General features: G+C 69.0%; 54 protein-coding genes and 1 tRNA gene (2 of these 55 running past the window's edge). 21 read left to right on the top strand and 34 right to left on the bottom strand.

Features of this window, described 5'->3' with window-relative positions; translation table 11 throughout:
• A protein-coding gene (locus BDW27_RS19155; protein WP_110050742.1) for a beta-glucosidase crosses the window boundary here: on the bottom strand, positions 1 to 114 show its beginning. 2,346 nt of this gene lie to the left of the window's left edge; 114 of the gene's 2,460 nt are visible here — the first part of the coding sequence; the start codon lies at positions 112 to 114; the stop codon falls past the left edge of the window.
• Between the two features lie 165 nt (positions 115 to 279).
• On the opposite strand from BDW27_RS19155, the gene BDW27_RS19150 reads away from it, so the two are divergent.
• On the top strand, positions 280 to 933 hold the full coding sequence (locus BDW27_RS19150; protein WP_110050740.1) for a TetR/AcrR family transcriptional regulator: 654 nt from the start codon (positions 280 to 282) through the stop codon (positions 931 to 933).
• A 93-nt stretch (positions 934 to 1,026) separates the two neighbouring features.
• Here the strand turns inward: BDW27_RS19150 and BDW27_RS19145 are convergent, their stop codons facing one another.
• Complete coding sequence (locus tag BDW27_RS19145) at positions 1,027 to 2,343, bottom strand: Ig-like domain-containing protein (RefSeq protein WP_110050738.1); 1,317 nt, start codon at positions 2,341 to 2,343, stop codon at positions 1,027 to 1,029.
• A 340-nt stretch (positions 2,344 to 2,683) separates the two neighbouring features.
• Here BDW27_RS19145 and BDW27_RS19140 point away from each other — a divergent pair, with 340 nt between their 5' ends.
• Both BDW27_RS19140 and BDW27_RS19135 read left to right on the top strand, forming a co-directional pair.
• A complete protein-coding gene (locus BDW27_RS19140; protein WP_110050736.1) occupies positions 2,684 to 3,007 on the top strand; it encodes a multidrug efflux SMR transporter in 324 nt (107 codons plus the stop codon).
• A gap of 16 nt (positions 3,008 to 3,023) precedes the next feature.
• Complete coding sequence (locus BDW27_RS19135) at positions 3,024 to 3,602, top strand: TetR/AcrR family transcriptional regulator (protein WP_110050734.1); 579 nt, start codon at positions 3,024 to 3,026, stop codon at positions 3,600 to 3,602.
• Between the two features lie 5 nt (positions 3,603 to 3,607).
• Here the strand turns inward: BDW27_RS19135 and BDW27_RS19130 are convergent, their stop codons facing one another.
• Complete coding sequence (locus BDW27_RS19130) at positions 3,608 to 5,629, bottom strand: AarF/ABC1/UbiB kinase family protein (protein WP_110050732.1); 2,022 nt, start codon at positions 5,627 to 5,629, stop codon at positions 3,608 to 3,610.
• 538 nt (positions 5,630 to 6,167) lie between these two features.
• Here BDW27_RS19130 and BDW27_RS19125 point away from each other — a divergent pair.
• Positions 6,168 to 7,052, top strand: a complete 885-nt coding sequence (locus BDW27_RS19125) for an immunity 49 family protein (RefSeq protein WP_110050730.1) — start codon at positions 6,168 to 6,170, stop codon at positions 7,050 to 7,052.
• 353 nt (positions 7,053 to 7,405) lie between these two features.
• On the opposite strand, the gene dacB is transcribed toward BDW27_RS19125, so the two are convergent.
• The 5 genes from dacB to BDW27_RS19100 all read right to left on the bottom strand — a co-directional run bounded on the left by dacB (position 7,406) and on the right by BDW27_RS19100 (position 15,079).
• Positions 7,406 to 8,980, bottom strand: a complete 1,575-nt coding sequence (gene dacB / locus BDW27_RS19120; protein WP_110050728.1) for a D-alanyl-D-alanine carboxypeptidase/D-alanyl-D-alanine-endopeptidase — start codon at positions 8,978 to 8,980, stop codon at positions 7,406 to 7,408.
• Positions 8,981 to 9,147: 167 nt separating this feature from the next.
• The gene (locus tag BDW27_RS19115; protein WP_110050726.1) at positions 9,148 to 11,364 is read right to left on the bottom strand and encodes an ABC transporter ATP-binding protein; all 2,217 of its coding nucleotides are present in this window, start codon (positions 11,362 to 11,364) and stop codon (positions 9,148 to 9,150) included.
• Positions 11,361 to 12,287 carry an ABC transporter permease gene (locus BDW27_RS19110; RefSeq protein WP_017544475.1) on the bottom strand — a complete coding sequence of 309 codons (927 nt, stop codon included), beginning with the start codon at positions 12,285 to 12,287 and terminating at the stop codon, positions 11,361 to 11,363. The genes BDW27_RS19115 and BDW27_RS19110 overlap by 4 nt, the downstream gene beginning before the upstream one ends.
• Positions 12,280 to 13,290: an ABC transporter permease gene (locus BDW27_RS19105; protein WP_017544474.1), complete on the bottom strand. Its 1,011-nt coding sequence runs from the start codon at positions 13,288 to 13,290 to the stop codon at positions 12,280 to 12,282. The genes BDW27_RS19110 and BDW27_RS19105 overlap by 8 nt, the downstream gene beginning before the upstream one ends.
• An 82-nt stretch (positions 13,291 to 13,372) precedes the next feature.
• Positions 13,373 to 15,079 (bottom strand): ABC transporter family substrate-binding protein, encoded by a 1,707-nt coding sequence (locus tag BDW27_RS19100; protein WP_199560710.1) that lies wholly within the window; start codon positions 15,077 to 15,079, stop codon positions 13,373 to 13,375.
• A gap of 662 nt (positions 15,080 to 15,741) precedes the next feature.
• Here BDW27_RS19100 and BDW27_RS19095 point away from each other — a divergent pair.
• Together BDW27_RS19095 and BDW27_RS19090 are read left to right on the top strand one after the other, a co-directional pair.
• Positions 15,742 to 16,215, top strand: a complete 474-nt coding sequence (locus BDW27_RS19095) for a hypothetical protein (protein ID WP_017544472.1) — start codon at positions 15,742 to 15,744, stop codon at positions 16,213 to 16,215.
• 135 nt (positions 16,216 to 16,350) lie between these two features.
• Entirely contained in the window at positions 16,351 to 16,965 is a 615-nt protein-coding gene (locus BDW27_RS19090) for a rhomboid family intramembrane serine protease (protein WP_110050722.1), read from the top strand.
• Between the two features lie 88 nt (positions 16,966 to 17,053).
• On the opposite strand, the gene BDW27_RS19085 is transcribed toward BDW27_RS19090, so the two are convergent.
• From BDW27_RS19085 to dcd, 5 genes are all read right to left on the bottom strand, one after another.
• Entirely contained in the window at positions 17,054 to 17,971 is a 918-nt protein-coding gene (locus BDW27_RS19085; protein ID WP_199560709.1) for a glycine betaine ABC transporter substrate-binding protein, read from the bottom strand.
• Positions 17,972 to 18,101: 130 nt separating this feature from the next.
• The gene (locus BDW27_RS19080) at positions 18,102 to 19,055 is read right to left on the bottom strand and encodes a glycine betaine ABC transporter substrate-binding protein (RefSeq protein WP_017544469.1); all 954 of its coding nucleotides are present in this window, start codon (positions 19,053 to 19,055) and stop codon (positions 18,102 to 18,104) included.
• A gap of 40 nt (positions 19,056 to 19,095) precedes the next feature.
• The gene (locus tag BDW27_RS19075) at positions 19,096 to 20,319 is read right to left on the bottom strand and encodes a proline/glycine betaine ABC transporter permease (protein WP_017544468.1); all 1,224 of its coding nucleotides are present in this window, start codon (positions 20,317 to 20,319) and stop codon (positions 19,096 to 19,098) included.
• Positions 20,316 to 21,341, bottom strand: a complete 1,026-nt coding sequence (locus tag BDW27_RS19070; RefSeq protein WP_193374230.1) for a glycine betaine/L-proline ABC transporter ATP-binding protein — start codon at positions 21,339 to 21,341, stop codon at positions 20,316 to 20,318. Before BDW27_RS19070 ends, BDW27_RS19075 begins: the two co-directional genes overlap by 4 nt.
• A 401-nt stretch (positions 21,342 to 21,742) precedes the next feature.
• Positions 21,743 to 22,327: a dCTP deaminase gene (gene dcd / locus BDW27_RS19065; protein WP_017544466.1), complete on the bottom strand. Its 585-nt coding sequence runs from the start codon at positions 22,325 to 22,327 to the stop codon at positions 21,743 to 21,745.
• Positions 22,328 to 22,449: 122 nt separating this feature from the next.
• Between dcd and BDW27_RS19060 the strand changes: the two genes are divergently transcribed.
• A tRNA-Gly gene (locus tag BDW27_RS19060) sits at positions 22,450 to 22,520 on the top strand.
• 235 nt (positions 22,521 to 22,755) lie between these two features.
• Here the strand turns inward: BDW27_RS19060 and BDW27_RS19055 are convergent.
• The 6 genes from BDW27_RS19055 to BDW27_RS19035 all read right to left on the bottom strand — a co-directional run bounded on the left by BDW27_RS19055 (position 22,756) and on the right by BDW27_RS19035 (position 27,419).
• The gene (locus BDW27_RS19055; RefSeq protein WP_110050720.1) at positions 22,756 to 23,028 is read right to left on the bottom strand and encodes a hypothetical protein; all 273 of its coding nucleotides are present in this window, start codon (positions 23,026 to 23,028) and stop codon (positions 22,756 to 22,758) included.
• Positions 23,029 to 23,207: 179 nt separating this feature from the next.
• Positions 23,208 to 23,591, bottom strand: a complete 384-nt coding sequence (locus BDW27_RS19050) for a hypothetical protein (RefSeq protein WP_110050718.1) — start codon at positions 23,589 to 23,591, stop codon at positions 23,208 to 23,210.
• A gap of 2 nt (positions 23,592 to 23,593) precedes the next feature.
• Positions 23,594 to 23,998: a hypothetical protein gene (locus BDW27_RS19045; protein ID WP_110050716.1), complete on the bottom strand. Its 405-nt coding sequence runs from the start codon at positions 23,996 to 23,998 to the stop codon at positions 23,594 to 23,596.
• A 275-nt stretch (positions 23,999 to 24,273) separates the two neighbouring features.
• The gene (locus BDW27_RS27850; protein ID WP_233515824.1) at positions 24,274 to 24,459 is read right to left on the bottom strand and encodes a hypothetical protein; all 186 of its coding nucleotides are present in this window, start codon (positions 24,457 to 24,459) and stop codon (positions 24,274 to 24,276) included.
• A 423-nt stretch (positions 24,460 to 24,882) separates the two neighbouring features.
• A complete protein-coding gene (locus BDW27_RS27550) occupies positions 24,883 to 25,941 on the bottom strand; it encodes an SLATT domain-containing protein (RefSeq protein WP_199560708.1) in 1,059 nt (352 codons plus the stop codon).
• 677 nt (positions 25,942 to 26,618) lie between these two features.
• Positions 26,619 to 27,419, bottom strand: a complete 801-nt coding sequence (locus BDW27_RS19035; RefSeq protein ID WP_110050712.1) for a siderophore-interacting protein — start codon at positions 27,417 to 27,419, stop codon at positions 26,619 to 26,621.
• Positions 27,420 to 27,531: 112 nt separating this feature from the next.
• On the opposite strand from BDW27_RS19035, the gene BDW27_RS19030 reads away from it, so the two are divergent.
• Positions 27,532 to 28,152, top strand: coding sequence for a TetR/AcrR family transcriptional regulator (locus BDW27_RS19030; RefSeq protein WP_110050710.1), 621 nt, complete (start codon positions 27,532 to 27,534; stop codon positions 28,150 to 28,152).
• Between the two features lie 143 nt (positions 28,153 to 28,295).
• Positions 28,296 to 28,601: a hypothetical protein gene (locus BDW27_RS19025; protein ID WP_110050708.1), complete on the top strand. Its 306-nt coding sequence runs from the start codon at positions 28,296 to 28,298 to the stop codon at positions 28,599 to 28,601.
• 15 nt (positions 28,602 to 28,616) lie between these two features.
• Here BDW27_RS19025 and BDW27_RS19020 read toward each other — a convergent pair whose 3' ends face one another.
• The 4 genes from BDW27_RS19020 to BDW27_RS19005 are packed head-to-tail and all read right to left on the bottom strand — an operon-like array spanning position 28,617 to position 30,090.
• Positions 28,617 to 28,946: a rhodanese-like domain-containing protein gene (locus BDW27_RS19020; RefSeq protein WP_110050706.1), complete on the bottom strand. Its 330-nt coding sequence runs from the start codon at positions 28,944 to 28,946 to the stop codon at positions 28,617 to 28,619.
• Positions 28,943 to 29,209, bottom strand: coding sequence for a hypothetical protein (locus BDW27_RS19015; RefSeq protein ID WP_110050704.1), 267 nt, complete (start codon positions 29,207 to 29,209; stop codon positions 28,943 to 28,945). The genes BDW27_RS19020 and BDW27_RS19015 overlap by 4 nt, the downstream gene beginning before the upstream one ends.
• Positions 29,206 to 29,649, bottom strand: a complete 444-nt coding sequence (locus tag BDW27_RS19010; RefSeq protein ID WP_110050702.1) for a hypothetical protein — start codon at positions 29,647 to 29,649, stop codon at positions 29,206 to 29,208. Before BDW27_RS19010 ends, BDW27_RS19015 begins: the two co-directional genes overlap by 4 nt.
• Before the next feature lie 21 nt (positions 29,650 to 29,670).
• On the bottom strand, positions 29,671 to 30,090 hold the full coding sequence (locus BDW27_RS19005; RefSeq protein ID WP_110050700.1) for a MarR family winged helix-turn-helix transcriptional regulator: 420 nt from the start codon (positions 30,088 to 30,090) through the stop codon (positions 29,671 to 29,673).
• A gap of 214 nt (positions 30,091 to 30,304) precedes the next feature.
• On the opposite strand from BDW27_RS19005, the gene BDW27_RS19000 reads away from it, so the two are divergent.
• From BDW27_RS19000 to BDW27_RS18970, 7 genes are all read left to right on the top strand, one after another.
• Positions 30,305 to 31,582: a trypsin-like serine protease gene (locus tag BDW27_RS19000; RefSeq protein WP_110050698.1), complete on the top strand. Its 1,278-nt coding sequence runs from the start codon at positions 30,305 to 30,307 to the stop codon at positions 31,580 to 31,582.
• 425 nt (positions 31,583 to 32,007) lie between these two features.
• Positions 32,008 to 32,301 (top strand): lactococcin 972 family bacteriocin, encoded by a 294-nt coding sequence (locus BDW27_RS18995; protein WP_017544456.1) that lies wholly within the window; start codon positions 32,008 to 32,010, stop codon positions 32,299 to 32,301.
• A gap of 8 nt (positions 32,302 to 32,309) precedes the next feature.
• Complete coding sequence (locus BDW27_RS18990) at positions 32,310 to 32,612, top strand: lactococcin 972 family bacteriocin (protein ID WP_110050696.1); 303 nt, start codon at positions 32,310 to 32,312, stop codon at positions 32,610 to 32,612.
• 20 nt (positions 32,613 to 32,632) lie between these two features.
• Complete coding sequence (locus BDW27_RS18985) at positions 32,633 to 32,926, top strand: lactococcin 972 family bacteriocin (protein ID WP_110050694.1); 294 nt, start codon at positions 32,633 to 32,635, stop codon at positions 32,924 to 32,926.
• Between the two features lie 65 nt (positions 32,927 to 32,991).
• Entirely contained in the window at positions 32,992 to 35,046 is a 2,055-nt protein-coding gene (locus BDW27_RS18980) for a bacteriocin-associated integral membrane family protein (protein WP_110050692.1), read from the top strand.
• A 480-nt stretch (positions 35,047 to 35,526) separates the two neighbouring features.
• A complete protein-coding gene (locus BDW27_RS18975; RefSeq protein ID WP_233515823.1) occupies positions 35,527 to 36,693 on the top strand; it encodes an amidase in 1,167 nt (388 codons plus the stop codon).
• 93 nt (positions 36,694 to 36,786) lie between these two features.
• Positions 36,787 to 37,533, top strand: coding sequence for a hypothetical protein (locus BDW27_RS18970; protein WP_017544451.1), 747 nt, complete (start codon positions 36,787 to 36,789; stop codon positions 37,531 to 37,533).
• Here the strand turns inward: BDW27_RS18970 and BDW27_RS18965 are convergent.
• From BDW27_RS18965 to BDW27_RS18950, 4 genes are all read right to left on the bottom strand, one after another.
• A complete protein-coding gene (locus tag BDW27_RS18965; protein ID WP_110050791.1) occupies positions 37,530 to 38,672 on the bottom strand; it encodes a sorbosone dehydrogenase family protein in 1,143 nt (380 codons plus the stop codon). The genes BDW27_RS18970 and BDW27_RS18965 overlap by 4 nt on opposite strands.
• A gap of 46 nt (positions 38,673 to 38,718) precedes the next feature.
• A complete protein-coding gene (locus BDW27_RS18960; RefSeq protein ID WP_110050688.1) occupies positions 38,719 to 39,858 on the bottom strand; it encodes an aromatic acid exporter family protein in 1,140 nt (379 codons plus the stop codon).
• A 398-nt stretch (positions 39,859 to 40,256) separates the two neighbouring features.
• The gene (locus tag BDW27_RS18955; RefSeq protein WP_110050686.1) at positions 40,257 to 40,964 is read right to left on the bottom strand and encodes a Crp/Fnr family transcriptional regulator; all 708 of its coding nucleotides are present in this window, start codon (positions 40,962 to 40,964) and stop codon (positions 40,257 to 40,259) included.
• 168 nt (positions 40,965 to 41,132) lie between these two features.
• Positions 41,133 to 42,485: an MFS transporter gene (locus tag BDW27_RS18950; protein WP_110050790.1), complete on the bottom strand. Its 1,353-nt coding sequence runs from the start codon at positions 42,483 to 42,485 to the stop codon at positions 41,133 to 41,135.
• Between the two features lie 284 nt (positions 42,486 to 42,769).
• Here BDW27_RS18950 and BDW27_RS18945 point away from each other — a divergent pair, with 284 nt between their 5' ends.
• Entirely contained in the window at positions 42,770 to 44,197 is a 1,428-nt protein-coding gene (locus BDW27_RS18945; protein WP_233515821.1) for a hypothetical protein, read from the top strand.
• Between the two features lie 45 nt (positions 44,198 to 44,242).
• Here the strand turns inward: BDW27_RS18945 and BDW27_RS18940 are convergent, their stop codons facing one another.
• The 5 genes from BDW27_RS18940 to BDW27_RS18920 are packed head-to-tail and all read right to left on the bottom strand — an operon-like array spanning position 44,243 to position 51,676.
• Positions 44,243 to 45,403, bottom strand: coding sequence for a VWA domain-containing protein (locus BDW27_RS18940; protein WP_110050684.1), 1,161 nt, complete (start codon positions 45,401 to 45,403; stop codon positions 44,243 to 44,245).
• The gene (locus tag BDW27_RS18935; protein ID WP_110050682.1) at positions 45,400 to 47,706 is read right to left on the bottom strand and encodes a DUF5682 family protein; all 2,307 of its coding nucleotides are present in this window, start codon (positions 47,704 to 47,706) and stop codon (positions 45,400 to 45,402) included. Before BDW27_RS18935 ends, BDW27_RS18940 begins: the two co-directional genes overlap by 4 nt.
• Positions 47,706 to 48,827 (bottom strand): AAA family ATPase, encoded by a 1,122-nt coding sequence (locus tag BDW27_RS18930; protein ID WP_017544443.1) that lies wholly within the window; start codon positions 48,825 to 48,827, stop codon positions 47,706 to 47,708. The genes BDW27_RS18935 and BDW27_RS18930 overlap by 1 nt, the downstream gene beginning before the upstream one ends.
• Positions 48,828 to 50,429 carry a DUF5691 domain-containing protein gene (locus tag BDW27_RS18925; protein WP_233515820.1) on the bottom strand — a complete coding sequence of 534 codons (1,602 nt, stop codon included), beginning with the start codon at positions 50,427 to 50,429 and terminating at the stop codon, positions 48,828 to 48,830.
• Positions 50,426 to 51,676, bottom strand: coding sequence for an SWIM zinc finger family protein (locus BDW27_RS18920; protein WP_026129226.1), 1,251 nt, complete (start codon positions 51,674 to 51,676; stop codon positions 50,426 to 50,428). The genes BDW27_RS18925 and BDW27_RS18920 overlap by 4 nt, the downstream gene beginning before the upstream one ends.
• A 379-nt stretch (positions 51,677 to 52,055) precedes the next feature.
• Here BDW27_RS18920 and BDW27_RS18915 point away from each other — a divergent pair, with 379 nt between their 5' ends.
• Positions 52,056 to 53,480, top strand: coding sequence for a cytochrome P450 (locus BDW27_RS18915; RefSeq protein ID WP_017544440.1), 1,425 nt, complete (start codon positions 52,056 to 52,058; stop codon positions 53,478 to 53,480).
• A gap of 217 nt (positions 53,481 to 53,697) precedes the next feature.
• On the top strand, positions 53,698 to 54,687 hold the full coding sequence (locus BDW27_RS18910; protein WP_233515819.1) for a serine aminopeptidase domain-containing protein: 990 nt from the start codon (positions 53,698 to 53,700) through the stop codon (positions 54,685 to 54,687).
• An 87-nt stretch (positions 54,688 to 54,774) separates the two neighbouring features.
• Here the strand turns inward: BDW27_RS18910 and BDW27_RS18905 are convergent, their stop codons facing one another.
• The gene (locus BDW27_RS18905; protein WP_110050680.1) at positions 54,775 to 55,074 is read right to left on the bottom strand and encodes a DoxX family protein; all 300 of its coding nucleotides are present in this window, start codon (positions 55,072 to 55,074) and stop codon (positions 54,775 to 54,777) included.
• 135 nt (positions 55,075 to 55,209) lie between these two features.
• Complete coding sequence (locus BDW27_RS18900) at positions 55,210 to 55,800, bottom strand: TetR/AcrR family transcriptional regulator (RefSeq protein WP_233515818.1); 591 nt, start codon at positions 55,798 to 55,800, stop codon at positions 55,210 to 55,212.
• Between the two features lie 88 nt (positions 55,801 to 55,888).
• Here BDW27_RS18900 and BDW27_RS18895 point away from each other — a divergent pair, with 88 nt between their 5' ends.
• Both BDW27_RS18895 and BDW27_RS18890 read left to right on the top strand, forming a co-directional pair.
• A complete protein-coding gene (locus BDW27_RS18895) occupies positions 55,889 to 56,296 on the top strand; it encodes a nuclear transport factor 2 family protein (protein ID WP_017544436.1) in 408 nt (135 codons plus the stop codon).
• On the top strand, positions 56,293 to 56,840 hold the 5' portion of the coding sequence (locus BDW27_RS18890) for an NAD(P)H-binding protein (RefSeq protein WP_110050676.1). The gene runs 289 nt beyond the window's last position; only the first 548 of its 837 coding nucleotides appear in the window; its start codon is at positions 56,293 to 56,295; its stop codon lies off the right edge, out of view. The genes BDW27_RS18895 and BDW27_RS18890 overlap by 4 nt, the downstream gene beginning before the upstream one ends.

Genomic DNA, 56,840 nt, shown 5'->3' with positions numbered 1-56,840 from the left:
CAGCAGACCCGCGTCCGCGTTCCCGTGCAGAATCCATCCGGTGCGCCCGGTGAGCAGGCGCACCTTGTCCTCCAGGGTCAGCCGTGCGACGCGCTCGATCGGTACCGAAGCCATGGAGCCCCTTGTCCTGTGATCTGTGTCTCCTGCGCCGAGAGACTAGTTACTGAATGTTCATTAAGCAAGAGGGGAGCGGAAGTCTCGATAGCGTGGGGTACGGGCGGGCACCCCCCGTAACCGGCCCCGGAGTACCCGCGCGGTACGAGGAAGTGGAGAGCAGGCATGAGCGAGAGGACCCCCACGCGGACGCGTTCGGAGGAGGGGCGGCCGCCCGAACGCGCACCGCGCCGACGGGTGAACCGGCGCGAGCAGATCCTGCGTACCGCCGCCGACGTGTTCGCCTCCCAGGGCTTCAACAACACCTCCCTGGCCGACATCGCGGCGATGCTCGACATCACCCCCGCCGGGGTGCTGCACCACTTCGGGTCCAAGACCGACCTGCTCACAGCGGTACTGGAGCTGCGCGACACCAACGACCCGGCCCCCGAAGGCAGCGGCATGCTCGACCACCTGGTCGCCACTGCCCGCCGCAACGCCGAGCGCCCGGGGACCACCCAGCTGTACGCGGTGCTCTCCGCAGAGAGCGCCACCGCCGAACACCCCGCACAGGAGTGGTTCCGGGAGCGCTACACCGTGCTGCGCCAGGAGGTGGAGGAGGCGGTCCTGGACCGGCTCGGCCCCGAGCACCGGGAGTCCGCGAGCACGCCGGGGCCGCACGGCCACTCCCCCGCCAGGTCGGCAGCCACGGCGGTGCTGGCCGCCATGGACGGGCTCCAGGTGCAGTGGCTGCTGGACCCGGAAGCGGTGGACATGGCCGCCGTCACCGAGCTGGTGATAGACGCCGTCGTCGCCCGGCTGAGCCGTTCCGAGCCCTGAACGACGATCCCCCGGCAGCACGAAGGGCGCCACGGTGCCGCTGGCACCGTGACGCCCTGGGTTCGTCCGAACTACCTCACTGCACGGGTCCCGCTACAGGTCCTCGCCGTGCACGGAGCCGGGGGTCCCGTCGGTGGTCGCCTGCGGCTCGGCGGTCTCGCTGCCCTCCAGCCACTCGTCCCAGGACTTCTGCCAGTAACCCCAGCCGTTGTCCCACTCGAACTCGCGGTCGGTACCGGTGGTGTCGAGGATGTCGCCCATGAGCGTGTTGTTGAAGAACCACTGGGCGTCGTCCATCCGCAGGTTGGTGCAACCGTTGGAGGTGTTGGCCGAGCCGATGTTGCCGTTGTAGGACGCCTCGTGCACGAACTCGCCACTGTTGGAGGTGCGCACCGCGTACTGCACGTCCACCAGGTAGGAGCCGGGGTCGTCCTCGGGGATGCCCACGGTCGCGGAGTCCATGGTGAGCTGCTCGTAGCGCTCCATCATGACGTGGGTGCCGGTCGTCGTGGTGTCGAAGCGACGGTTGGCCGCCCCGTTGCTCACCTCGATGACGCGCTCCTCTTCGCCGTCGATCTCGATGATCATCTCGTGGTCCGGCACGTGCATGGTCGCGATCAGCTCACGGCCGATCTCGAAGTCGATCTGGTAGTTCCGCACCCCGAAGACGCCCTCGGACGCCTCGACGCCCGCGAGGTTCAGGTCCACGGTGACGTTCTGGTACGGCTCCCAGTACTCCTCGGGCCGGAAGACCGCCATCTGGTCGGTGACCCAGTTCCAGGCGCCGACGGTCTCCTGCTCGGCGACCACGTTCATGGAGTTCTCGACCTGCGTCTTGTTGGTGACGGGCATGTCGAAGTTGATCACCACGGGCATGCCGACGCCCACGGTGTCACCGGAGCTCGGGAAGTTGGAGACGAGTTCGAGGCGCTGCCCGGCGACGGCCTCCTTGGTGGTGAACTCGGAGGTGAACTCGGTCTCCTCACCGGCGTCGTTCTCGGCGGTGGCGGTCACCACGACCTCGGATCCGGGGCGCAGGTTCCAGTCGCTGACCCACTCCGTCTCGTCCTCGTTGAGGGTGCCGGTCATGGCGTAGAGGTCGCCCTCGGCGTCCCCCTCGCCCTCAGCTCCGCCATCGCCCTCGGCCGCCGCCTCACCGACCACGACCTGGTCGACTCTGACGTCGGTGATGACTCCCTGCTGGGCGTTGACCCGGATGGGGGTGTTCGGCGCGATCTCCTCGCCACCGGCCTCCGGCGTGATGCTCAGCTCAGCCGGCTCGGCGTCGGCGGGATCGGCGTTGCTCTGCGTCTCGGCGTCACCGGAGGTACAGGCGGTCGCTGCGAGAGCGAGCGCCACCAGACCGATGCCGAACCGCCGCGTCACCGCCGGGTGGGACTTCCCCGTCACGTCTGGACCTCCGTAGCTGAAACTGGAACCGATCTACTGCAATGAGTAAGACGCTCCCGCACGGAAAAGGTTCTGAACTCGTGCGTATCGGTATGGAGCAGTTATCCGAAAGAGGGCGAACTGTCGCACTCGGGAGCGCCGAGAATACACCCAGGGGGTACGGGCGCGGTCCACCGGGGGGCGGGTTCCGGGCTGCCCGGAAGCGCTTCTGCGCTTGCCCTGCCATCATGCCCGACCTAGAATCCGGGTCATCCGATCAGGTTGTTTCTCCGGAGAAACCTACTCGAACGACCAACTTCTTCCGGGGTCACCCGACCCCACGGTGTGACTGGGGGAACCCATGCCTTGGTTCTGGCTCGCCGGAGCGATCGTCCTGGAGGTCTTCGCCACCACCTCCCTGAAGTTGTCCGAGGGGTTCACCAGACTCCTGCCCTCGATCTTCGTGGTGGTCGGCTACCTCGGCGCGTTCTACATGCTCTCGCAGACGCTCCAGCGAGGTATGCCGCTCGGGGTGGCCTACGGGGTGTGGGCAGCCCTGGGCGTGGCCCTTCTCGCTGTCATCGGCGTCCTGTTCCTCGGGGAGTCCCTGACCTGGATCCAGGTGGGCGGCATCGCCCTGGTGATCGCCGGGGTCATGGCCCTGGAGATGGGCGGCCAGCACTGACCGGCAGGATAGTGACGTGAGCACCAAGCAGCCGGAACGGGATCCGGAGAACATCAGTGACGGCCGCCTCCGCAAGGGCGAGCTGCGGCGGCGGCTGCTCTTGGACGCCACCATGGAGGTCATCACGCGGGACGGCGTCTCCGCCGTCAGCCAGCGCCGGGTGGCGGCCGAAGCGGGGGTCCCGCCCAGCACCGTCACCTACTACCACGCATCCGTCGACGACCTCCTGGTCGCCGCCCTCACCAGGGTGAACGACACCTACGTCGCGTACATGGACACCCTCCCCGAGGACCCTGACCAGGCCCTGCGCGGGTTCGCCGCCCTCATCGCCGAGGGCACCGAACCCGACCGGACCCACGCCCTGGCCGAGATGGAACTCTTCCTGCTCGCCGCCCGGCGCCCCGCGCTACGCGAACAGACCGACCGCTGGATGTCCGCGGTGGACGCCTTCCTCGTTCCCTACCTCCCCGACCCCGAGATGCGGGCCGGGGTGGCCGCGGCGGCCAACGGCTTCTTCCTGTGCTGTTGCACCACCAGCCCCCCGCCGGACGCCGAGGAGGTCCACCGGGTCCTGCGCCGCCTCATCCACGGCTGACCGGGTCACCTCCTCCCCCTGTCACCGCCGTCCCGGACCATGTCCACCAACAACCGCAGCACGAACATGGCCGTGGCGGCCAGCAGCACCCACGCCAGCAGGTTGAGCGCCTTGGTGTGCGTGGCCAGCTCCGGCCAGGACACCCCCTGCGTCTCGGTGACGTTGAACAACCCGACCGACATGAACCCCGTGACCACGGCCAGCACCGTCATGACCGCGCGCCACACCACCGAGCGCAGGAGTCTTCGGTCCTCGGGGTGGGCGAACAGCCGGGCCTGCACGGTGAACCGGCCCTTGTGCAGCTGGTCGGTGATCCGGTCGAGTCTGCGCGGCAGCCGCCGCAGCGTGGGCAGCAGAGCGATCAGTTCCGCCGACGCCATCTCGCGCAGGTTCCCGGTGCCCAGCTGCTCGGACATCCGTGCCCCGGCGTACCGCTTGGCCTCGGCCACCGTGTCGAACCCCGGTGACAGGTGCACGAGCGTCCCCTCCAGCGTGGCCAGGGCGCGGAACACCCCGGCCAGCTCCGCGGGCAGCACCAGCCCGAACCGGGTGACCAGCATCAGCAGTTCGGTGAACATCCGCATGCTCGCGGTGGTGCTCCCGTGCAGGTACCGGGCCATGAACTGCCCCAGCGAACGCCGCAGCCGCTCCGCGTCGATCTCCCCCGGGTCGTCGACCACGTCCAACAGGGTGTCGGTCAGCAGGACGGCGTCGCCCCGGTCGATGGCCAGCAGCATCATCTGGAGGGCCTCCCGGGTCCGGGCGTCCAGACGCCCCACCGACCCGTAGTCCAACAGCCCCACGCCGCCCCCGTCGAGCACCAGGATGTTGCCCGGATGCGGGTCGGCGTGGAAGATCCCGCTCATCAGCACCTGCTCCAACAAGCAGTCCAGCAGCACCCGGGCGATGCGCTCCCCCTCCTCCGCCGAGAGGTCCCCTCCACCCACCTGGGTGCCGTGCAGGCGTTCCATCACCAGCACGCGACGACCGGTGTAGGCCTCGTACACGCGGGGGATGCGCACCTCCGAACCACCCGTGGCGTCCGCGACGGCCGCGATGTTGGCGGCCTCCACCTCGAAGTCGAGTTCCTCCAACAGCGCCCCGGCGAACCCGTCAGCCAGTTCGAGCACCCCGATCGCGGGCCCCCAGTCCGTGTACTCGTCGAAGCGGCGGGCCAGCCTGCGGATGATGTCCAGGTCCCTGCGGACCACCGGAACGATCCCGGGGCGCTGCACCTTCACGACCACCTCCTCACCCCCGTGCAGCCGCGCGGGGTGGGCCTGCGCGATGGAGGCGGCGGCCAGGGGCTCGGGGTCGAACGCGGCGAAGACCTCCTCCAGGGGGCGGCCCAGCTCACCCTCCACGCACTCGCGAATCCGCTCGAAGGGCACCTTGGCCACTTCGCTGTGCAGCCGCCCGAGCTCCTCCACGAACACCGGCGGCAGCAGGTCCCGCCGGGTGGCCAGCACCTGCCCCAGCTTCACGAAGACCACCCCGGCCTCCTCCATGGAGCGGACCAGGGAACGGGCCAGGCGCCGCTGGACCGAGGTGTCGTCGATCCCCTCCCTTCTCCCCAGCACGTAACCGCCCAGCCCGTGCCGGGCCAGGATCCACAGGATGCGCCGGTACCTGCCGAGGCGCCCGAACCAGTTCCTGGCCTCCCGCACCATGGCCACCGGCCGGAACCGGGTGCCCCGGGGCAACAGCAGTTCCAGGCCGACGAAGGCGAGCATGGCGCCCACCGCCATGGCGAAGAGCATGAGCGACACGTACGCGGGCTGGTCCAGGTCGGCCGGTTCGAGGGAGTTCAGCGCCTCGAAGCTTCCGTAGTAGGCCAGGATCGCGCCCACCGAGCCCAGCGGAGCCCCGACCAGCGCCGCCAGGGCCAGACGCGGCAGGTTGAACGGCACGTCCATGAGCCGACTGGCCAGCTTGCCCAGGCCCAGCAGGACCAGGACCAGCGCGACCAGCGACACGACCTGGCCGACGACCATGCCGAACACCGAGGTGACGGTCAGCGTTTCCATCAACGTCCTTCAGAGGAGCCGGCTGAGAGAGGGGGCTTTCAACACTGCCACCCCGCGCCGCCCGCCAACAGCCTCCATCTCCCACCTGTGGACAACCCACGTGATCCACGCCACACGGCCAGCTTCGGCCGCCCTCGGTGCCCCTGCGTTCGTGTGACCTGCCGCAACACCCGAGTTTGCTTCTGCGAGATCGGAACGCAGTCCCGCGGAGTGTCACTGGGTTCCGTGAGAATCGGAACCGTGGGTGTTCGCGGTGCGACTCACCCAACGGAGCCAGCAGCAGACGTGCGCGGCCGGATGTGGAGAGGCAGGACCGTGAAGTTCGAGTTCACCCCCGACCAGGACTCACCCGAACCAGTTGTCGACGTCCCGCACCCCACGGTGCGTATCGCGGCGGCCGCTGAGTAGAGGCAAAGAACTTCACACCCAAACAGAAGCAGAAAGCTCTGAGCGAAGCGCCCTCTACTAACGAAAAGCACTCTGGCTACAGCCTTGGCCTCTAAGACATTCCGAATCGGAGGGCTGGACATTGCCGTACATGGTTGAGCGCCATGACATCAGCAATCCAAACTATGCGGACTTCATCGATGAGACTCCCGAGGGGAGAAGCTTCTATGTGAACTGGTTGATTGGCTCCCCTTTTGACGCCGGTGGACCTGTTGCGGGCGTGAGTTTCAAGACTAAACTCTGCCTTGCAATGGATACGGACGCAGATCTTCTCGAGACCTGGGAGTCGTGGGTCTTCTGGATGCAGGTAACCGAAGCCGCCCTGGCTGTGTCTACCGTTGAACCTGGCGGGCGCGTCGTCCGCATGATCAACGGCGAAGAGCGCGTTCTCTCGACTGTGGAACCCAACTACTTCACCAATGCCGAGACCTGGTTGGACGCCTTCTTCCTGGCTGTTACGTGCCGAGACAAGATTCGGTACGAATATCTGTGCCAGATCCCCGTGGATTTGCTTCGATCCGCAGGAGAGTCCAGTGGAACGACGTATAGCCCTCACATCTACCCCTGGATCTCTGCGTTGCAGGCCTTCGTGTTGAATCACCCCGGCCTCTTCGATCACCTTTCTGAGGCGATGGAACTGTCGGACCCGGCCAACCCCAACGGTTTCGGCGAGGCTGAGCCGTTGAACAAGTTGGCCTTCCCGCCAATGGACGCATTTATGCATCTGGTCCGACGGGACAGCGACAAATTCAACGAATCTCTGGCTCTGGGGCTGGAGCTCTTCCGGTCATTCCATACCGCGACCCCTGAGCGTGCCGAGGAAATCGAAGGGGGCGTTCCACTCGGTCTGTTCGCTCTTGCTTGCTGGGGATATGACACCGCCCTGGTCGACCCCAACTTCCGTTTCGATGTCGAGTCCGGATACTTGCCTAAGCACATCCTCGAACGCGACTGGATCGGGGAGTTCCCCATCTAGGTTCGGTTGAAGCTAAGAGCCATTCGAGCCGACTACCGTCCTCATGGATGCGGGACGTGCAGCAACACCCGCACCTTTGCGTTCAATGAGAGTCGTGCAACTGAACTCCCGGCTGGCTACGCGAAGGCATCCTCAGGCTGGCCGAAGACTGATGCGGGAGGCCCAGGGCCTTCAGCCATCTCGGGAATCTCAAACAACTGAGATCGGAGATCGGTTCGATGGAGCTACAGGTACAGCCGTTCGGCTACAGGAAGGAATGACATCCACACCGGCTCAACGCACTCCGAACACGGGAGGGGCCCACGGGCTTCCTCCCCCGTGGGCCCCTCCGCTCAGCTCTGCGGATCAGAGAATCAGCAGGTCAGCTCCCACGAGCACTCCACCGCTCCGCCGTCCGTGACTCCGCCGCGCAGGGCGACCGTGCCCGCCCCGGCCTCGTTGCCCACGTACTCGGCCAGCCTGACCACCACGTCGTCCTGCACGCCGGTGGGTGCGCCGCCCGCGTGTTCGTTGTTGACGATGCTGAAGTACAGCTCGGCGCCGTCCGGGCCCTGCACGTAGCCCGACAGGGCGCTCACCCCGGTCATCGTGCCGGTCTTGGCCTGCGCCGCCCCCTCGGCGGCGGTGCCACGCATCCGGTTGGCCAGCGTGCCCCCGACGAACGGGTCGCTGTCGCCCGCCACCGGGAGCGAGTGGTGCCACTCCTCGTACCAGGCGGCGTCCTTGGCGCTGTCGAGCAGGTCGACGACGGTGTTCGCGGTGACACGGTTGCCCCGGGAAAGCCCGGAGCCGTCGGTGAGGACCAGGTCCGAGGTGTCCACACCCGCCTGCTGTAGCGCGGTCTCCTGGGCGGACAGTCCCGCCTCCCACGAGCCCTCACCCCGGAGCTCGCGCCCGAGGGTCTTGGTCAGCATCTCCGTGTGCCCGTTGTTGCTGAACTTCATGAGCGGGACCAGGACCTCGTTCAGCGGCATGGAGGTGTGCTCCCCCACCACCCTGGGCCGGTGCCACTCGGCGGGCACCTCGCCCTGGGAGACCTCGCCCTTCACGGCCACCCCGTTCTCCTCCAGGGCCCGCGCGAACAGGTGCCCGGCCAACCCGGCGGGTTCGTCCACGGTGCGCACGGCCACCACCGGTCCGGCGTTCACCGACAGCGACCCGGTGACACTGATGGTGTTGGTGCCCACCGGACGGTCGACCGTGATGCCGGTGCCCTCCCCGGCGGGGGCGGTGACGGCCTGGTTGTCGAGTTCGGCGTAGCCCTCTGCGGCGCCCAAGTCCACGTCGACGGGATCGCCCGCGGAGGCGGCGGTGACGGTCACCTCGGTCACGCCGGTGTCGTAGCGCTCGCCGTGGGCCACCGTGAGCGCGGAGATCTGCGCCGAGTAGGCGTACGCCTCGTCCTCGGGCCACCAGTCGTCCACGAGGCGCTGGTCGTCGAACCACGAGTCGTCGGCGAACACGTCGCCCACGGAGGTCACCCCGGAGGCGGCCACGTCCGAGGCGAGGGAGTCGAGGTCCTCGGCGTTCAGGGTCGGGTCACCGCCGCCGACCAGGTACAGCTCCGGTACGTCACCGCGGCCGGGGCGGCGTTCCACCACGGCCTCGGTGGCGAAGGTGTGCTCGCCTCCCAGCGCCTCCAGTGCGGCGGCGGCCGTGAAGATCTTCATGTTCGAGGCGGGCAGCAGCTGGGTGTCCGCGTCCCGCGAGTAGAGCGTCTGGCCGGAGTCGGCGTCGGTCACCACCACACCGGAGGTCGCGCCCTCCAGCGCGGGGTCCGCGAGGATCGCGTCGAGGTCGGTGCGCAGGTCGTCGGCGCGTTCGGCCTGCTCGGCGGTGTCGGCCCACGACGGCGCGACGGGGGTGAGGGCCACCAGCGGGGCCGCGGCCAGTGCGACCAGCCAACGGCGGGGGGTTGCGGGGGTCATGTGTCTCCTCCGGAAGTACCGATCGGGAGCATGCCAGGAGAACGTAACCGACGGTTTCCGTCCACGCCAGGACGCCACCGGCGGTTCGATGGCAAAAGGGGCGTCTCAAATGGGCCCAGACACGTACGGGGCGGGCCGGAGTCCCCGACCCGCCCCGTGTGCGGCACCTAGATGAGTTCGATCGCCTTCGAGTAGTGGCAGGCGTCCCGGTGACCGGTGCCCCGTTCCTTCAGCTCCGGCGGTTCCTCCACGCACCTGGCGCGCTCGGCGTCCGAGAGCTCGTTGGCGAACTTCGGGCAGCGGGTCCGGAACCGGCAGCCCGAGGGCGGGTTGGCCGGGCTCGGGATGTCACCCGTGACGGTGATCCGCTCCCGGGTCCGCTCCTTGACGGGGTCCGGCAGCGGGATCGCCGAGATCAGCGCCTGCGTGTACGGGTGCGCGGGCGCGCTGAACAGCTGGTCCGTCGTGGCCGTCTCCACCATCTTGCCGAGGTACATCACGGCCACGCGGTCGGCGATGTGCTTGACCACCGAGAGGTCGTGCGAGACGAACAGGTAGGACAGCCCCAGCTCGTCCTGGAGGTCCTCCAGCAGGTTGATCACGCCCGCCTGGATGGACACGTCCAGCGCCGAGACCGGTTCGTCGAGCACCAGCACCCTGGGGTTGAGCGACAGCGCCCGGGCCACGCCGATGCGCTGACGCTGGCCTCCGGAGAACTCGTGCGGGTACCGCGAGCCGTGCTCGGGGTTGAGCCCCACGAGTTCGAGGAGCTCGGACACCCGCTTCCGGGCGTCCCGGTGCCCGCTCCCGTGGATGCGCATGGGCTCGGCGATGATGTCCGAGACCGTCATGCGCGGGTCCAGGGACGCGAAGGGGTCCTGGAACACCAGCTGGAGGTCCTTGCGCAGCGGCCGCATCCTGCGGTCGGAGAGGTCCTGGAGCGGCTGACCCATGTAGGAGACCTCGCCCGAGGTGAGCTTGATCAGGTTCAGCAGCAGGCGCGCCGTGGTGGACTTGCCGCAGCCGGACTCACCCACGAGCGCGAGGGTCTCCCTCTCCCGCAGGTCCAGCGAGATCCCGGAGACCGCCTGCACCTCGCCCACCCTGCGCCGCATCAGCCCCTTGGAGCGGATCGGGAAGTGTTTGACCAGGTCGGTGGCGGTGAGCAGGACCTCGGTCTCCGCCTTGGCGGCCACCTCACGGTCGGCCTCCGCGCCGAGCTCCCCCAGGTATCCCTCGCGGGCCTCGGCCACGTGGGCCTCCGCCGCCTCCATCTCGGCGACGGACCCCAGCCCCTCGGTGTCCACGGAGGTGGACCGGAAGAGGTCGCTCGCCTCCGCGTCCACGAGTTCCTCGCTGAAGTGGCAGGCGGCGGTGTGCGCGGTCGCCTCGCCCTCCTGCGGCCCGTTCTCGATGAGCAGCAGCCGGGGCTCCTCCTCGTGGCAGCGTTCCCTGGCCATGGGGCAGCGCGGCGCGAACCCGCAGCCCCCGGGCAGGTCCCGCAGCGAGGGCGGGGCCCCGAGGATGGGGGTGAGCCGGTCGCCGCGGTCGCCGTCCAGTCGCGGCAGCGACCCGAGCAGCCCCAGCGCGTAGGGCATGCGCGGCCGGTAGAAGACCTCCTCCACCGACCCCATCTCCACGATCCGGCCCGCGTACATCACGCCCACCCGGTCGACCTGGCCGGCCACCACACCGAGGTCGTGGGTGATGAGCACCAGGGCGGCCCCGGTCTCCTCACGGGCCCTCTGGAGGGCGTCCAGCACCTGCGCCTGGACGGTCACGTCGAGCGCCGTGGTGGGCTCGTCCGCGATGATCACGTCCGGGTCGTTGGCCATCGCGATCGCGATCACCACCCGCTGGCGCATACCGCCGGACAGCTCGTGCGGGTACTGCCTGAGCCGCTGCTCGGGTGACGGGATGCCCACGATCTCCAGGAGCTCCAGCGCCCGCGCCATGGCGACCTTCTTGCCCACCTTCCGGTGGGCGAGCACCGCCTCGGCGATCTGGTAGCCGATCGTGTACACGGGGTTGAGCGAGGTCAGCGGGTCCTGGAAGATCATCGCGATCCTCTGCCCCCGGACCTCGCTGATCTGCTTGTCGTTGAGCCCGATGATCTCCTGGCCCAGCAACCGGGCCGAGCCCTCCACACGCGCGTTCCTGGGCAGCAGGCCCATGATCGCCATGGAGGTCACGGACTTGCCCGATCCCGACTCCCCCACGATGCCCAGGGCCTCGCCCCGGCGCACCTTGTAGGAGACCTGTCGGACCGCGGGCAGCGGGCCGTCGTCGGAGGGGAAGGTGACGCTGAGATCGCTGACCTCCAGCACCACGTCGTCGGTGTCCGCCACGGCGGTGTGTTCCTTGTTCTCGTACTCAGTCGTCATCGCCGCACCCTGGTCTGTCGTGGGTCGAGGGCGTCCCGGAGGCCGTCACCGATGAAGTTGATCGTCAGACAGATCAGCACCAGCAGCACACCGGGCGGATAGAACAGCCACGGCCGCGTGGACACCGCCGTGCGCGCGCTGCCGATCATCTGGCCGAGCGAGATGTCGGGCAGCTGGATGCCCAGTCCGAGGAAGGACATGCCCGCCTCGGCGAGGATGGCCACCGCCACCAGCAGGGTGGCGGCGACGATGATCGGCCCGGCCGCGTTGGGCAGCAGGTGCCGGAGGATGATCCACGGCGCCGATGCGCCCGAAGCGCGGGCCGCCTCCACGAACTCCTGTTCCCGCAGGGACAGGACCACGCCGCGCACCACACGCGCGATGGTGGCCCACGAGAAGATCGAGATGATCAGCGCGATCGCGGACCACGAGGTCCCGGCCCCGCTGTTGCCCGCGATGGCCGCGGCGGCCACGAGCAGGGGCACGATCAGGAAGATGTCCACGACGCGCATCATGAACGCGTCCACCCGGCCGCCGTAGTAACCGGCGGTGGCGCCCCACACGGAGCCGACCGCCGTCGACAGCAGTGAGACGGTGAAGGCGACCTTCAGCGTCTGCTGGGCGCCGCGCATGAGCTGGCCGAGGACGTCGTGTCCGGCGGCCGAGGTGCCCAGGGGGTGCACTCCGGACGGAGGCTGGTTGCTGGGGATCTCGCGGTAGACCGTGTGGTCCCAGGTCCAGAAGAAGGGTCCGACGAACGCGAACAGGGCGATGATCCCCAGGAGCACCAGGCTGATCATCGCGGGCCGGTGTCGGGTGAACCGGATCAGGATGGTCTGGAGCTGGGTCTGGTCGGCGCTGCTCTTCTTCCGCTTCTTCGCCGGGTCACGGCGCGCGCTCTTCGACATGCCGTTCTCACTCATAGCGAATCCTCGGGTCCAGCACGGCGTACAGCAGGTCGGCGACAAGGTTGGCCAGGATGACGATGGTGCCGCTGAGCAGCAGCCACCCCATCAGCGCGAAGGAGTCGTTGTTGTCCACCGCGGTGATGAAGAAGTCGCCCAGACCGCGCCACTGGAAGACCACCTCGGTGAGGATGGCCCCGTCGATGACGCCCGCGACGCCGATCGCCACCACGGTGGTCAGCGGGATGAGCGCGGTGCGCAGCGCGTGACGCCTGATGACCGTGTGGTTGCGCAGGCCCTTGGCCCGGGCCAGCCGGACGTAGTCGCTGTTCATCACCTCCAGCATCGAGGTGCGCTGGTAGCGGCTCCACGACGCGAAGCTGATCAGCATGAGCACGATCGTGGGCAGCGCCATGTGCGCGAAGGCGTTGAGGAACTGGTCCCACAACGGCGCACCCTCGGCTCTGAAACGCCCGTCGCCGATGGTGGCGAAGACCTGGTCGCCCACCAACTGGTTGAACTTGACCCCCGCCGCCTGCATGATGCCCGCGAACCAGAAGGTCGGCAGCGCCAGGGCGAGGAAGCCGACGAAGGTGAGGGTGTAGTCGAGTTTGGAGTACTGGCGCAGGGCGCTGACCACACCGGTGATGATCGCCAGGCCGAGCGCGAAGATCATGGCCGCGCCCACCAGGCGCAGCGTGGTCCACAGGCGTTCGGCGATGGCCGCGCCGATGTCGTAGTGGGGGCCCTGGGTGGAGGGGCCGAACTCCCCCTGGAGCAGTCCGATGTCGCCGTTTCCGCCGATTCCGGTCACCCACAGCCAGTACCGCTCCGGCATGGAGCGGTCGAGATAGAGCCGCTCCTCCGCCTGTTGCAGGACTTCCTCTGTGGGCGGTGGCTGGGCCATCCGGATGTCGGCGAGCGGGTCACCGGTGACGTCGATCATCACGAAGGTGAGGATGGATGCGAGGACCAGGACGGGTAGCGCGCCCAGGATGCGCCGCATCGTGTAAACGAGCATGGGAGTGATCCTTCAGGGGTGGACGAGGACCGGTCCGGCCCCGGGAGGGTGTCCCGGGGCCGGACCTGGGGGGTGCGCCGGACTAGCTGGCGACGTCCCACTCACCGATGTTGTAGGTGGCTCGGTAGCTGGACTGAAGGTTGTCGTGGACGTTCACGAGGCGGTCGGAGTTGGCGAAGAAGTAGTTCGGCTCCGCCATGATCGGGAGGACGTAGGCCTCCGGGACCACGATCTCCATGGCCGCGTTGGCGTGCTCGGCGGCAGTGTCCAGGTCGGGGGCGTTGGCCACCAGGCCGGCCAGATCGTCGACCTCGTCGTTGGCGTAGCCGCCGAAGTTGCTGCCGCTCTCGGAGTGCCAGAACTGGTCCGGGTTGCTGGTGAAGTACGGGGAGCCGGACCAGCCGTACTGGACGATGTCGTACTCCGTCGCCGCGAGCATTCCGCCGAGGTCGTCGGTCATCTCGATGTTGGTCGTGATGCCGATCTCGGAGAGCTGGGCCTGGATGAGCTGGACCGAGGTGTTGCGGACGGTCGAGTCGGTGCTGCGCAGGCGGAACGGACCGATCTCGTCGCCGTCGAGGGTGAGGGTGTCGCCGTCGAGCTCGTAACCGGCCTCCTCGAGGATGCTCTTGGCCTCGTCGATGTCACCGGTGCCCTGCGTCTCGCCCTCGAAGTGGTCGACGAAGTAGGGGCTGTCGCTGCCGAAGACGTGGTTGTTCTTCAGCTCGTAGTCCGGGTAGCCGGCGCCGAAGTTGCGGTTGGCGATGTCGTCGCGGTCGATCGCGGTGAAGATGGCGCGGCGCAGCTCGACGTCCTGGAGCGTCTCGTTCTTCAGGTTGAGGTCGACGTGCTCCCAGGTGGCACCCTCGGCGACGGTCACGTCGGCGTTGGCGACGTCCTCCAGCTGGAGGATGACGTCCTCGCTGTAGTCGGCGGGGTTGCCACCGTCGATCTCGTTGTTGACGAAGGCGTTCACGAAGGTGCCCTCGTCGGTGTTGTACGGCATGGTGATCTTGTCGAGCGCGGGCGCCTCACCGAACCAGTTGGGGTTCGGCTCCTTGACGACCTCGTTCTCCAGGTCGCCGGCGGTGATCATGTACGGGCCGCCGGACCACTCGGGCCGCTCGGAGTGCAGCCAGGCGTAGTACTCGCCCAGCTCGTCCGCGTCGTCGACGTCCCAGCCGTTCTCCTCGGCTAGGTGCGCGGGCAGGAAGCCGCCGGCCTGGCTGTGGGCGTCGAACAGCCCCATCCACTCAGGGTCGGCCAGCCCCTCCTTCAGCTGGAAGGTGGCCGTCTTGCCGTCGGCCTCGACGTTGTCGACCTTGTCGAAGCTCGCGGCGGCGCGGGGGTCGCAACCGCCGCAGTAGCCCTCGTCCGGGGAGGTACCGAGCATCCAGGAGACGCGCAGGTCCTCACCGGTCATCGGCTCGCCGTCGCTCCAGACGGCGTCCTCGGCGAGGGTGATGGACCACTCGAACGGACCCTCGTCGGGGTCGTCGTTGATGAGCTCGGGCTCCTCAGCGAGGACGTCCATGTCGTACTCGTACGTCGCGTCCGGCTGCCACTGACCGGTGTAGGGGAGCACGCCGGAGAGCATCTGGACGACGTAGACGCTGCCACCAGCGAGACTCGTGGCCTGCCAGGCGCCGGGGAGGCTGTTGATGACCCAGGTGACCTCCTTGGTGCCGCCGTCGCCACCACCGTCACCCCCTCCTCCACAGCCGCTGGCCACCATGACCGCTGACGTCGCCGCGGCGGCGAGTGCCAACGTCTTTCGGCGCTTGAACATAGTCACACCCTTGATCACTCATGCGAACAGGCCACGGGTTGGTGCCCACAGGGCACAACCCACCAAAACTAGGCGATTAGTCGATTAGAAGACCATTAAGGGAAATGTCTGTATAGCCCCAATGCCGGTTTCGTGACCCATCCGCAACCGGTCCGCGCTCATGTGCACCCGATCGAGTCACGAACTCCCAATACACCGGTAACAACCAGGACATCCTCACATCATGCCAGGTCAAGCGGACACCGGCCACCGGAGTCCAGGACGGCGGGATTCGGACACACCGGAAAAGCATTCGGGGTCAACGAAGGCGTTCCACTGCAAAAGCACAAACGTAAACGACGTTTAACTACCGCCTCGAAGCACGCAACTACTGAGAGAGAACAGGACAAACAGCCCATAACTTCACATATAGCTCAATACATACACAGGAAGGCATCGTTCTCCCCTGCCATGCCCCTCCGAGAATCTGGTGGAGATTCATGGGGCAACCCGATCACCACTTCAAGGAATGCGACACAGGGGACGAAACTTCCTTGCGCCTGTCCTGAACCCCACAGGCGAGCTGACCGAAACCGAGATGCCCGCACCCGCGAAGCGGATAGGGTTCCCACTGACGGCTTCCGTCATCCTCAGCGCCCCGCCCAGCGAGAGAGGCATCCGCCGTGTCCGAACCGGTCCGCCTGGTCTGCCCCGTAGGCCGCAAGTACGTGGAGCTGTGGGGTGGTTACACTCTGCTCACTCTGGGCGTCGTGGTCGTGGCAGTCGACCCCGGGCACTGGGCCAACATCGTGCTCGGCGTCATCCTCGCGCTCCTCGGCGCCGCCTCGGCGTTCGACGGACACCGGATCAAGGCACCGGTGCTGGAGGTCTCCGAGGACGAGTTCCGCTACGAGCGCGGCGGTTACGTCGTCCGGGTGCCGTTCATCGACATCGGCTCCTACTACGTGCTTCCCGGTCGCATCCGCTCCCTGGGCCTGTGCGACCACACCGGGCGCCCCAAGCGCTTCCCCTCGCTGAAGAGCCGCCGGACCTCACGCACCTACCTGCCGCTGACCGGGATGACCAACCCGGCCAAGGTGGAGGCGTTCATGGCGGTCGCGGGCATCCCGCCGCGCAAGCGCTCCCTGACCTCCTGAGGCCGCCGGGCACGCCACCGGCCCTCCTCCGAACGGCCGCGACAGAGCAGTCATCTGTGAACACAACAGATCATTTCGCCCACACGCGCCCCAGGAACATACCGACGCAAGCCTGCTTCATCTAGTCTCGATGGGGTGAAGCAGTCCAGAATCACCGCCATCCTGACCGTCGCGGGCATGCTCGCGGCCATGTGGGTCTTCGAGATCATCGACACCCCGCTCGGGGGACACCTCGACCGGCAGTTCGGTATCCAGGCCCGCAATCCCGACGCGCCCTGGACCGTGCTGACCGCGCCCTTCATGCACGGCAACTTCGCCCACCTGATCGGTAACTCACTGCCGTTCCTGGTGCTCGGAGCCCTCGTCGCCTTCAGCGGCCTGGGCCGGTTCCTGCTCACCACACTGATCGTCGCCGTCGTCAGCGGTGTCGGCGTGTGGCTGTTCACCCCCTCACACGTCGTGACGGTGGGTGCCAGCGGGCTGGTCTTCGGCTACTTCGGCTACACGGTGCTACGCGGCATCATCGAACGCCGGACCGTCGACATCGTCATCATGATCTGCGTGGTCATCTTCTACGGAACGATGATCTGGGGGGTCCTGCCCCAGCACCCCGGCGTCTCCTGGCAGGCGCACCTGTTCGGCTTCCTCGGCGGGCTCCTGTCCGCCTACGCGCTGCCCCGGCGCGACAAGCCGGGCCAGGCCAACCAGGGGAGCATCGGCGGCGCCCAGGGCGGCTACTACGCCCCCTGAGCCCACGGCCACCGAACACAACCACGGGGCCGTCTCCCCTCCGGGAGGCGGCCCCGTCGTCACGTCCGGACCATCCGCGTCGTCCGGGTCAGAACTCCAGACCCTCGGCGTCGTCCATCAGCGTGCGCTCCAGGAACAGCGGGTTCTGGGCGAGCCACTGACGCGCTCCGGCCGCGGGGTCGGTGACACCGGGACCGACCGTGAGCGCCTCCAGGGAGGCCAGCTCCTCGTCGTCCATGGTCCAGTTGCGCATCCACTCGGCCAGCTCCGGGTAGTCCTCGGAGAACCCCGCGCGCCCGATCGAGTGCAGCCCCTCGGTGCCGCCCATCCCGCCCTGCGGGTCTTCCAGGTCCCGCAGCTCGTACTGGGCGTAGGCCGGGTGCGGACGCCACAGGGTCACGACGATCGGCCGTTCCTCCATGATCGCCTCGTCCAGGCGCCGCATCATCTCCCCGCCCGAGGAGGTCTCCAGTTCGAAGTCCTCCTCCAGCCCGTACAGGGGCATGGCCTGGTCACGGGTGACCTGGGTCAGGCCCGCACCCGGCTCGATGCCGACGATGGTGCCGCCGAGGTCGTCCGCACGTGCGGGGAGGTCGTCGATCTCCCGCACGTCCTCCATGTACTCCGGGACCGTCAGCGTGAGGACGGCGTTGTCGTACCAGGAGCCCAGGCTCTCGATGCTGTCCCGGTGCTGCTCCATGTACTCGTGGTGGGTGACCGGAAGCCACATGTCGAGGTAGAGGTCGAGCTCGCCGTCGGCCACCCCCTGGAAGGCCGGGGCGACGTCGACCTCGGTGACGGTGACGTCGTAACCCTTCTCCTCGAGGACCGCCTCCCACATGTGGGTGACGGCCACCGCCTCCTCCCAGGCGATCAACGCGATGTTGACCTCCCGGAGGTCGTCGCCGTCGTCCGGGGCGCCGGAGCCCGCCTCCCCGGAGCAGGCGGACAGCAGGAGCACACCGCTCAGACCCGCGGCGGCCAGTCCCGTCCCTCGCCTCTTCATGTCCAAGCTCCCTCGCAACCTCGCGCAGACGAAGGCCGCCCCCACGCTCGTGAAGGCGGCCGTCATCGTATGTCTACCCCATGAAAGGGGACATTCGACACTCCCCGTGACAGGGAACACACTCTGGGTTCTAGAAGTTCAGGCCCTCGGCGTCGTCGCCCAGGGTGCGCTCCAGGAACTCGGGGTTGTCGGCGAGCCACTCGCGGGCACCGGCGTCGGGGTCGTCGACGTCGTCACCGACGGTCAGCGCCTCCAGGGTGGCGAGCTCGTCGTCGCTCATGTCCCAGCCCTCGAGCCAGGAGGCGAGCTGCGGGTAGTCGTTGGCGAAGCCGTCACGGCCGACCGCGTGGATCGTCTCGGCGTCGCCCATCAGGCCCTCGGGGTCCTCGAGGTCCTTCAGGTCGTGCTTGGCGTAGGCCGGGTGCGGACGCCACAGGGTGACGACGATGGGTTCCTCGTCGGCGATCGCCGAGTCCAGCTCCGCGAGCATCGCCGCGCCGGAGGAGGTGACCAGCTCGAACTCGTCGTCCAGCCCGTAACCCGGCATGGCGGAGTTCTGGGTGGTGTCGGTGAGCCCCGCGCCCGGGTCGATGCCGACGATGCGGTTGTCCAACTCGTCCGCGTGGTCGAGGAGGTCGGGAATCGAGTTGACGTCCTCCATGTACTCGGGGACGGTCAGCGTCAGGATCGCGTTGTCGTACCAGGAGCCGAGGTCCTCCAGCTGGTCCCCGTAGTCGTCCCAGTACTGCTGGTGCGTGGCGGGGAGCCAGGTGTCGAGGAACAGGTCCACGTCGCCGTTGGCGGCGCCCTGGTACATCGGGGCCACGTCGACGTCGGTGACCTCGACGTTGTAGCCCTTCTCGTCCAGGATGGCCTCCCACATGTGGGTGACCGCGATCGCCTCTTCCCAGGCGATCAGCGCGATGTTGACGTCCTGGAGGTCGTCACCCGTGCCCGAACCGCCGTTCTGGTCCTCGCCGGAGCCACCGGTGAGGTCCTCGCCGTTGCCGCCACAGGCGGTCAACAGGAGCACCCCGCTCATACCGGCCGCGGCCAGGGCCATCATGCGCTTACGGCTGTACATCTGGATTCCTTCCATCAGGACTGCTGCGAAAAAACCGTTGTCAGGACGAACTGACCCTGGCCTGGGGACTCTTGCGGGTGACGGCGGCGGTCAGGCGGTCCAGGAAGATCGCCAGGATGACCACGGCGATGCCGGCCTCGAAACCGAGCGCGCCGTCGTTGCGGGTGATGCCCTGGTAGACCTGGCTGCCGAGGCCGCCCGCGCCGACCATGCCCGCGATGACGACCATGGACAGGCCCAGCATGATCACCTGGTTGACGCCCGCCATGATCGTCGGCAGGGCGAGCGGGAGCTGGATGCCGGTGAGGATCTTGCGCTTGGGCGCACCGAAGGCCTCACCCGCCTCGACGAGCTCCTTGTCGATCTGCCGGATGCCGAGTTCGGTCAGGCGCACGCCGGGCGGCATCGCGAACACGATGGTCGCGACCACACCGGGCACCGCACCGATGGAGAAGAAGAAGATCGCCGGGATCAGGTAGACGAACGCCGGGAGCGTCTGCATGAGGTCCAGGACCGGCTTGGCGACCTTGCTGACGAACTCGTTGTAGGCGGCCAGGATGCCGATCGGGATCGCGATGACCACCGCGATGAGGCTGGCCACCAGCACCAGACCCAGGGTGTCCATGGCGTTGGACCACTGGCCGACGGAGGCCACGACGGTCAGGGCGATCAGCGCGAAGACGCCCAGGCGCCAGCCCGCCACCGAGAGCGCGAGCAGGCTCAGCAGCAGGATCATCAGCAGGGACATCGGGTTGGTGACCAGCATGGGCAGGATCAGCCAGCCCAGCAGCACCAGCGCGAGCCAGCCACCGGCGACGATTCCCGTGCGCACACGGTTGGCGCGGTCGACCAGGCCCAGGCCCGCCGTCGCGATCAGGAAGACCAGCGAGACGACGAAGGTGGGCTCGACGTTCGTGTCGAACAGGTTCATGGCCCAGACGAAGAGCCCCGGAACGCTGTTGATGAAGCCCGTCACCAAGGCGAACTGTGCCTCGGCGATGTAGAGGAGCGAGACCACCACGACGATGGCGAGCAGCGGGATCCGGCGCGAGCGCACCAGCGGGACCGCGATGATCACGGCCGCGATGAAAGCGAGCTGTCCGGCCGCCGGCTCGACGAAGAACCCGGCCAGGACGGAGACGGCCCAGCGGATGAAGTCGCCGGTGAGGTCGAAGAACAACCCGAAGTGGCTCTTCAGCCAGGAGTTGAACGCCTCGAAGCCGTCACCGATGGGCAGGGACGGAGGGAAGTTGACGGGGGTCACCTGGCCACCTCCGCGTTGTCACTCTGGACCAAAGCGGCGAGCACCGACTCCCGGGTGACCATGCCCAGCACCTCGCCGTCGCCCGAGACCACCCGGAGGCTGTTCTCGGTGGCGACGCTGGTGTACAGGTCCGCGACGAGGGTGTCGGCGGTGACCTGCGGGGCCGCGGCGTCGACGGGAACGTCCGCGAGCGCCTCGGCCGCCGTCAGCACACGGCTGCGGTCGACGTCCTCCACGAAGCGCTCGACGTACTCGTTCGCGGGCGCGTTGAGGATCTCCGACGCCTCGCCGATCTGGGCCACGCGTCCGTCGCGGAGCACGCAGATCCGGTCGCCGAGGCGCATGGCCTCGTTGAGGTCGTGGGTGATGAAGATGATCGTCTTGCCCAGCGTCTCCTGGAGCTCCAGGAGCTGCGTCTGCATGTCGCGGCGGATCAGCGGGTCGAGCGCGCTGAAGGCCTCGTCCATCAGGATGATGTCGGTGTCAGCGGCGAGGGCGCGGGCCAGGCCCACGCGCTGCTGCATGCCGCCGGAGAGCTGCTGGGGGAGCTTGTCCTCCCAGCCCTCGAGCCCCACGAGGGCGAGGGTCTCCTTGGCCTTGGCGAAGCGCTCGGCGCGGGAGAACCCGCGCAGCTCCAGCCCGTAGGCGGCGTTCTCCAGCACCGTCCGGTGGGGAAGCAGGGCGAAGTGCTGGAAGACCATGCTGATCTTCTCGCCCCTGAGCTTGAGCAGGTTCTTCCTGCTGAGCGTGGTGATGTCCACGCCGTCGATCTCGACTGATCCGGCCGTGGAGTCGAGAAGTCCGTTGAGCATCCGGATCAGGGTGGATTTACCCGATCCGGACAGGCCCATGACGACGAAGATCTCGCCGGGTTGGACCTCGAAGGACACGTCGATGACGGCAGCGGTCACGTCGAGGTCGGCGATGGTGTCGCGGTGGCTGCCGTCGGCGAGCCGTTCGACGGCCGCCTTCGACTGTCTACCGAACACCTTGTACAGGTGGTCTGCGCGTACTACTGGCACGGTCTCCTCTAAGGGGCTGTCCCTGTCGCGAGGCCGAGCGGGGCGTGTTACCCCGCGCTCGGCCTGCGGTTACTTCAGGTAGCCGGTCCGCGCAGAGCCCCCTCGTGCGCACCCGAATCGGGCGTAACCACTACCTGGTTCACGTCGGGGCGCCACCTTACCGAGATATGAACGCACAGTTCAGGCGGCATGTCACTACCAGATAACATGTTTAACCGCCATAAAACCCGTCCGTCGACCTGTGGCACGGGTTGCCGACGCCACAAAGCACCTATATGTGATCTATGCCACCACCCAAACGGGGGCGACTTGGATCACAATTGCGCGACAAGCGCCAAATACGACAGAACGTGTCAGTACATAACCGTAACGTAAGGGCCTCTCTGTGCCCAGAGCGGGCCCTACCCCTCGACGATCCGGGTCCGCGCGAAGTTCTGGTGCGACCTCGACGGCGTGGGCCCGCGCTGCCCCTGGTAGCGGGATCCGTAGGCCGCGGAACCGTACGGACGCTCAGAAGGCGAGGTCAGCCTGAACATGCACAGCTGGCCGATCTTCATGCCCGGGTAGAGCTTGATCGGGAGGGTGGCCACGTTGGAGAGCTCCAAGGTGACGTGCCCGGAGAACCCGGGGTCGATGAACCCGGCGGTGGAGTGAGTCAACAGCCCCAGCCGCCCCAGGGAACTCTTGCCCTCCAGCCGGCTCGCGATGTCGTCGGGGAGGCTCACCACCTCGTAGGTGGAAGCCAGCACGAACTCGCCCGGGTGGAGGATGAAGGCCTCCTCACCGTCGGTCTCGACGAGCCGGGTGAGGTCCGGCTGCTCCACCGAGGGGTCGATGTGGGGGTACTTGTGGTTCTCGAAGACCCGGAAGAACCGGTCGAGGCGGACGTCGATACTCGACGGCTGGACAAGAGAGGGTTCGAAGGGATCGATCCGGACCCGCCCGGAGTCGATTTCTGACCTGATATCGCGATCGGAGAGCAGCACGCTCCGAACCTACCGCCTGCGAGAACGGGCCGTGGGCCGCACTCGACACCCCGCCGACTTGCCTACCGGGCCCAGAGGTGGGCTAGGATGGCGAGCGTTGGTCAGCCTCCGGGCGATCCGACGCGGATGTAGTTCAATGGCAGAACTTCAGCTTCCCAAGCTGATAGCGCGGGTTCGATTCCCGTCATCCGCTCCGTACGAAAGACGGCCCCTGGCCGCGAACCGAGTTCGCGACCAGGGGCCGTTTTCGTGTTGGGGGTGCATCAGCGGGTGCACGGACCACCGGATGACGCGCGTAGCGCCCGTCATACACACGGGTGGTTCTGCAGGTGCACGCCGAGCCCAGCCCGAATCGGATGCCCAGTCCGGGCACTTTAATCACTACACCCGTAGTACACCCGCTGATATGGCATCCCTGAGGGGCGGAGTCAGCTGCGGGAACGTCGCAGGCGAGTCTTGCTCCTGTACTCGATCGCTTCCAGCACCCTCTCCGCAGAGCCGAGCATGTGCTGGTTCTCTTCTCGAAGCCTCAGACGTGCAGACCCGTACAGCACCAAGAGGTCATTGCCCAAACTCTCCACTACGGCCCCCTCCAGCTCGATAACCGGGTCAGTCAATGCCGAGGCCACGAACTCAGGGTTTGGGAAGCCAGACCACCGCAAAGTCCAGTAATCCCCCGATCCCCACAGCATCTTGCCCACGTCATCTCCCTCATACGGGAAGGCATCGGAGACACCTCGGGGCGGGTAATGCCAGCCTCCGGTGGCCCACGATAGGTCCGGAGCCTTCAACGCCGCCCTGGTGAACAACGCTGCGAGAAGGACTTGGGCGCTGGGACTCAATGCGGGCACAGCATCCCAATCACTGCTCTCCACGGGACTCATGGGGTGAGGCCGAGCCGGGGGCCGATGGTGCGTGCGGCCGCGCTCTGCCAGCTGGTAGCCCAGATCAGGCGGACCAGGCCCGTGGAGTGGAGCTCGGTGATCCACGAACCGTGGTCCGAGTTCAGCCAGACCGGCACGTCGGTGCCGTTGAGGTCGACTCGGTGGGGCCGGTCGGGTGGGAGTGAGCCTCCGGGCTCGGGGAGGGGGTTGGGGACCCCGTCGATGTCGAAGAGCAGGCTAGCGGGGTGGAATTCCGAGTGCACCCACCCGAACGGGGCCAGCGCGGGCCCCTGCGCCCTGGTCGGAGCCGCCTTCTCCAGCAACCCCAGAGCGGTTTCGATGTCGGAAGTGTCGGCCCAGCGGGTGTTCTCGTGCAGCACAGTCAGGGTGCGCAGCGCCCGACCGGGCAGTGAGGCCAGCCAATCGGTGTCTCCGGGCGAGAGAAGGTCGGGGACAGCGGCGGAGTGCAGTTGCCTCCGTCGTCGTCATGGGCCTGGCAGCAGGGTTCGCCCAGGTCCTCCAGGAGCATGCCCAACGTGGTGCTGCCTCTGGTGGAGGCGAGCACCAAGGGGACGTCGACCCCGGCCTGGCGGGCGGCGATGAGTGCTTCGTCCTCGTGGGTGAAGGGTTCACTGGCGCACTTGAAGATCACCGTCCCACCCTCAGGGGATTCGAGGCGTTCGACATGCGAGAGCGCCCAGCTGTGCAGGACCTCCGTCGAAGTGCTGTCGAATCCCTGCGCACCGGTGACCTCTTGGCGCAGCCGGTCGATGTCCTGGGTGTGCACGCGCACTGCTTCTTGGCCCTGAACGACGACACCCAGACCGCCGCGTACGCGGAACGTTCCTGGAAATGAATACCGACTACGCTCGCGGCCGCACGTTCAACCTTCTGATGCTCGCCACCGGCCACGCGCCCGACGAACCCGAGGAAGCTGCGTGGTAATCGAATTTCTCGACAGGAATCCAAGCAAAGACGAACTGGATGCTTATTCGCGATTCTCCATAATAAGAACCAAGATTCACCCAGCCACCAAGGAACTTAAAACCGAAATATCACAACCTAGTACTCACCAGAAACGCATGCATTAATAAAAGTTCCCTTCACGAGATTCTCCCATTCTTCCGTTGACTCCCGCCCCCAACCCCTATTTGTGGGAATGTCATCATTCAAAGCCAAGTTTGCTTCTTCACAACGCTCTTCTGTGATTTCCTGACCCTGCCCACGGTAAAGCTTGTTGATCTGCACACCCCGCTGGGCCATTTCTAGCAAATAGTCATTCCTCTCGTCATAGTCAGCAGGACCACTCGAGCACGAGCAGCAAAATAAGGCAACCAAAACCAGCACAGCAGCCCCGTTATTTCTCAATTTAATACTTTCCAGACTTGCATGCACTAACAAAAACTCGCTCGGTAAGGTCGTCCCAAGTTTCCCTCTCCCTCGGAGTGAAGTTAAGGTCATTCGGAGAGTCATTATTCAGAACCTTGTTTGCTTCAAGGCATGCCTCTTCCGTGGCTTCTCCTCCTTCTAAATCCTCCAGAATTTTATGCACTTCCACACCTCTTTGGGCAATCTCCTCCAGATGGTCTACCTTGTCTCCATAGTCTGCTGAGCAAGAAGCCAGGAGTAAGGCTGGGATTACAACGGAGACCGAGTACAACTTGTTTTTAGTCACTGACTTCCCTCGTCGCTCCCAGAGCTTGGCTGATCAAGGTTCTGCTCCCGCATTTTTTGGTCTTGACGAAGCCGCATGATCTCTTGAGAGAAGATCAGAGATCTCTCGGCGGGGTCATTGGAAGTATACCGACCAATCCCCAGATCCAGAGATTCAATTTCATGCTCAATGGCATCGGCTGCTTGCTGGGCATAGAAGCTTCTCTCTTTGTATTTCCAATAGCCAGAAAAACCTGAGGCGATGCCAATTGCAAGACTATTGACGGCAACAAACCAGGAGTACTCGCGCACAAAATATGAGCTTGCAGCAGCGGCCGATCCGACCAAAGATCCAACAATAATGACCACCTGGACAAAGTTGCTCACGTTCCGATAGCGCGTACTTTCTTTGCGCAAGTCTTCGACGTACCCTGCAGCCTCCTCCTTGTAGGCCACTCTTCGCTTAGCGGGATCGTCATCTCCTGACTCCAAGCTTTTCTTCTTGAGCTCCCGAAGCCTGATCAGAATCGCTTCGAGCTTTCCCTCCGAAGCAAATGTGCTATTCAGACTAACCGCAGGACTGCTTTCAAACATTTCCGATGGAATAACAACACCAGGAAACACCCTAGTCAGAATTCCAAATACAGAAAGTACGCAAAAGACTAGAAGAATTAGGAATTTAACACCAGGGGCAATGGGGTCCCAGTCGATAAACATGAGATCAACGACATATACACTTACCCCCGCGAAACCGGACAGCGAAATCAGCACCCCATGCGCTTTTTTCTTCCTAGTTTTTTCTATGTAACTCTTAAGTAGGGCGATATCTGCATTCGCACTGTCCCTTTTTTCGCTCACTTCTTTCCAAATCCTTCTAAGTAGAATCAGGGCGACGGTGCGATCACCGTCGCCGCAGGCTACGTTCGCCGCTCGAGGCTGCGGCCTGACGCCCGGCCTGGAGCACGGCCGATGGTCGCACCTCCTAGCATCCTGACGCGCCCCAACGACAAATGGTTGCAGTTTCAGGAAGAACAGCTGGCAGTACGTTCGCAACGATCTCGGCTCCAGCGAGCTCATCAGCAAGGGTTTGCTGATCACTGATGCGCCAGAGGAATCACAGAGTCCAAGCGGTTCGCCCCAAAACCGGGCGGGACCGAAACAGTGGTTGCTGTCAGTTGGGGACAGACTCCGACTGACCTCTGTTGTCACCCTCAGGAGAGAATCTCGGTGTACACCAAACCCAACGCTTCTGTGCCACACAGGACGGTCAACAGTGGGGACTCACAGAGGAAGGTGGAGTTCCAGACGGCATCGTCCAGGTGGAAGAATTTTGAGGTCAGCTAGCAGGGGTGCTCGGATTCACAAGATGGTGCCCCAGGTAGTCATGTTGCCCACTCTTCCGCTCCATGCGGTACCCAGATGGCGTGATTCAACCTAGGGTGCACCCGTGAGGGTGTACCAGGATGGCGAAGGTCGTGCACCCGGAGGTGCACGCGGACCAGCGCAACGTGGGGGAACCAAGCCCAAGAGGATGATGGGCAGCACCACTGCCTGAGGTTTCTCGTGTTCGGGCACGTCAGCACCCTGGCGGTGGGCGGTTCGATTCCCGTCATCCGCTCCGTACGAAAGACGGCCCCTGGTCGCGAACCGAGTTCGCGACCAGGGGCCGTTTTCGCGTGGAAGGTGTCTCGACCTCTTCCACCGTCGTCGGTCGGCTCAGGGCGCCCAACCGGTTTGCTTGGTGGACGGGGTCCTCAGCCGGGGGCGGACCGCCCCTGACGCCAGTAGCCGACGAACGAGATGTCACGTTTGGGCACGCCACGATCGTTGACCAGGTGGCGGCGCACCGTCGTGGCCATGCCGGACTCTCCCGCGACCCACGTGTAGAAGCGCCCGGAGGGCAGCGACGCCCTACGCACCGCGTCCAGCGCCAAGGTGCCCGGCCGCAGGTCTCCGGTGTCCCGGCGGAGCCAGTGGATACGGACGCCGGCGGGAGCCTCGACGGGCCGGATCTCGGACGCGGAGGCCACTTCCAGGTAGACCTCCGTGGGCAGCGACGGAGGCGTTCCGTCGAGGATCGACAGGATGGCGGCCAGCGCGGTTTCGTCGCCGACCAGCAACTGCCCCTCCGCGTGCTCCGGTAGCCGGTACGTCGTGCCGATGTCGAAGATTCCGGCCTGGTCACCTGGCCCGACCCGGCGCACCCAGGCCGACATGGGTGAGTCGCCGTGCAGGGCGAACTCGATGTCGATCTCGTCGTCCGCGGGCCGCACGCGCCGGACCGTCATGTTGCGGACCCATGGGCGGACCGACTTCGGCATCACCAGCAGCTGGGCCATCCAGGCCTCGTTCGAGAGGGTCGGCATCCTCAACGCCGTCTGTCCTTCGCGGGGGAAGAACAGACGAACCGCCTGGTCGTTGCCGACAACGGTCAGGTCCCGCACGGCTGGGCCGCCGAAGGTCACGCTCGCGAACCCCGGTGTGAGGAACTCCCGGCGACGCACCTCCAGCGTGATCATCGTGCGCGACTCGGGCAGGGCCACCCTGGGGATCACAGCGCGCCGCCGAAGTCGATGAGGATCATGTCTTCGCAGTTCATGGCCCTATTATGAGCAATAGCTCATCTCTTTGACTACTCGCTTTTCACACCCCAAGGGAGACCTTCGGATGCCACCCGCCGATCGTCGTCTTCAACCACGTCGCAAGCCCGTCCAGGTGCGCGCCGCGCTCACCCACGAGCGCATCCTCACCGCCGCTGCTCATGTTTTCGCCGAGCACGGCTACGCCGCCGGCACGACCAACCGCATCGCGGAACGCGCCCGGGTCTCCATCGGCTCGCTCTACCAGTACTTCCCGAACAAGGACGCCATCCTCGCCGAGCTGTTGGTTCGGCACATGGAACGTGGCAGGTGGGCCCAGGCCGATCGGCTCGATCTGTCCGCCGGCGGCCTGGAGACGATCGTCCGGGCACTGGTCCGCGATGCGATCGACAACCACCGCGACGATCCGCAGCTGCTGCGGATCATGATCGAGGAGGCGTCGTTCTCACAGGAGGTGCTCGACACGATCGACCGGCACGAAAGATTGCGGGTCAGTCAGGTACGCGAACTTCTCGCCCGGCATCCGGACGTCCGCGTGCGGGACCTCGACACCGCGGCCGAGCTGATCGTGACCACGGTGGAGATGAACACGCACAGGCGCATGGCCGACCTGAAGGGCGAACCGGTCGAGACGTTCGAGAACGAGCTGGTGGACATGGTGACGCGTTACCTGCGCGGCGATCAGTAGGCGCCCACGGGGACACCGCCTGACCTGGAACGGCCCGCGTGTCGGAGTGCAGCCGAGGACACGCGGGGACGGGGCCGGGCACTGGGCCGGGGTTCTGGAAGTGTGGTCACATCAGGCCCAGCCCACCGTCTCAGGGGACGCGCATGCGCTCAGCGACCACCGCCTTCTCGGGGTACAGCCACCTGTTCCCCGGGGCCCGCGTCTTCGTGGAGACCGACGCCGAGGACCTCGCCCGGCTTCCCGAGTCGTTCCCCGTGGTGTTCTCCGACGGCTCCCGTTCGACCGCCCGCCTCCTGCGGGAGGACGGGCACTCCTGGGTCCTCGTGGTGGAGGGCTACTCGACCGCGAAGGCAACCCGCCTTGACGAGCGGGCCTGGGCGGTCAGAGCGGCCGAACCCGACTCCGAGGGGATCGGGCTGACCCTCGGTTCCCGTCTGCCGACCGGGTGAGCGAAGCGGGCCCGGTCACTGGCTGAGCGGCCCGCCCGCGGCACGCCATTCGATAAGGCCCCGACTCATGTTGACGGCGTCGAAGCCGTACTCCACCAGCAGGTTGGCCGCACCGGCGGACCGGATTCCACCGGTGCAGAAGGTGATGAGGAGACGCTCCTCGGGCAGTTCGTGACCGCGCTCCCTCAGGTGTTCGAGCGGCATGTGGACGGCACCCGGGATGTGCGCCCGGTTCCATTCGAACTCACGGCGCACGTCCACGACGAGCGCGCCCTCCTCGACGAGCCGGACCGCCTCTGCGGCGGTGACGGACGGCGGTCGGCGCAGGTGGTGACGGAGGCTCACGCGGCCCGTGCCTCCCTGCGTACGTTGACCACGGTGAGGGGACCGCTCAGGAACGGGATCACCGCGCCGATCCGGGTCCGTGTGGCGAGGCCGCGGCCGAGGAGCGCGGTGACCGCGACCGCGAGGTAGAGCGCGCCATGGGTCGGGCCGAGCACGCTCGAGACCGTGTCGTCGTGCACGGTGACCAGGTTGAGCAGCAGCGCGAGGACGCTGACGAGTTCGAGCGCCGAAAGCACGGCCAGGGTGCGGAGCAGCCCGTTCATGAGTAGTCCGATCCCGGACGCACGATCATGAGCACCACGACGACCACCCAGATCAGGTTGAAGACACCGACCACCATGCTGAGGCGGCGGAGCTGGGTACCGTCGTCGGGTGCGGCGAGCGCGTCGCGCTGGCGCGGGCTGATCTGGAGCACGAGCAGGGCCCCCGCGACCGCCGTGAGCACCATCGCGACGACGATCCAGATCTCTGTGGTCCTGCCCTGGACGATGGCGAGTACCAGACCGACGACCGGAACCACGAGTGCGAGGGCGCCGTAGACCCGCGTGATCCGGTGCAGCAGGCGGGCCGTCTCGGGGCCGCGTTCGATCTGGGCGGCGTCGGTGACGGGCGCGTAGCGGGGAAAGAGGCTCGTGGCCACGGCCACGGGACCGACGAAGAGAATGCCCGCCACGACATGGACGGACAGAAGTAGTGCTTCCATAACCTTCAGGCTAGCTGAAGGTTATTCGGAGCCCGCCACCGCCCTCGCCATGCCGAGGCGCAGCGCCTCGGTCAGTTCCGGGTGCTCCATGGCGAACTCTTCGTCCAGCCTGGCCACCACCTCGGCCGCACGGGCGAGGAGCGCCTCACCCTCGGCGGTGACCCGCAGTTTCGACGCGGCCCCCGCCTGGGCGGTCCCGTCGTCGACGAGGCCCGCCGCGACGAAGGCGGCCACCGCCGAGTGGGCGCTCTGCACGGTGATCCTCGACCGGCGGGCGAGCTCGCTGAACGAGATGCCCGGCGTTCCCCGAACGTGTCCCAGCAGTCCGTACTTGCGCGTGGTCAGTCCGAGTGGTTTCAAGGCCGCGTTGAAGGCGGCCTCCCACACCCGGCCCACCGTCAGCAGGGCGACTGTGGGGCTGAAGGGAGGCTGTTCCGGCATGCGAACAGGCTAACGGCGCCGCTCGCTTGCCCAGGGAAGAGACCGGCACCCCGCCTTTGGCGTCCGTGGCCTCTACACCTTCTGACCCCCTCTCCTCGCGACATGTCCGACCATCGTCGGAGGGGTGTTTGGTCCTCGCGGCCGATGTCCGGAACGCCCCTGGTTCCTAGGTTTGAGGTGACAGCGAGCCGCAACATGGGACGGAAGGTCTGGCATGGCTGACAGCCGCAGGAGCCGACGGGGCGCGACGATCGCGGGTGTGCTGGGGGTGGGAGCGTTCCTGGGGGCGACCGCCCTGGCGGTCCCGGCGAGCGCGATCATCGGTGGTGACGACGCCACCGATGAGTACGAGTTCATGGCCGCCCTGTACGACGACAGCGGCGAGCACCTGTGCGGGGGCGCGCTGGTCGACGACCAGTGGGTGCTCACCGCGGGCCACTGCACCGACCCCGAACAGCTCACCGTGCGGGTGGGCAGCACCGACCTGAACGAGGGCGGAAGCGAGCGCGGGGTCGTCGATGTCGTCCTCCACCCCGAGTACGAGGTGGAGGACGTCAGTGACGACCCCGACTACCCGCTTTCGCAGTACCTGCTGCGCAACGACATCGCGCTGCTCAAACTGGACTCCCCCGTCGAGGAGGCCCCCGTCGCCGTCGGCGCCGGGTCCGCCGCCCCGGGTTCCGCTGTGCGCGGCCTGGGCTGGGGAATGCTCGACGAGTTCGGGGAGGAGGGGAAGCCGGACACCCTCCAGCAGTTGGACACCGAGGTCGTCTCCCCCGATCGCTGCGCGGAGATGGACCCTGGGAGCGACCTCTGCTCGGAGCACCCCACGGACGAGGCGCAGATGTGCATCTCCGACTCCGGCGGCCCCCTGGTCCGCGGGGAAGAGGGGAACTGGGAACTGGTCGGCGTCGTGAGCCGTGACGGCGACTTCGACGAGAACCCGCTGTGCGTGGGCCCGATGGTCCTCACCGACCCGGTGGCGCACGCGGACTGGATCGCCACCACGGTGTCCACGGTGTCGGAGGACGCGGAGTGGCCCGAGTACAAGCAGGGTGAGATGGGATGGAACATCGAGGTCGCCAAGCGACTGCTGGCCGACGAGGGCTCCTTCGAGCCCGGTGAGGTCCTGGACGACCGGTTCGACGAGGCCACCGTGGAGGCCCTGCTCGACTACCAGCAGGCCACCGACCTGAAGGTCACGGGCATCCTGGACTCCCGCAGCTGGGAGTTCCTGGCCGAGGAGGCGGGCAGCGTCGTCCTGGGCGACGAGAGCCACGCGGTCGGCGCCGTGCAGACCGCTCTGGCGGAGAAGCTCGGCCACGACCTCAGCGGCGACGGCTACCGGACCCACAGCCCCGAGCCGGGCGTCTTCGGCGAAGCCACGCATGGGGCCGTCGTGGACTTCCAGGAGCAGGCCGGGCTCCACGCGGACGGCGAGGTCGGACCGACCACGCTCCAGGCCCTGGTCTCAGCGCCCGAGCAGGGCTGACTCCCGGAAGGAGGCCCCGTCCCCACAGGGGGTCGGGGCCTTCCGTGTTTTGTCCACAGGTTGTGGACAAACAGGTCGCCGACTCGGACCGGGTGGGGAAGGTCAGCCGGTCATGGTCGACTGTCACCCCTCGCCCTGTTACGGGAGGCGAGTGAGCGCCACAGGCGGCGTCGCGAGGAACAAAAAGAACAATTCCCCAGAATACCGATTCGCGACCGCCATTACCCCGGATCCGACCATGCGTCTGGATCGTGTCCGCATCCGGCCACACAAGAGAAATTCCCAAAAGGGCGCGGTAGTACTGGATTTCAGAGGGGCGGAACGTCCCGCCCACTCAACTGCGAATTCTTGATGCTGCCACTCTCCTCCGCCGCTCCCCCGTTTCGGGGTAACGACACGGAGAACAATCGGACCGGGGTTCTCGAATGCGGAATACCGTCAACCAAGGAATCGTCGTCGCCCTCGTCGTCGTGGGGGTGACCGCCGGAGCCGCGGGTGCGGCCCTCGCGGGCACCCGCGTGGGCGGCGGCACCTGGCACCACGGAGTCACGATCTCCTCCGTGTACTCGAACTACCACCACGCCCAGAACTGCCACGGGTCGACCGCCGTGGGCACCTACACCGACCGTTCCAGGAACACCGCCCCAGGCCACACCTCCTACGCCAGCGCCCCCAAGGCCTGGACCAACAACCAGTCCTACTACCGCAACGGCTGCTAGGGGCCACCGTGAAGTCCATTTCCCGTGTATTCGCCACCTTCCTCACCGCCGTCGTGATCGCCCTGGGCAGCGGAACGGCAGCCCTGGCCACGCATTCCTATGTGGGCGGCGGTGAATGGCTCTGGGGCATCACCGGAGTTCCCGGATCGGGCGAGGTCTACTCCCATTACCTCCACGGATCCGCCTGCCACGGTGCCACCGCGGTGGGAACGCGCACCGTCCGAGTGAACAGGAACCCCGGGCAGTGGGCCCGGGCCAACGCGCCGCGTGCCAACGGCAACAACCAGAGCTACTGGCGCAACGACTGCTAGACCCCGGCAGGGAGCCCTCGATGAATGCCCTCCTCCGTCTGTCCGCCACCGTGGTCACCGTCCTCGTCATCACCACCGGCACCGCCCTCGCCCAGACCTCCCGCGTCGGCGGCGGGGTGTGGGAACGCAGCCTCACCGGAATCCCTGGACAGGGGTTCGTCCGGTCCCACTACCACCACCCGAAGAACTGCCACGGAGCCACCGCCGTGGGCACCCACACCGAGCGGGTCAACGCCTCGGCTGGTTTCTGGGCCAGAGCCGAGGCCTCGCGGGCCATGGCCAACAACCAGCAGTACTGGCGCAACGGCTGCTGACCCAGTCCCGGGACCCCGTGGGCGCGCCCGCCCACGGGTCCACCTCGCCCTGACAGGACCGCCAGGTGCCCAACCGGACCCTCTCCTTCGCCTACACGGCGTGCGTCGCCTTCGCCGCGCTGCTCGCCTTCCTCCTGGCCTCCACCGCCGAGCAGACCGTTCACGTGCTTGACGACCCGCGACTGGTCTGGATCACCGAGAGCGACGGCACCCACGACAACGCCGAGGTGGCACGCTCCGTGCAGGAGGTCGCCGACGCCCATGACGCCGCCATCGGCTACAGCGTCCTGGACGTCCACACGCCGTCCTCGCTGGCCCACCTGTACCTGGCGGTCTCCGACCCCGGTTCCCGGTACGGCCGCTGGCTGGACGAGGGCTATCCGTCCTTCAGCCGTTCCTTCGCCGTCCGGACCCATCACATCTCCGAGTTCGGCGACGTGGGCCCCCACGGTTACTACCTGGTGTTCGGCGCGCCGGAGGCCGCTCCCGCACTGCACGAGGCCCTGGCCGAACACGGGTTGTCCGAGGCACCCGGCATCCAGAGAACCCAGCTGTGGCACTTCCTCACCGGCGGCCACCTGTCGCACCTCGTGGCCGTCGCCGTGCTCACCACGGTCACCGCCACGGGCGCCGGGGTCCTGCTCGACTCGCGCGACCACGCGGTCCGGCGCCTCCAGGGGCACTCCTACGGTCGGCTGCTCGCTGGTGAGCTGGGCCGGGTCCTGCGGCTGTGGGCGCTCGTCCTGCCCGTGTCGGCCGTGGCCGTGCTGGCGCTCCTCGGCGTCTACAACGGCGGGAACCAGCTCGGCTACTACTCGCTGCTGGCGCTGGGGTTCCTGGCCGCGCTCACCCTGGCCTGCCTGCTCACCCACACGGTTTTCCTGGCCCTGGTGGGTGCGACGGGCATCCTGCCCGCGCTCCGGGGGCGGCTGCCCGTTCGCGGCACCGGGGCCGCCGTCTACCTGGTGCGTGTCCCTGCCCTGGCACTGACTCTGGTGCTGTTGGGCTCGGTGGTGACCACCGCCCGGGAGGCCCGGGAGCAGGGGCTCGGCGTGGAGGTGCATGACACGTACGGACAGACCTCCCGGCCCGCGCTGAGCGCCAACTACGGCTGGGCGGACGATCAGGCGGTGGACGACACCCTCGGCCCGTGGCTGCGGCGAACCGACACGGACGGAGACCTGGTGTTGGCGGCCCGGATGCACCCCTCCGAGATCGTCGCGTCCACCCCCGAGTGCCCCGCGCCCCTGGAGAACCCGGTGCTGCTGGTCAACGACACCTACCTGGACGAGGAGGAGGTCCTCTCTCACGGTGGGAGACCGTACGCCCCCGCCGATACCGTACGGGTCCTCCTCCCTGCCTCCGCCTCCGGCCACTCCGGAGCCCTGGTCGAGGGAGTGACCGGTTGGCTCGGCGTCAACGGGGCCCCGGGCGGAGTGTTCGACGTGCGGGTCCAGCCCGCCGCCGACGGCCAGTCCCTGTTCACCTACGGCGCGGAGGAACGCCTGGGCGGCACCCTGCCCCTGCTGTACGAACCCGTGGTCATCGTCCTGCCCAACGGGGAGGTCCTGTCCGACAACTCCTACGTCAATCACCTGTCCGCGAGACAGACGGTCTTCCCCGATCCCGGGGTGGTGGAGGCTTTCCGTGCGCGGAGCCCGGAGGCCTCCCGCTACATCTCCATGGTCGAGACTCTCGGCACCAGTGCGCGCAGAGCCCACGCGCTCACAGTGAACGCGCTGCGCACGGAGACCTTCAACCTGGTCGGCGCGGGCGCCGTACTCCTGTTGACCGCCATGGCCGCGTGCGTGGTCCACGTGCGCAGCCGGGCCCAGGAGATCTTCGCCCGGCACATCAGCGGGTGGGGCTTCCTGGCCACCCACCGGCGTCTGCTGTGCGTGGAGGCCGCCCTCGCGGTGGTCTTCGTGGGTTGGGCCGTGGGCCTCACGGCCGCGAGGCTGTCCGCTCCGGACGACCCCGCCCGACCGCCGACCGCGCCCGCCACCGGGGCCGAGCCCTTCCACGCGACGGGGATCGCCCTGGCCTCGCTCACCCTCACCCTGGGTGTGCTCGTCCTCCTCCACCGACGCGTCGTCCGGGAGGGAGCCACACGAGCCTGAGCCGACCAGACCGATTGGCAGGGCCCAGAGTCGGGAGAGGGATCATGTGCCTGTCCGGCAACAGGCGCTCGTGCCCTGAACACCGCCAACACGCTGAGAGGGTGGACATGCCGCACACCTGGAGCCTCACCGGACGGAGAACAACCGCTGCCTGTCCGAGTACGGGGCCCCGCACAGCGTCAACGGACGACGCTGAGAAGGTGGACGTCCCGCACACCCGAAGCCTCACCGGACGGAGAACAACGCCTGCCTGTCCGAGTACGTGGGCCCCGCACCGCGTCAGCGGACGGCGCTCTGGTGGTGGACGCCCCGCACGGCATGACCCTGGAGGCTCGCGCCTCGTGACCCCCGGAAGGCCCGCGCGGCACTCGCCGCCACCGGTGACGAGGTCGCCCTCGACACCCGTCCCAGCCTCCAAGGAGTCGAGGGGAGCGGTGCGGACCAACGCCCCCGCTGGCCGCCGCCCCTACCCTCGGGCGCATGGAGAAGCAGCCACCGTCCACGGCGGGCGCGATCGCCGACAGGGTGATGCGGGGTGCCGCAAGCGCGGTCGAGACCGTCCGGGGGGCACTGGAGGCCGTCGACCGGACCGGACACCTGCGCGCCTTCGTCGAGGTCTGGCCGGAGGCGGCGCTGGAGTGCGCGGCCCGGGTGGACGCGACTCTGGCCGCGGGCGTCGCCCTTCCTCTGGCGGGGGTACCCCTGGCGGTCAAGGCCACGGAGGGGACCGCATCCCACCAGGCCCGACGACTGGTCGCCGCCGGGGCGGTGCCGATCGGGGCCACCTCGGTGCCCGGCCCCGGGACCCCGTGGAAGACCTGGGGAAGCACGGACCAGGGCCCCACCCTCAACCCCTGGAACACCGAGCGCGTCCCAGGCGGTTCCTCCGCGGGCTCGGCCGTCGCGGTGGCCACCGGCGCCGTGCCGTTGGCGACCGCGAGCGACGGTGCCGGGTCCACCCGCATCCCCGCGGCCTGGTGCGGGGTGATCGGCTACAAACCGACCACGGGGCTGCTTCCCGCGCGGGACCGGGCCGGGCTGACGGTCGGCGGGCCGATCACCCGCACGGTCGCGGACGCTGAGCTGTACCGAAGCGCCGTGCTCGGCGGCAGTCCCGTCGCGGTGCGTCCACACATCCGGGTCGCGTGGTCGCCGACGCTGGGGTTCAACGAGCCGGAACCGGAGGTCGTGGAGCTCGCGGAACGGGCACTGCGGCGCTGGGCCCGCTCGGGCGGGGTGACGGTGACGCGGTCCGAGATCGCGCTCACCGATCCCACGAGGGCCTGGCACACACGCAGGGAACGAGGTACCCGCGCCGGTCTCGCCTCCGTCGGGCGGCGGGACCTGTCGGCACTGGACGGCCTCCTCCACTCCGTGGACCTGCTCGCCACTCCCACGACTCCGAACCGGGCCCACCCGCACTCGGGACCGGGCGAGGTGATGAGCGTCGGGTTCACCTGGCTGTTCAACCTCACTGGGCACCCGGCTCTGAGCCTGCCCGCGGGCATCACCGAGGACGGCCTCCCCGTTGGCCTGCACCTCGTGGCGCGGCACCACGAGGACGCGCTCCTGTTGGCCTCCGCCCGGGACGCCGAACAGGCGCTGGCGCGGGCCCTCGGGGACGGCGTTCACGCACCGGAGATGTAGCATCTGAGGCGGATTCTCCCCCTCGTCCGCGTGTTCCCCGGCCACCGGAGAAGACCGTGTGGCGGGGCTGCCCCAGACACGGAAACGGACGGCATGGACACGGAAGAGACCCAGGTCATGGCCAGGACGGGCCAGTTCACCACCACTCTGGGCTGGGAGACCGCCGTCAGGGGTCGGGTGGCCGCCGCGGTCGACCGGTTCGCCGGTCCTCTCGCCGACCTCGCGGAGCGCGACGCCAACGACGGCGACACCCGCCTGTTGGTCGCCGACTTCTTCAGTGTCGGCCTGAACTTCAGCAAGTACCAGGACCTGACCACGGAGTACCGCACCAGCGGGGACTCGATCGACTACGCGATCGTCCTCGACGGTGAGCTGTTCGCCCCGGTGGAGGTACGCCGGATCGGCCAGGACCTGGACCTGCGCAACATCCAGATGGCCCGGCGCCTGGCCGTCGAGCAGGGCGTGGACTGGGTGTTCCTCACCAACGGCCGCGTCTGGCGGGTCTACCACCTGCGGCCCGCCCCCGACGGAGGTGCCCCGCAGCCGGTCGTCGTGGTCGACGTGGACCTGCTGGACGAGGACTCCCACGACCGCAACGTCGACGGCCTGTTCCTCCTCACCCGCGAATCCGTCGAGCACGGCCGGTTGGACGCGATGCGCCGCTGGCGCGAGGCGGCCGAGGCCGCACCGCTGTCCGGTGTCCTGGTCAGCGACGAGGTGGTGGCCGCGGTGCGCGATCGCCTGAGGGAGGGCGCCGAGCACCCCGGCCACGTCGGCGAGGACGACGAGATCCGGCGTGTCCTGGCCGAGGAGGTCGTCGCCCGGGGCCTGCTCGACTAGTTCCCGGTTCGCTCCAGCGGCACGGTCATGATCCGGTCGTCGTCATCGGCGGGCGACCCCCAGGAGTCGAGGTTGCTGGTGCTCAACCACAGGGTGTCGCCGTCGGGGTGGGCGACCACCGTGCGCAGCCGGCCGAGCTCGTCGACGAAGTGCGGCTCCGGCTCGCCCACGGTGCCGTCACCGTTCAGGGGGATCTCCCAGAGTCGGGCGCCGCGCAGCGCCGCCACGTACAGCGAGTCCCCGGCGATCGCGGCGCCGCTCGGTGAGGCCTCGGCGGGCTCCCAGGTGACGAGTGGGTCAGTGAACTCGTCACCGCCGCCGGGCCCCTCCACCTCCGGCCAGCCGTAGTTGTTGCCCGGTTCGATGAGGTTGACCTCGTCCAGGGTGTCCTGGCCGAACTCGGTCGCGTACAGGTTCTCCTCGGCGTCCCAGGCCAGGCCCTGCACGTTGCGGTGGCCGTAGCTGTACACGTGGTTGTCGAAGGGGTTGCCGGGGGCGGGTTCGCCGTCATCGGTGATCCTCAGAATCTTCCCGGCCAGGGAGTCGGGGTCCTGTGAGCTGTCCGTCTCCTGGGCGTCGCCGGTGGCCACGTACAGGTACCCGTCGGGCCCGAAGGCGATCCGGCCGCCGTTGTGGGTGTTCGCGGCGGGGATGCCGTCCAGGATCACCTCGGATGCGCCGAGCGTGCCGGAGTCGTACTCCACCCGGCTCACCCTGTTGTCCGTGTCGGTGGTGTGGTGGACGTACACGTGGGGCTGCTCGGGGAAGTCGGGGTCGACGGCCAGGCCGAGCAGGCCGCCCTCGCCCCCGTGCCGGACGCCCTCGATGGTGCCCGCCTCGGTGACCTGGCCCTCCGGGGTCACGTGCGCGACGACGGCGGAGTCCCGTTGGGCGACCAGGGCGGACCCGTCGGGAAGGAAGTCGATCCCCCATGGGACGTCGAGGTCGGTGGCCAGGGTCTCGGGCTGTCCGAGGCCTTCGCTCCCGGTCGCTCCGTCTCCGGGCTGGCCGCCCGAACCCGAGCCGTTGGTGTCGGTCGTGGAGCAGGCGCCCACGAGGAGGGCGACTCCCAGGAGGGAGAGGGTCCGGGTGAGCAGGAGGGGCCGTGTGGTCCCCGTGTGTGTCGGTGTCCGATCCATGTCCGAACCCTGCCCGTTCGGCACGCGGGTACGCCCCCGGGCGGGCTCACCCGCCATCGTGGCGTTCGGTGTTCTCCTGCCCCTGGTGGATCTCCTCGAAGATCCGCTCGACGTCGGTGATCAGGGCGCTGTAGACCGGCCAGTTCCGGTCGTCCCAGCGCTCGCGCAGCGCGTCGCGCTCCTCGTCCACCAGGCGCAGCGCCTCGTCGACCTTCGCGCGGAGATCGTCGGAGGCGGTCGAGTGCCCGGGCTCCTCGGTGTCGTGCACGGTACGGAAGACGTCCGAGACGCGTTCGACCAGCGGCGCGAACTCCCGCAGGAAGGCGTCCTCGGGTTCGGGGAACCGCGTCCCGCGTCGGGTGGTGGTACGCAGGGTCCGGACGATGGACTGCACGTGCCGGGAAGCCCGGCTCAGCGCGGAGATCCACTCCCCGTAGGTCTCCAGCGCGCGGGGGTCGACACGGCCGCCGGATACCAGCTTCCGGGGGTTGAGCCGGGCCCGGTCCTCCTGACGCCGCACCGCTTCCTGCGCGTTGCGGACGGAATCGTCGAGCCCGTCGCCGGCCCGGACCCAGTGGTCCAGGTCGAGTCCCCCACACCCCTGGCGCAGACCCTCGCCGATCTCCCCTGTCAGGGAGCGGAGTCCGTCGGCGAGGTCCCGGACCGCGTTCTCCGCGTCCCGGAACCGGATGACCGGGGCCAGGACCGTGTTGGTGACCAGGGCCGAGGCTGCGCCGACGCAGACCATCAGCAGGAGGTATCCGAGGTCGGAGGCGCTCTCCGCGGTACCGCCCGCGAGGGCGAAGGCGGCCACCACCGGCAGCTGCGTGCCCTGGCCACCGAAGAACCTGGCCTGTCCGACGATCAGCGCGATCAGGAGCAGCACGGTGAAGGACCACACCTGGGCTCCGACCGTGAGACCCGTCAACCCGGCGAGCAGGGCTCCGGCGAAGACCGCCGCCACGTAGCGACCGGACTGGAGCACTGAGCCGTACACACTCGGCCGGACCACGAGCAGGGCGGTGAAGGGGGCGAATCCGACCTGGCTGGAGGCTCCCAGCAAGGTGCCCACGACCCAGGCGACGGTGGCCGCGATCGTGCACTTGACGATGATGACGGCGGTCTCGCGCTCGAACCCGCGTCGTTGGCGGGCGCGTTTGATCCCGTTGCGCAGTCCTTCGAACATCCTCGCCCCCGTTCCTTCGTGACCACACACCGTAGCCGTCGTTCCCCGTTGAGCCCCGGTTATGGGTCCGTTTCCCAACGAATTGCCCGGCACTGCGACGTGGCGCGACGAGGGGCGGAAGGCTCGGGGCGGCGTGGTCGGTCGTCGAGGAGGACACGAAGATCCCCGGTGGCAGGGGACGGCCACCGGGGCGGTGTGGAGACGGGGGGTAGCTGCCGGAATGGTGCCGTCCTCACCACTCCGGCAGCCCGACCACTCCTCTCCGCACAGGGGGAGGGGCCCGGAGGAGAGGGCACGAACAGTGCGGAGCGAGAGGTTGGGCGTGATGCCCAGGTGAAGTCTGTCGCCTACGGTGACCGTCGGACCACCGATCAATCGGCAATTCAGGACAAAATGGATTACAAAGCGGCTTCGAAGACACCGTTCAGGCGCTCCATGTCCACGATCACCACACGCCGGTAGCTGGTGATCAGGATGCCCTCGGACCGGAAGCGCCGGATCGCGTTGCCGACCGCGTCCGTGCGTGCGCCGACGAGTTTCCCCAGGTCCGTGTGGGAGAGTCGCACCCCGAGATGGACGCCCTCCTCCGTGGGCACACCGTGTCGCTGCGCCATGTCGACGAGGATGCGGGCCACCCGCGCCTCCACCTCGTAGCCCGCGAACTCCGCCCGCTGGCGGTCCGCGCACTCCTGCCGCTCCCCCATCACGGCGAGCATCGCGCGCCAGGCCTCGGGGTGCTGTTCCAGGAAGCCCTCGAAGACCTGGTGCGGGTAGATCCGGATCGTGTGCGGGGCGCACGAGGTGACCGTGGCGCTGGGCCGGGTGTCCCGGAACATGCCCAACTCACCGACCAGGTCACCCCACCTGCGGATGCCGAACATCGCCTCGGTGCCGTTGCGCAGCACCGACGTGATCTTGACGCACGCCGGGTCTGCCGTGGTGCCGTTCTCCGGCGGACACAGGAGCATGACCTGTTCCTCCGCGTCTCCCTGGGAGATCAGGACCCGGTTGGTGGGGATGTGCCTCGGCGGCGCGAGCGCGAGGAGGCGGTCCACGGTCCGGGGACCGAGCCTGGACATGAAGCTGCCCGTCGGCCAGTCGGTCATGCGTCCTCCGATTCATCCCCACAACGATGCCCAGGTGGTACCCAGTTCCGCAGGAGAAGCACGAAATCGACGGATCTTGTTTTCCCGGTCCACGGTGTCAGAGGAGGTCCCGGACCGGTCCGGGATCCGGCGCGCCACGGCGCCGGACCCCGGATCACGGGCCCGCTCCTACGCCCCCGTGGTGACCCGCGGGCGCGGCGCCCTGGTCAGGACCAGGACCGCGCCGACCACGACCAGCACGAACCCGCCCAGGGACAGGGCGACGCCGTGCAGGGCCCCGGTGAACGCCGGGCCGACGAGCTGACCGCCGGTGAGCACCGCCAGGGCCGCGCCGACCACGGCGATGGAGACGGTCTCCAGGCTGAGCCGGGTCGCGTTGAACACCCCCGCGGCGGTGCCCACCCGCTCGGGCGGGACCGCACCCAACCCCAGGCCGTCGATCATCCCGCCTGTGAGGCCCACACCCGTTCCGACCAGCAGGAACGGCAGCATGACCGTCCACGGGGTGGAGTCCGGGCCCAGCGTGGTGAAGCCGAGGACACCCGTTCCCAGCAGGAGCAGCGCGCCGACGACCACCGCCGTGGGCGGGAACCGGTGGGCCAGTTCGGCGCCCACCGTGGGCAGCACCAGGGTCGGCACGGTCATGAACAGCAACCAGAGCCCCGCCGTGCCCGCGCCGAGACCGACCACGTTGATCAGGTAGGACGGCAGGTAGACCAGGAGCGGCACCAGCACCGACATGAAGGTCGCGGCGGCCAGCGCGTAGGCCACGAACCGGCGGTTGGCGAGCAGGCCGAGGTCCACCAGGGGCTCATCGCGACGGCGCTCCACCAGGGCGAACAGGCCGAACAGGGCCGCCGACAGGGCCAGGAAACCGGCCAGTACCGGCGCGCCCCGGCTCGGACCCTCGACGAGGCCGCCGATCAGGCTCAGCAGGGCGGCGGTGAACAGGGCTCCGCCGAGCCAGTCCACGGGCCGTCCGTCACCGCGCATCGCGGGAACCCGCGTCACCAGCAGCAGGACCGCCCCGGCGACCAGCGCGGGTCCGGCGAAGGCGAACCGCCAGCCCAGGTTCTCGACCAGCAGTCCGGCCACCGCGGGCCCGAAGGCGGTTCCGGCGCCCAGCACGGTGCCGAGCAGTCCGAAGGCCCTCGCGCGCGCCGGTCCCTCGAACGCCAGGGCGAGCATCGACCCCCCTCCGGCCACGGCGGCCGCCGCCCCCACACCGCCCAGGGCACGCAGGGCGACCAGCGCCCCGATGTCCTGGACGAGGAGGCTGAGGAGTCCGCTCACGAAGAAGAGGACCACGCCGAAGGCGTAGACCCGGCGGCGTCCGACCGCGTCGGCGATCGACCCCGCACTGACCAGGAAGGCGGCGAAGCAGGCGTTGTAGGAGTTGACCACCCACTGCGCGGAGGTGAGCCCCACGCCCAGGTCGCGTTGGATGTCGGGCAGCGCGACGGAGGCCCCGGTCAGCGCCAGCGGCAGGAGGAGGGTGGAGAGCAGGACGGTGACGAGCACGGTGGTGCCGCCGCCACTGCCTGTGGACAGAGAAGTGTTCACGGGTACGTCCGGTGTGGAGAGGAGGACACCGGGCAGCCCGAAGGACCGCACCGGCATGGAAGCTGATGCGGCGGTCGGAACTGTGTGAGGGATCAGGCCGCCGCTAGAGGGCGGCCAGCTCTTTCGCGAGCGGCATGGACGCAGGCTAGCCCCACCCGCCCGCCCGAAGCCAGCGGTTTTCCCAGCGGGATCGCCCTCAGCGCGTCATAGGCTTCCCCCGACCCCCAGCTGACGAGGTTTCCATGCGCTTCTTCCTCCGCGGTCGGCGGGCCCGGACCGACAACCGACCGCCCGGACCGCCCCCGCCTCCTCCCCCCGAGCCGGTGCAGGGCGAACTGCCCCGGTACCACGACCACGTCGTGCGCGTCGGGGTGGAGGTCGAGCCCCACGACGAGGCGGCCTTCCTCGGAACGGTGGGTGGCCAGCCCTGGCAGTTCCAGAGGGTGGGCAGGGGCCGCTACGACGTACGCGTCGCGGTCTCCGGTGCGGCACTGGGCTCCACGGCGGCCGCCCTGGCCGAGTTCCACCACGTGTCGGCCCGATCCGGTGTGCGGGTCCGGGTCGTGTTCGCGACCCGGCTGCGCCCCGGACCGTCGCCGTACCGCAGGTACCTGGTGATGCACCGTGGGTGGCAGCCCGCGCGGGAGTGGCTCGCGGCCCCGGTCCGGGGCCTGATGTTCTGGAGGTCCAAGGGAACGCTCCAGGCGGTGTCCCTCGCCGAGGCGCGGTCGCGGCTGTCCGACTTCGCGGCGCGCAACCCGCAGGCGGGCCGACCGGACCGGCTCATGGTGGTCGGTCCGCCGGACCCTCCCGGCTCGACCACCGACACCGACACCGAGACGCTGGACCCGCTGGACGACTGGCGCTTCCTCATCGCCGCCGGCCTCCTGATCGGCTCCGGAGTGGCTTTCATCTGCCTGTACGTGGCCCTGTGGCTGCCTGAGGAGATCCCGACCCTAACCGCCGTCGCGTTCCTGGTCTCACTCCCCTGCCTGTTCGGTCTGTGGCAGATGTTCCGCAGGATCCCCGAGGGACGCATCAACACGTGGCTCCCTTTGGGGCTGACCGCTCTGGCCGCCCCCTGGGCGGTCACCCTGAGCAACTTCAGCCTGGATGTCTACCTCCAGGCTTTCGGCATCTCTCCCGGGGATGTCCCTATCACCGGCCCCGCCCGACTCTTCGCCCTCTCGGGCACGCTGCCGCTGGTGCTGTTCGCACTGCTCGTCGCCCTCGGGGTGTTCGGGCTCCTCCAGTACTTCCACCTCGCCGTCCGAGGGGACCTCCGGCTGTTCCAGTGGCTGTCGGCCGCCCTGATCGTTCTCTTCTGCGGGCTCACGTCGGTGACGGTCCTCATCGAACGGGACACCCGGCGGGGTCTGGACCACGTCGCCGCCTACCAGGCCACGGGCGGTCCCGCCCGTGGCCACGCGGGTGTCGTCCCGTCCGTGGTGTGTGTGGAGCCCGGGAAGGACCCCGTCAGCCGGATCGGGCCGCCGCTGACCACCGACCGCCCGGTGCTGTACTTCGACGGGGCGAACAACGTCGACCTCCTGTGGGACCGTGAAGAGGGCCTGACCAAGGTCACCCGCTTCTCGGTGAGCCTCACGCCGGTTCCCGACCTGGACGCCGGCTGCCCCGAACCGGAGTCCGCCGACGACTCGTCACCGTAGGTACCGGGCGGGGCCGCAGGGGGTTCGGCCCCGCCCGGGGTCGGGTCACTCGTCCAGGTGCTTATCGACCCAGGCGTCCAGGGGCTGGCCCTGGATCGCCGCGGCCATGAGCTCCGGAAAGGCGTCGGGGGTGCAGGCGAACGCCGGGACGCCGAGGTCGGCGAGGGCGGAGGCGTTCTGGCGGTCGTAGAACGGCGCGCCCTCGTCGGAGAGGGCCAGCAGGACCACCACCTGAACACCCGCGGACTTCATGGCGGCCACTCGTTGGAGCATCTCGGCGCGCACGCCGCCCTCGTAGAGGTCGCTGATCAGGACGAAGATGGAGTCCTGCGGGCGGTCGATGAGCGTCTGGCTGTAGGCGATGGCCTTGTTGATGTTGGTGCCGCCGCCGAGCTGGGTGCCGAAGAGGACCTCGACGGGGTCGGTGAGCTCGTCGGTGAGGTCGACGACGGCGGTGTCGAAGACGACCAGGGACGTCTTCAGCGTGCTCATGGAGGCGAGTACCGCACCGAAGACGCTGGCGTAGACCACGGAGGAGGCCATCGAACCGCTCTGGTCGATGGCCAGGACCACGTCCTTCTGCACACCCTGGCTGCGGCGGCCGTACCCCACGAGGGTCTGCGGGATCACCGTGTTGTGTTCGGGCAGGTAGTGCGCCAGGTTGCGGCGGATCGTGGCGTTCCAGTCGATGTCCGAGACCCGGCGGGGACGGTGGGTGCGCGCCGAGCGATCGATGGCACCGCGGATGACCGACCGGGTCTTCTGCGCGACCCTTCTCTCCAGGTCGTCGACGACCCCCCGCACGATCGTGCGGGCGCTCTCCCGCGCCTCGGCGGGCATCACCTGGTTGAGGGAGAGCAGGGTCCCGACCAGGTGCACGTCGGGCTCGACGGCCTGCATCATCTCCGGTTCCAGGAGGAGCTGGTGCAGCCCCATGCGGTCCATGGCGTCGGACTGCATCACCTGCACGACGGTGGACGGGAAGTACTCCCGGATGTCGCCCAGCCAGCGCGCGACCCGGGGCGCCGAGGAGCTCAGGTCACCGGCGCGGTCGTCGCCCGGGGCGGCGGACCTGTCGCCCTTGTTGTACAGGGCGGCCAGCGCGGAGTCCATGGTCTGGTCGCGCCCGGTCAGGGTCGCGCACTGGGACCTCTCCCCCAGGACCAGGCGCCAGCGGCGGGCGCGTTCGGTGGTTTCCGTGCTCACGCGCGGCTCCCTTCGAGTAGTGCGGTCACGGCGGCCACGGCCGGGGCGGCGCGGCGGGTGTCGACGGGGCGCCGCACCCGCGCGGTGGTGGTCCGGCCGCCGTCCGCCCTGGTGATGGCGGTACCGATCTCCTGGCGTTCGGCCGCGCCGAAGGCCCCGAAGGTGCGGCGCAGCAGCGGCAGGATCGCGACGAAGCGCTCCTCGGACAGGCTGAGCAGCCACGCGTCGATGAGGCCGAGCAGCCGCTCGTCGTGGACCAGGATCAGCCCGCTCCCCTGGAGGAAGCCCTCCAGCCAGGCGGCCGCGCGCGTGGGTTCGGTGCCGGGCGACATCGTCAGGCCGAGCCTCCGGTGCAGTTCCTCGGTGGTGATCCGGCCCGCGTCCGCGAGGATGCGGTTGACCCTCCCCGCGATCCGCCCCGGGACCTGGTCGCGGCGGGCGAGGGACTCCAGCGCCTCCGTCCAGCCGCGCGCGTCCTCGTCCAGGAGGGTGGCGGCGCCGTGGGTCTGGTCGATCGACCGGACGAACCTGGCCGCCGCGTCGTCGTCCAGCCCGCGCACCGCCGGGGCCAGGCCCACGCACACGCGGGCCAGGAGTTCTCGGGCGACCGCGCGCAGGTGCGCGCCGTCGGTCCCTCGCACGTTCCCGTACCGGGCCGACCGGGCCAACGGGGGGAGCGCCGACATCAGGTGGGTGATGTCGCTGTCGGTGGCCGCGCGGTCGGTGAGCAGGGAGAGCACGTCGGGCAGCGCGTCGCCGAGTTCGGCGAACAGACACTGTTCGGTGAGCGCGGTCAGGGTGGGGAGTTCCGCTTCGGCGGCGATCTCCACCACGCGGGCGGTGGCCGCGGAGACCACGGTGGTCCCCCAGGGCGCGGCCTCGATCAGCGCCACGTCCATGTCGGGGTCCCAGCGCAGCCGCCAGGACTCGCGGAAGGTCCCCTTCGAGTGGTGCTCGGCTGCGCGCGGCACCCCCCACTCGACGCCCAGCACGCGCAGCCGGTGCAGCAGGACGCTGCGTTCGCGCTGGCTCTCCTTGCGCAAGTCGAGGTCGAGGTCGCGGTCGAAGGCCTCGGGCTTGAGGCGGAGCCGCTTCTGCGCGGCCATGAGGTCGCGCTGCAACGGCACCATGGGGGTGTCCGGGGGCACCGAGCCGAGGCGTTCGCCGATCACCATCCGCCCGTGTACGAGGGCGGCCCGGCTCTGTTCGCCCTCGCAGAGGACGGCGGTGACCGCCTCGGAGACCTCGTCGATCCCGGCCAGCGGCCGTCCGCGCAGCACGGCCAGGCTCTCCGCGAGCCGGACGCCCTCGATCACGTGCGAGGAGGAGACCGGCTGACCCTCCTCGCGCAGGAGGCGGGCGGCGTCGGTGAGCCACCGGTGGATCGGCAGGTCGGGGGCGGTGAACAGGTGGTGGTACCAGCCGGGTGAGGTCACTCCGGCGCCGTAGCCGCTGGCGGTGGCGAGCCGCCCGTGCGTCCACGGCACCCAGGTGGCGGTGGTCCGCACCCTGGGCAGGCCCTTCAGGAGGGCGACGTCGTCCTTGACCGGGTGGTCGTACAGGTCGCGCAGGGCGGGCGCGTGCCAGGCACCGCACACCACGGCCACCCGTTCGTACCCCTCCTTGAGCACGGCGCGCAGGGTCTGGCGCATGTACGCCTCGCGGCGCGCGTCGCGGCCGGTCTCCGGCCCGCTCTCGGCGCGGACGGCCGCCATGGCGTCGGCGATCGCGGGGAAGGGCGAGGGTTCGCCGTCACCGCGCTGTTCCACGACGTCGTCCCACCAGCGTTCGGCGTCGTCGTACCCGGCGGCCTCGGCGAGCACCCCGAGGGGGTCGGTGCGGACCCTGGGGGGTTCGCTCGGGGGTGCGGGCTGGTCGTCCTCCTCCTGCCCCGCCTCCTTCTCGACGGCCTCCGTCTCTGCTGCCTCCGCCCGTTCGATGCGCTCGGCGATCGTGTGGGCGGCGGGCAGGTCGCAGAAGCGCACCGGGACTCCGCGTCCGTGGGCGTGCACCAGGGCGGCCCACTCCGGGGAGAAGGACGCGAACGGCCAGAACCCCCACCCCTCCTTGGAACGCGCCGTCCCCGCCTTGGGGGTGTCGGCCAGGTGGACCAGCAGGGCCACCGGCGGTTCCAGTCCGCCCACCAGGGAGGTGATCGCGTCGGCCTCGGGCGGGCCCTCGATCAGTACGATGTCGGGCTTGATCTCGTCCAGGGCGGCCGCCACGGCCCGGGCCGAACCCGGACCGTGGTGGCGGACACCGAGGACACTGACCTTGTCGGTGCCCTGTCGGGGTCGTCCCATCAGGCGCCCACCTCACGGCAGGCCCGGTAGAAGTCGTCCCAGCCGTCGCGCTCGCGGGCGACGGTCTCCAGGTACTCGCGCCAGACCACCCCGTCGGAGACGCGGTCCTGGACCACGGCGCCCTGGATTCCGGCGGCGACGTCGGCGGGACGCAGCCTCCCGTCACCGAAGTGGGCGGCGAGCGCGATGCCGTTGGTGATCACGGAGATCGCCTCGGCGGTGCTCAGGGTTCCGCTGGGCGACTTCACCTTGGTGGTGTTGTCCTCGGTGACTCCGGAGCGCAGCTCGCGGAAGACGGTGACGACGCGCTGGATCTCCGTGAGGCTGGTGGGTACCTCGGGCAGTTCCAGTGAGCGTCCCAGCTGCTCCACCCGCTGGGTGACGATGCGGACCTCGTCCTCCGCACTGTCCGGGACGGGCAGGACCACGGTGTTGAAGCGGCGGCGCAGCGCGCTGGAGAGGTCGTTGACCCCCCGGTCACGGTCGTTGGCGGTGGCGATGACGTTGAACCCGCGCTGGGCCTGCACCTCGACGCCGAGCTCGGCCACGGGCAGCGCCTTCTCCGACAGCACGGTGATGAGGCCGTCCTGCACCTCGGAGGGCATACGGGTGAGTTCCTCGATGCGCCCGATCGCACCGCGCGCCATGGCGGTCATGATCGGGCTGGGGACGAGCGCGGCCTCCGAGGGTCCCTCGGCGAGCAGGCGGGCGTAGTTCCAGCCGTACCGGACCGCCTCCTCAGAGGTCCCGGCGGTGCCCTGGACCAGCAGGGTGGAGTCACCGGAGACCGCCGCCGCGAGGTGTTCGGACAGCCAGGTCTTGGCGGTGCCGGGGACACCGATGAGCAGCAGGGCGCGGTCGGTGGCCAGGGTGGCCACGGCCACCTCGACCACCCGGCGCGAGCCGATGTACTTGGGCGTGATCTCGGTGCCGTCGTCGAGGGTGGTGCCCAGCAGGTACTGGGTGACCGCCCACGGGGAGAGCCGCCAGCCCGGGGGGCGCTGGCGGTCGTCGGCCCCGGCCAGGGCCTCGAGCTCGGCGGCGTAGGTCTGCTCGGCGTGCGGGCGCAGCGCGCTGGCGGCGTCGGTGCTGATGCCAGAGCCGGTGGCGGAGGTGGTCAACTAGAGCTCCCTGTGCATGTCGAGGCGGAATCGGAGGGTGTCGCGGAGGCGGAGGTAGGCGGGGCCCTCCTCCTCGAGGGGTGGTTCCTTGGGCAGGAGGTCGAGGTGTTCGGGTGGCATGTGCTCGGCGGCGGCCTCGCAGAGGAAGCGGTAGCCGCGTGAGTCGCGGGTCCCGATCGGGCCGGTGAGCCGGCGCGTGACCTCGTCGGAGAGCGCGCGGGTCCACGGGGCGTCGACCGTGTGCAGGACCTCTCCGAGGACGTGGAGGTCGGTCTTCCCGGTGGTCGGGCCGGCAGCCACGGAGGCGAGTGCGGCCACGACCCGGTCGCACCGCTCCCCGACCGGCAGCGCGGCCAGGAGTTCCTGGGTGCGCGGCCACTCCCGGTTGCGGCCTCCGGCGCGGAGCAGCTGGGCCAGCCCGGCCCCGGGGTGGTCGAGGACGGCGCGGGCCCAGTCGGGGGCGGCCTGGAGGCAGGCCGCGTCGGCCAGGGCCTCGCGCAGGTCCTGCTCGTCCTCGGCCAGGTCGAGGACTCCGGCGGGGTCGGTTCCCAGGAACGCCGTCCAGGTGTCCAGCGGCGCGTGGGTGATCAGGACGCGGCCGAGCTCCCAGCGGGCCCGGCGCGCCTCCGGCCGCTTCTTCGGCGGCACCAGGGCGAGGTCGCGCAGCTGGTCGGCGGTCGGGACGTCCATGTCGACCACGTCGACGGCGCGCGGAGGTCCCTGGTAGCGCCCGAGGTGGGCCCGCAGGTGGGCGCGGAGCCGGTGCGCGTGGGCGCTGTCCGGCAGTCGGGTGAGCAGGGCCAGGGCGAGGCCGCGCACGCTGGCGGCGCGGTCGTCCAGGGCCTGGTCCAGCACCGCCTCGTCGTCGGGGCCGAGGCTGACCGCCAGGGCCTCCAGGAGTGCGCGTCTCTCCTCGCTCCTGCTCTCCTGTGGCAGGACCTCGGCGAGGAGGTCGCGGGCGGCTGCGGGGTCGGTGCCGCGCAGGGCGAACAGGGACCGGCGGCGTCGCGCCGACGTGCCCTCCTTCCAGGCGGCGTCGGTGTGGACGTCGGTGGGCAGGGGTTCGCGTGCGATGAACGACCACGCGGTGTTGTGCGAGGCCAGCCAGGTGCCGCGCTCCCCGACGACGGGAGCGACCAGGGGGCGCAGCGAGCTGTCCCGGGAGGCGCGGTCCAGCAGGTCGGGGACGTGGACGTGACTGACCCTCCGTCCGCCCCGTGCGGCGCGGCCCAGCCACTCGGGCAGGAGTTCGGGACGGGTGGTGAGGATGACGTCCAGCCGGTGGTTCGCGGCGGGCCCGACGTCCGGACGGGTGTCGGGTGCGTCGGGGGTGACGGGGTCCGCCGTGTGCGCCGTGTACCCGGCGCGGGTGCGCACGGCGTCCAGGGCGACCAGGTCCAGCAGCCCGGCGGCGCCCTCGCGGGTGGCGCGGGGCAGGTCGGGCAGGTCCGGGACGGTGCGGCGGGTGGTGCCGACCAGCGCGGTGGAGACCAGCCGGTCCCAGGAGGGGGTCTGGGGGGATGCGGCCTCGGGGGAGGCCGTCTCGGGGGAGGCCGTTCCGGGCTCGGGGGCCCGGGAGTGGTCGGTGGGGGTCGGGTTCACAGCGCGACTGCCTTTCCGTCGGCGTCCCACAGGGTCATGGGGCTCAGGCCGGTGCCGGGCGACCATTCGGCGGCGATGGTGGCGGGGCGTCCGCCGGTGGCCGCGAGGAGCCGCCACAGCTCCCCCTGGTTCAGGGGGAGGGAGGCCCCCGTGGGATCGGCCAGGTGCCAGCCCTCGGCGCGAGCGGGGACGGCGTTCTCCAGCACCACGGGCCAGGCCTCCAGCCACGGGTCCTCGGCCAGGGCCTCGGCGAAGGAGTCCAGGGCCTGGTCGACGCCGCCTCCGGGCGGGCGCGAGGCCGGTCCCTCGGTTCCCTGGCCGACCCGGACCGCTCGGCGGCCGTCCGGGTGGAAGGCGAGTTCGCCCTCGAACTCGGTGCCGGGCCGGAAGACGGAGTCGGGGGTCTGGGTGGGCCGGGCGAAGGTGAGGGAGAGGGCGAGGCGGCCGGTAGAGCCCCCGTGCAGCCACTGGCGGCGGCTACGCATGCGGTCCGGGGTGAGGGCGTCATGGTGTCCGAGCACCCGCCATGTGTCCCGCACCCGTTCCCCGCTGGCCAGGACCTCCTCGGAGCGGGTCGTGATGCCCACCCGGGAGCGCAGCACCGCCCGGAACCGGGGGTCGCCGCCCTCACCCGCGAGGTAGCCGTCGGTCAGCAGGTGCAGCATGCCCAGGCGTTCCAGGAGGCGGTCCGGCCAGCGGTCGGCCCCGCCGTTCTGGGGGAGCTGGGTGACCAGGGACGCGGCGCCGCCCGCCTTGGCGTCCACCAGGCGCTTGGCCATGCGGTCCCAGTGCTCGTAGCCGAGTTTGGGGACTTCGGCGAGACCGCCGTCCACCTGGTCGTGCAGCCACAGCCGGAGCTCCTCGAGCCCGGCGGCGACCGTCCTCTCCCGCGCACGCAGGGTGGCCGCGGCCTTGTCCGGGTCGACCGGGGCGGAGGCGGCGGCGCCGCTCGCACGCTCCTGTCGGGCGACCCTGCCGGAGAGCCACGTGGTGACCCATTCGGGCCGGTCCGCGCGCTCGGCCACGGTGTCCTGGCTCCACAGGGAGAGCAGGGCCAGGACGTGCTTACAGGGGATCTTGCGGCTGGGACAGCTGCACTTGTAGGCGGGGCCGCCGTCCCCGTCCAGGTGCGCGGCCGCCAGGTAGGGCTTGCTCCCGCTCCCCTTGCACTCACCCCAGACCGCCGAGGTGCCGCCGCCGTCGGCGACGACCACTCCGCTCTGGGGCCACGATCCCGCCTTGGCCACCTTGAGAGCGGCCTTGTGTGAAGAGGGGTCCGGAGCCAGAGCCCAGACTTCGTCGGTACTCCATCGATCGCTCACACAGGTAACTCTAGGGAGCACCAGTGACAATCCGGCACTCTCGGGTCAGCCACCCAGCACGGGACAAAAGAGAAGAAACAAACACCGGACACGAAAGGGGGCGGCGCGAATAATCCGTTCCTGTTGAAATACGGTGACGACGATCCTAGAATGCCACGACCAGGTTGGCTCGATCCCCGGCCACCGCCCCGAAGCGATTTCGGGATCTCCCGCTTCCCCCTTCCCGTCACCATGACAGAGCCACGTCTCCTCGAAGGGAGGGAAGCGGCCCCGTGAATCCCTTTCCGGGCGTCCGCCACCCGAAATGACCACGACTCAGCACGGTGACTCCCAGAACTCGGGACCAGGCGCGGAACAGGGCGCCCAGACCCCCGGTTCCCCCTCCGCCCAGGGCTGCCCGGTCGACCACGTCCGCCTCTACGACCCCACCCCGCCCGAGGGCCGTGCCGAACTCTGGCAGGGCCTGCGCGAACGGCACGGCCCGATCGTCCCGGTCCAGCTGGATCCCGGGGTGCGCGCCTGGCTGCTGCTCGGCTACCAGGAGAGCCTCGCCGTCCTCCAGCAGCCGCACCTGTTCTCCCGCGACACCCGCAACTGGCGCGAGGCGACCGAGGGCCGTGTCGACCTCGACAACACCGTCGCGATGATGACCTGGCTGCCCAACGCCTTCTACGCGGACGGCTCCGAGCACGCCCGGCTGCGCGCGCCCATCATGGACGGGCTGGCCAGGATCGACATGACCGCGATGGCCCGCACCGTGCACCGGATCGCCGACGGGCTGGTCGACAGGTTCGTCAGGGACGGCGAAGCCGACCTCGTGGGCGACTACGCCCAGCTGCTCCCCGCGCTGGTGGCCAACCGGCTCTTCGGCCTGCCCGACAGCTACGGCCACATGCTCAACGACCTCACCGCCGTCATCTTCAGCGAGGACTCCCAGCGGTCGGAGGACTCCATCACCGGCCTACAGCAGTACTTCGCCGGTCTGGTGGCCCGCAAGGCCGACAAACCCGGGCACGACCTGACCAGTTGGATGCTCGAACGCTCCACGGACCTCACCCTGGAGGAGGTGGCCTACGCGGCGTCCCTGGTGGTCAGCGCGAGTCACATGATGACCGTCCACCTCATAGGCAACACGATGCGCACGCTGCTCACCGACGACCGCATCCGCTCCGCGAACACGGACGCACGGCTGTCCACGCACGACCTCCTGGACCACATCATGTGGAATGACAGCCCCCTCCAGCTCCTGGCCGGCCGGGTCGCGCTCCAGGACGTGCGCATCGGCAACGCGCGGGTGCGCAAGGGCGACGCCCTCTACCTCGGGGTCGACGCCGCGCACCGCGACCCGGCCGTGCGGCGGGGCAGGTCGGACCCGGACACCGGGGTGTCCAGCGGCAGCCGCGCCCACCTGACCTTCGGGGCCGGTCCGCACAGCTGCCCCGCCCGGTCGCTGGGCCGCCTCGTGGCCTCGACCGGGGTGACCGTCCTCCAGGAGCGGCTGGGCGGGCTGCGGCTCTCGGTGCCCCCGGAGGAGCTGCGCCCGCTGGCGTCGCCGTTCCTGCACGGGTCGCGGGAACTGCCGGTCACGTTCACACCCGGTCGCCTGAGCGAGCCTCCCGAGCTCCAGACCCAGGAGATGGAGCAGGTCCCGGCGGTGGCCGAGGAGGAGCAGCCGCCCGAGGACCTGTTGGGCAGGCTGCTCAGCTGGTGGCGCGGTATGGGCCGGTGAAACGGCGGTCGTCCCTTTTCGAACGCGTGAACTGGGGCGCCGCAAGCACTGGTGGTTCAACGGATGCGTGTTCACACCTTCGTCTTCATAGTGAACGCACGCCCACGGAAACGGGTGGATATCCCGTGCGTTCCCCCCGCGATTACCGACGGGAAAACGGATCCGTGGCGTCCACGGCGACCCGTGGATTCCCGCTGCGCGAGAAAAGGAAGACGACGTGAGTACCGACCATCCCCTGTCCCCCATGTCCCCCTCACCGGTACCCCGCACCGCCCGCTCCCGCCGGAGCGCCCCCGCCCACCCGACCGCCCCGGTGCCGCGCACCCGCTCCTGGGCGGCGGCGGTCGCCGCGAAGTCCGCCCTGGTGGTGGGTCTGGCCCTGTTCGGCGCGGGTGCGGCCGTCGCCCCGGCCCAGGCCGCCAATCCGCACGAACGCGGTCCGGCCCCGACGGAGCAGAGCGTCACCGCGCCCCGGGGCCACTTCGACACCGCCACCGCCTCCGTGTCCTCGTTGGTGAGCGGCTTCGGCGGCGGAACCATCTACTATCCGACCGACACCTCCGAGGGCACTTTCGGCGGCGTGGTGGTCGCCCCCGGCTACACGGCCAGTGAGTCGTCCATGTCCTGGTACGGGCACCGTTTCGCCTCGCAGGGCTTCGTGGTGTTCACCATCGACACCAACACCCGGTACGACCAGCCGAACAGTCGGGGCCGCCAGCTGGAGTCCGCCCTGGACTACCTGGCCGACCGCAGCGCGGTGAGCGACCGCGTGGACGGTGACCGCATGGCCGTCATGGGGCACTCGATGGGCGGTGGCGGGACCCTGGCCGCCGTCGACTCACGGCCGGAGCTGCGCGCGGCGATCCCGCTGACCCCCTGGCACACGCAGAAGAACTGGTCGAGCGTGCAGACGCCCACGCTGGTCGTCGGCGCCCAGAACGACGTCACCGCGTCGGTCCGCTCGCACGCCATCCCGATGTACGAGAGCCTGCCCAGCTCCCTGGACCGGGCCTACCTGGAGCTGCGCGGCGCGAGCCACTTCGCGCCGAACGTCTCCAACACCACCATCGCGAAGTACGGCATCTCGTGGCTCAAGCGGTTCGTGGACGACGACGAGCGCTATGAGCAGTTCCTGTGCCCGCCGCCCCGCACGGGGATCGGCACCGACTTCTCCGACTACCGGGACTCCTGCCCGCACGGCGCCTGATCGGGTGGCCGGGTCGTCGCGATGAGGCCCGGTCGGGGCCGGTGGGGATCCCCTCCCCACCGGCCCTTTCCCGTGGTCGCCGTCATCTCACGCCCTGGGCTCCAGGGGCACCCGGGACCAGCGGCCCCAGGCCACCAGGACCGCCAGCGCGAGCACGACCACGTTGAAGAGGACGTCGGTCTCGCCCCGGAGGAGGTGGAAGGCGATGGCGGACAGCTGGAGCCCGGCGCATCCGGCGGCGGCCAGAACGGTCAGCCCGGGCAGGACGCGGGTGAGCGCCGGGAGGAGGACCCCGAGCCCTCCGAGGACGTCGAGCACGGACGTCACGGGGAAGAGGGCCGGTGGCGTCTCCCCGACCCAGGGGAAGACCTCGACGACCCGCGCCAACGGCGTGGCGAGGCGGGCACCAGCTCACTGGCGTCGGTGCTGCGCGCCCACCTGCCCACGGAGGACGTCGAACCGTCCCTGGCACTCCTGGTGGGCGGTGTCCTGGCCAGGACCTCCTTCCAGGCGGAGCCGCCCTCACGCACCTTCGTCGGGGACCTCGTCGATCGGGTCCTGGCCTCGTCCGGCCACCCCGGCCACCCCGTCCCCGCCTGACCGCCCCAGGACGGACCGCGCCAGTTCGCGCAGGCCCTCCCTCGGGTCCACCCCGGACTCCTCCCGTACGTACTCGACCAGGTCGCCACGCACGGCGGCCAACAGCGCGTGCGCGAGGAAGTCGGCGTTGCGCGGCCCCCGGGCCCGACTGACCAGGTCCGCCAGGTGCCGGTGGAGCCGGTCGTAGCTCTCATTGCCGTACGGACTGGCGAAGCCCTCCTGCTCCAGCGCCAGCGCCAGCACCCGGTGCCGCCGCTTGAAGTCCCAGACACGGATCAGCAGGTCCGGCACGTTCTCGGGCAGGGCCTGGAACTCACGGGCGGCGTACTCGTCGTACAGCGCCCGGATCAGGCCACTGCGGTCTCCGAAGCCGCGGAAGACCGTACCCTTGCCGACCCCTGCGGCCCCTGCCACGGCGTCCATCGAGATCTGGTCGGGGTCGGCCGCCTCGTCGAACAGACGGGCCGCCGCCGCCAGAATCGCCTCTCGGTTACGCGCCTTGTCCGCCCGCACGGACTCCACCCCCAAAACGGACCGACAGTCCGCTATAGTCGAAACGGACCATCGGTCCGATTATGTGTCACAGCTTAGAGGAGCGACTGTGCCCGACAGCCCCACGACGGTCTTCCACCGCGCCAGCGAACACCTGCTCTCCCACGACATGCGGGCCTTCACCGCCCTGTACGCCGAGGACGCCGTGATGGAGTTCCCCTTCGCGCCCCCGGGAGCTCCCCGACGCCTCGAAGGCCGAGAGACGATCGAGTCCTACCTGGCCGGTTACACCGACAAGCTCAACGTCCTGAGCGTGCACGACGTCACCGTCCACCAGACCACCGCCCCGGACGTCATCGTCGCCGAACTGGCGGTGAGCGGACGCAGGGTCCCCACCGACGCACCCTACACAGCACGTTACGTGGCCGTTCTGACGATCTCCGGCGGCCTGATCCGGCACTACCGCGACTACTGGAACCCGCTCGACTTCGGACCGGACGCGGAGGCCGCGCTGTGACGATCCTGATCACCGGAGCCACCGGGACGACCGGCTCCCGCCTCGCCCGCCTCCTGGCCGACCACGGCGCTCCCGTCCGACGGGCCGGGCGCTCCCCCGGCGCCGACGTGCGCTTCGACTGGGCCGACCCGACCACCCACGCTGACGCTCTACGGGGCGTCCGGGCGGTGTACCTGGTGGCTCCCCCCGGCGCCACCGACCCGGAGACCCCGGTCGTCCCGTTCCTGGAGACCGCCCGCGCCGAGGGCGTGGAGCGGGTGGTCCTGCTCGGCTCGTCCGCGGTGCCGGTCGGAGCCCCGGGTCCCGGCGCGCTCGGAGCCCGCCTGGGCTCCTTCGTCCCCCACCCGGTGGTCCTGCGTCCCACCTGGTTCTCCAGCAACTTCACCGGGAACCACCCGCACGCCGATTCCCACCGGCGCGACGGTGAGATCGTGAGCGCGACCGGGCAGGGCAGGACCCCCTTCATCGACCCGGGTGACATCGCGGCGGTCGCGGCGCGTGCGCTCATGGGCGAGGTTCCGGCCGGAGCGGACCTGGTGCTGAC

It is taken from the genome of Nocardiopsis sp. L17-MgMaSL7, from assembly GCF_003182025.1.
Taxonomy (GTDB): Bacteria; Actinomycetota; Actinomycetes; order Streptosporangiales; family Streptosporangiaceae; genus Nocardiopsis; species Nocardiopsis prasina.
The sequence above is the reverse complement of the archived record's forward strand: the minus strand, read 5'-3'. Positions and strand labels throughout refer to the sequence as shown.

What these genes read in the sequence shown, in the direction of transcription:
- BDW27_RS19150 (WP_110050740.1), top strand. Translation starts at nt 280, where the DNA reads ATGAGCGAGAGGACCCCCACGCGGACGCGTTCGGAGGAGGGGCGGCCG.
- BDW27_RS19140 (WP_110050736.1), top strand. Translation starts at nt 2,684, where the DNA reads ATGCCTTGGTTCTGGCTCGCCGGAGCGATCGTCCTGGAGGTCTTCGCC.
- BDW27_RS19130 (WP_110050732.1), bottom strand. Translation starts at nt 5,629, where the DNA reads ATGGAAACGCTGACCGTCACCTCGGTGTTCGGCATGGTCGTCGGCCAG.
- BDW27_RS19125 (WP_110050730.1), top strand. Translation starts at nt 6,168, where the DNA reads ATGGTTGAGCGCCATGACATCAGCAATCCAAACTATGCGGACTTCATC.
- dacB (WP_110050728.1), bottom strand. Translation starts at nt 8,980, where the DNA reads ATGACCCCCGCAACCCCCCGCCGTTGGCTGGTCGCACTGGCCGCGGCC.
- BDW27_RS19115 (WP_110050726.1), bottom strand. Translation starts at nt 11,364, where the DNA reads ATGACGACTGAGTACGAGAACAAGGAACACACCGCCGTGGCGGACACC.
- BDW27_RS19110 (WP_017544475.1), bottom strand. Translation starts at nt 12,287, where the DNA reads ATGAGTGAGAACGGCATGTCGAAGAGCGCGCGCCGTGACCCGGCGAAG.
- BDW27_RS19105 (WP_017544474.1), bottom strand. Translation starts at nt 13,290, where the DNA reads ATGCTCGTTTACACGATGCGGCGCATCCTGGGCGCGCTACCCGTCCTG.
- BDW27_RS19100 (WP_199560710.1), bottom strand. Translation starts at nt 15,079, where the DNA reads ATGTTCAAGCGCCGAAAGACGTTGGCACTCGCCGCCGCGGCGACGTCA.
- BDW27_RS19085 (WP_199560709.1), bottom strand. Translation starts at nt 17,971, where the DNA reads ATGAAGAGGCGAGGGACGGGACTGGCCGCCGCGGGTCTGAGCGGTGTG.
- BDW27_RS19080 (WP_017544469.1), bottom strand. Translation starts at nt 19,055, where the DNA reads ATGTACAGCCGTAAGCGCATGATGGCCCTGGCCGCGGCCGGTATGAGC.
- BDW27_RS27550 (WP_199560708.1), bottom strand. Translation starts at nt 25,941, where the DNA reads ATGAGCTCGCTGGAGCCGAGATCGTTGCGAACGTACTGCCAGCTGTTC.
- BDW27_RS19030 (WP_110050710.1), top strand. Translation starts at nt 27,532, where the DNA reads ATGCCACCCGCCGATCGTCGTCTTCAACCACGTCGCAAGCCCGTCCAG.
- BDW27_RS19025 (WP_110050708.1), top strand. Translation starts at nt 28,296, where the DNA reads ATGCGCTCAGCGACCACCGCCTTCTCGGGGTACAGCCACCTGTTCCCC.
- BDW27_RS19015 (WP_110050704.1), bottom strand. Translation starts at nt 29,209, where the DNA reads ATGAACGGGCTGCTCCGCACCCTGGCCGTGCTTTCGGCGCTCGAACTC.
- BDW27_RS19010 (WP_110050702.1), bottom strand. Translation starts at nt 29,649, where the DNA reads ATGGAAGCACTACTTCTGTCCGTCCATGTCGTGGCGGGCATTCTCTTC.
- BDW27_RS19005 (WP_110050700.1), bottom strand. Translation starts at nt 30,090, where the DNA reads ATGCCGGAACAGCCTCCCTTCAGCCCCACAGTCGCCCTGCTGACGGTG.
- BDW27_RS19000 (WP_110050698.1), top strand. Translation starts at nt 30,305, where the DNA reads ATGGCTGACAGCCGCAGGAGCCGACGGGGCGCGACGATCGCGGGTGTG.
- BDW27_RS18995 (WP_017544456.1), top strand. Translation starts at nt 32,008, where the DNA reads ATGCGGAATACCGTCAACCAAGGAATCGTCGTCGCCCTCGTCGTCGTG.
- BDW27_RS18985 (WP_110050694.1), top strand. Translation starts at nt 32,633, where the DNA reads ATGAATGCCCTCCTCCGTCTGTCCGCCACCGTGGTCACCGTCCTCGTC.
- BDW27_RS18975 (WP_233515823.1), top strand. Translation starts at nt 35,527, where the DNA reads ATGGAGAAGCAGCCACCGTCCACGGCGGGCGCGATCGCCGACAGGGTG.
- BDW27_RS18970 (WP_017544451.1), top strand. Translation starts at nt 36,787, where the DNA reads ATGGACACGGAAGAGACCCAGGTCATGGCCAGGACGGGCCAGTTCACC.
- BDW27_RS18965 (WP_110050791.1), bottom strand. Translation starts at nt 38,672, where the DNA reads ATGGATCGGACACCGACACACACGGGGACCACACGGCCCCTCCTGCTC.
- BDW27_RS18960 (WP_110050688.1), bottom strand. Translation starts at nt 39,858, where the DNA reads ATGTTCGAAGGACTGCGCAACGGGATCAAACGCGCCCGCCAACGACGC.
- BDW27_RS18955 (WP_110050686.1), bottom strand. Translation starts at nt 40,964, where the DNA reads ATGACCGACTGGCCGACGGGCAGCTTCATGTCCAGGCTCGGTCCCCGG.
- BDW27_RS18945 (WP_233515821.1), top strand. Translation starts at nt 42,770, where the DNA reads ATGCGCTTCTTCCTCCGCGGTCGGCGGGCCCGGACCGACAACCGACCG.
- BDW27_RS18935 (WP_110050682.1), bottom strand. Translation starts at nt 47,706, where the DNA reads ATGGGACGACCCCGACAGGGCACCGACAAGGTCAGTGTCCTCGGTGTC.
- BDW27_RS18915 (WP_017544440.1), top strand. Translation starts at nt 52,056, where the DNA reads ATGACCACGACTCAGCACGGTGACTCCCAGAACTCGGGACCAGGCGCG.